Raw genomic sequence first — 57,183 nt, 5'->3', positions numbered from 1 at the left:
TCTGGCGAACGCCGTCCGGGTGACGCTTGGGCCCAAGGGCCGCAACGTCGTGATCGACAAGTCCTTTGGCGCACCGCGGATCACCAAGGACGGCGTGACCGTGGCCAAGGAGATCGAGCTCGAGGACAAGTTCGAAAACATGGGCGCGCAGATGCTGCGCGAGGTCGCATCAAGGACGAGCGAGATCGCCGGCGACGGCACGACGACCGCGACCGTTCTTGCCCAGGCGATCGTCCGCGAAGGCGCCAAGGCGGTTGCCTCCGGCATGAACCCGATGGACCTCAAGCGCGGCATCGATCTGGCGGTGGATGCGCTCGTCGCCGAATTGAAGACCAAGGCACGCCAGGTCTCGAAGAACGAGGAGATCGCCCAAGTCGGCACGATCTCGGCCAATGGCGACGTCGAGATCGGACGCTACCTCGCCGACGCTATGGAGAAGGTCGGTAATGAAGGCGTGATCACCGTCGAGGAGGCGAAAACCGCGGAGACCGAGCTCGAAGTGGTCGAGGGCATGCAGTTCGACCGTGGCTATATCTCGCCTTATTTCATTACCAACCAGGACAAGATGCGGGCGGAGTTCGAGGACCCCTACATCCTGATCCACGAGAAGAAGCTCTCCAACCTGCAGGCGATGCTGCCCATTCTCGAAGCCGTCGTCCAGTCCGGCAAGCCGCTCTTGATCATCGCCGAAGATGTCGAGGGCGAAGCGCTCGCCACCCTCGTCGTCAACAAGCTGCGCGGCGGGCTCAAGGTGGCGGCGGTCAAGGCTCCCGGCTTCGGCGACCGCCGCAAGGCGATGCTCGAGGACATCGCCATTCTGACCAGCGGCACCGTCATCTCGGAGGATCTCGGCATCAAGCTCGAGAATGTGACGCTCGATATGCTGGGCCGGGCGAAGAAGGTCTCGATCGAGAAAGAGAATACGACGATCATCAGCGGCGCGGGCACGAAGGCCGACATTGACGGCCGCGTCGCCCAGATCAAGGCGCAGATCGAGGAAACGACCTCGGACTACGACCGCGAGAAATTGCAGGAGCGGCTCGCAAAGCTCGCCGGCGGCGTTGCGGTCATTCGCGTCGGCGGCTCGACGGAGGTCGAGGTCAAGGAGCGCAAGGATCGGGTCGACGACGCGCTGCATGCAACGCGTGCGGCCGTCGAGGAAGGCATCCTCCCTGGAGGCGGCGTGGCGCTTCTACGCTCGATCAAGGTCCTCGACAATGTCCAGACGGCCAATGACGACCAGCGTGTCGGCGTCGAGATCGTCCGCCGCGCGATCGAGGCTCCCGTCCGCCAGATCGCGGAAAACGCCGGAGCGGAGGGCTCGATCATCGTCGGCAAGCTGCGTGAGAAGACGGATTTTGCCTGGGGCTGGAATGCCCAGACCGGCGAATATGGCGACCTCTTCTCCATGGGCGTCATCGACCCCGCCAAGGTGGTGCGCACGGCCCTCCAGGATGCCGCGTCCATCGCCGGCCTTCTGGTGACCACCGAAGCGATGATTGCCGAGAAGCCCAAGAAGGAAACGCCGCCCGCAATGCCGCCCGGCGGCGGAATGGACTTCTGAAACGAGGGCGCGAAGCCCCTTATCCCGCTACCGCGACCTTCTCCCCGCTTGCGGGGAGAAGGGATATGCCGCACCGCGCTGCCTATGACATCTCCAGCTCATTCGCCTGGTGCGCTCCAACCGTCTCTCTCCTCCGCTTCATCGCACAGCCCGCGACATAGACTTCCGCAACACAACGGTCGTCGCCCATCGTCTGCAGGATGAAAAGCTCCTCGGCAAGCGAGGAAGCCACCTGCATTCTGAGCTCCATCGCCGATTTGGCACGACTGTCGAGAACGACGATGTCCGCGTCCGCTCCGATGTGCAGCGAACCGATCCGATGTTCCAATTCGAGCGCTCGCGCATTGCCGAGCGTCATCATGTAAAATGAATTGAGCGGCGAGAGCCGCTGGCCCTGGAGGTGCAGCACCTTATAGGCCTCGCCCATGGTTTCCAGCATCGAAAAGCTCGTTCCGGCGCCGACATCGGTCGCGACGGAGTGGCGCGCACCGAGCTTGTCGAAGCGGTCGCGGTCGAAGAGGCCGCTGCCGAGAAAGAGATTCGATGTCGGGCAGAAGACGCCGACGGCACCCGTGTCGGCGAGCACTGAAAGCTCGCCGTCGCTCAGATGGATGCAATGGCCGAGCAGCGTCTTGCGGCCGAGAAGGCTATAGCGCGCGTAAATGTCGGTATAGTCCCGCGCCTGCGGATAGAGCGAGGTGGCGAAGGCGATCTCGTCCCTGTTCTCGGACAGATGCGTCTGAACGTAGCAGTCCGGGTGCTCCGCAACGAGCGCGCGGCTCATCTCCATCTGTTCCGGGGTCGAGGTGATCGCAAAGCGCGGGCTGATCGCGTAATGCGCCCTGCCCCGGCCATGCCAACTGGCGATCAGCCGTTTGGTCTCGTCATAGCCCCTTTGCGGCGTGTCGCGAAGCGCCTCCGGGGCATTGCGGTCCATCAGCACCTTGCCGCCGATCATAAGCATGTTGCGCTCTTCGGCCGCGGTGAAGAACGCATCGACGCTTTCCGGATGCACCGAGCAGTAGGCGACGGCGGACGTCGTGCCGTTGGAGATGAGTTCGTCCATGAACCGGCCGGCGATGAAGGCGGCATGCTCCGACAATTCGAACTTCTGCTCCTCGACGAAGATATAGGTGTTCAACCATTCCAGAAGCTGCGCCCCGTAGGAGGCGATCGCCTGCGTCTGGGGAAAATGCAGGTGCGTATCGATGAGCCCCGGCATAACGAGATGCGGACGGTGATCGGCTATCCTTACTCCTTGGCCGGCCTGGCGGGCGACGTCCCCGTAGGAGCCGACACCGGCGATCTTTCCGTTCCGGACGAGGACGGCGCCGTCTTCATAGAATCGGTAGGAGTCGCCATCGTCGATGCCTTGCGGCTCGCTAACGAAAGTCAGCACCCGCCCGCGGATCAGCAAATCGCTCATTGAATCCTTCCTTCCTTCACGATCGACTCGTACCAGGAGGCGAGCAATTGCCGCTCCCCTTCCGTGATGCCGGTGACGTTTGCTGGCGGCATCGCCTGCGACCGTCCAGCCTGCAGATAGATCTCGCGCGCATGCGCAACGATGTCGGCGTCGGTCTCGAGAGCCACGCCTTTCGGCGGCACGATAATGCCCTCCCAGCCGGGTTCCCGCGCATGGCACATCGAACAGCGGCCGAGCACGGTGTCGCGCACCTTGGTGAAGTCGGGAGAATCCGCAATCGCCTGCTCGGTTGTCGAGGCCCGTGCCTCTCCGCCTTCGGAAAGAGCCTTGGGGACGGTCGAGAGCCACATGATGGCGATGAACAGGAGCGCGGTGACGAGCCAAGTCCAGGTAGGACTGCCCTTGCGGGCATGGCGCGTGTTGAACCAGTGGCGGATGGTGACGCCCATCAGGAAGACGAGCGAGGCGATAACCCAATTGTACTCGGTGCCGAAGGCGAGCGGATAGTGGTTCGACAGCATCAGGAACAGGACGGGAAGCGTCAGGTAATTGTTGTGGGTCGAGCGCTGCTTCGCCTGCCGCCCGAGCGCAGGGTCCGGCGTGCGGCCGGCAATCAGGTCGGCCACCACCTTCTTTTGGTTCGGGATGATGATGAAGAACACGTTGGCCGACATGATCGTCGCCGTAAAAGCGCCGAGATGCAGGTAGGCGGCGCGGCCGGTGAAGAGCTGCGTATAGCCCCAGGCAACCGCGACGAGGACGAAATAGAGCAGCACCATCAGCCGCGTGTTGTCCTTGCCGAGTGGCGAACGACAGATCGCGTCATAGGCAAGCCAGCCGAAGGCAAGTGAAGCGAGAGAGATCGCGATCGCCGCCGGCTTCGAGACGTCGAGCACGCTCGGATCGATCAGGTAGAGGTCCGCGCCGGCATAATAGACGAGCGCCAGCATGCCGAAGCCTGAAAGCCAGGTGACGTAGGATTCCCATTTGAACCAGGTCAGGTGCTCCGGCATGTTTTCCGGCGCCACCAGGTATTTCTGGATGTGATAGAAACCGCCGCCATGAACCTGCCACTCCTCGCCGTACGCACCGGCCGGCAGGCCCGGGCGCTGCCTCAAACCGAGGTCGAGCGCCACGAAATAGAAGGATGAGCCGATCCAGGCGATGCCGGTGATGACGTGCAGCCATCTCACGGCGAAGGTCAGCCAGTCCCAGGCGATGGCATATTCGTACATGCGGGTCTCCCGTTTCTCCAAAGCGCGTCGCGTTCAAACGAATTCATGTGACGCGCTTTGGATCATTGTTTTTATGCATGTCGTTGTCCCAAAACCGCTGCCCACTTTCGGGCGACATGCATTTGGGCGCATTATGTGTCACTGCTGGGGGCGGCGAGAACGGCGCGAGATCATCAACTCTTTCAAAAAAAACTATAAAATCGGAGAGCGGCGGGCGCGTTAGGTTCCGCCCGGGAGAACAGAGGCGGGAGCATGTCCTATCTCGATAATGTGCGCGTGTTCGTGCGCGTGGTGGAACTTGGAACGTTGTCGGCCGCAGGCCGCGACCAGCGCGTGACCCCAGCGGTAGCGAGCAACAGAATCAAGGAATTGGAGCGGCAGTTGGGCGTGCGGCTCTTCAACCGCACAACCCGCAAATTGACGCCGACGGAGCATGGGCGCGTCTTCTATGACGGCGCCGTCAAGATCCTCGAGGCGGTCAACGAGGCCGAAAGCGCCGTCGCCGATCTTTCCCGCAATCCCAAGGGAGCGCTCCGGATTACCGCGCCGCTCGGCATGGGCCGACGCCTGATTGCCTCCGGCATCCCGGAGTTCCATGACAGGTATCCGGATATCGAGGTGAGGCTGCGCCTCTCCGACCGCAATGTCGACATCCTGGCGGAGGGGGTCGATGTCGCCTTCCGGCTCGGCATACTCGAGGATTCGAACCTGCGCATGCGCGGCATCATGGATTGCGAGCGGGTGCTCTGCGCATCGCCACGCTACCTCGAAAGACGCGGCGTGCCCGCGACGCCGGACGAGCTGATCACGGATCGCCACGATTGCCTGCTGCTACGCTATCCGGGTTCCAAGGAATATTACTGGACGCTGCAGACCCCCATAGGCGTGCGCAAGTTCGAGGTCGCCGGCCCCTACGATTCCGACGATGGCGACGTGCTTACCGAATGGGCGCTCGATGGCCGTGGCATCATCAACAAGCCGCTCTTCGAGGTGAAAAACCATATCAGCGAAGGGTCGCTCGTGCCGATCCTCAACGAAACGCCGCCGCTCGGCGCCCAACTCGCGGCGGTCTATCCTCACAAGCGCTTCCAGGATCCGAAGGTGCGGCTGATCATCGACTTCATGGCCGAACGCTGCCAACGGCTGATCGCCAAGATTCTCGCCGAGCCAGCGCGTGGGCGGGTGGAGGCCGCGATTGAGGAAGGGCTCTTGAGGAGCTAGAACGCCTCTCTGCCCGGACCGCGGGCTCAGCGGCGAGCGGTCATCCGCTGATTGCGATGGCGCCTAAATTAACCTTAGTGGCTTTCCGCCCGCGGAGCGCGGATGGCATGCCGGTCCCGGCCGGATCCATCCGTGGGCTGCAGCATCTTGCGAAATTCGTCCCTCTTCTCGTGGATCGATGCAATCACCCGGCCCATCGGTATGCCGATATCGATGAGCACGGCTTGCGAGAGCTGGAGGCTGGCTTCAATGGTCTCCGGCACTGCATCCGTGACCTTCAGTTCGTACAGCTGAGTCGCGTGCACCGCATCTCGTGCACGGACAACGAGAGTAAGATTCGGCCGCTCCGATCGCGCAGCGCGGACGATGGATTCGACCGCGTCGGCATCATCCAGGGTCACGACGAGCGCACGGGCGCTCTGGATTCCGCAACGCCGAAGCAATTCGATCTGGGTGGCGTCACCATAGAAGATCGTATGACCGCAGGCGCGCTCTTTGGCGACCAGCGACGGATCGGCATCGATCGCCAGGAACTGCAGTCCATGCCGCGTGAGCATCTCGGCGACCAACTGGCCGACGCGCCCATATCCGACCACGATCACACGCTCCAGACCGTCGTCGTGCTGGGGCGTCAATGCGGCAAAAGCAGCTTCATCGTGACGGGAGGTGCCGCCGCGGCCCAACAGGCGAATCAGCAGCGGAATTCCAACCATCGTCAAAGTGGCTGCAACCATTGCAGTTGCACCGGCTTCGCCCGGGACGACATTGCCCGCCACGGCGGCGCCGATGAGGATCAATGCGAACTCCCCGCCGGGGCCTAGCACGACAGCCAATTCGCCGGCACTGCGGCCGGGCAGGCCCATCAGCCGCGTGATGAGGAAAAGCACAACAGCCTTGATGGCAAAGAAGCCGATCGCGATCCCCGCTGTAAGGACCGGGTTGGCAATGATCTCCGACAGGTCCAGCCGGGCCCCCACCGAGACGAAGAAGAGGCCAAGCAGAAGACCCTGAAAGGGCTGGATGGTCACCTCGATCTGCCGTCGATACTCGGTTTCGGCCAGCAGCAGGCCCGCGATGAACGCGCCGAGAGCCATGGACTGGCCGCTGACCGCTGTAACGAGGCCGGAGCCGATCACCACCAAAAGGCATGTAGCGACGAACAGCTCATTGCTTTTCGTTGCGGCAACCAGCTTGAACAGGGGACGAAGAATGAGGCGCCCCAGCCCGGCCAGTGCGAGCAAGGCGATCGCGGCGGGAGCCAGAGCGTACAGCAAACCGGCGCCGAGCCCTGTTCCTCCGCGCGCAGCCAACATCGTCACCATGAACAGCAAGGGCGCGACGGCCAGGTCCTGGAAGAGCAGCACGGCGAAGCTCGCGCGGCCAACCGTGGTATTCAGCAGCTTGCGCTCCACAAGCGACGGCAGAATGATCGCCGTCGAAGACATCGCCAGCGCACTGCCGAGGACCACCGCTGAGGCCGGAGTTTGACCCATCAAGATCGCGATCGACGCAAGCACCGCTGTCGAGGCGAGAAGCTGCAATCCCCCTAAGCCAAAGACGAGTCTGCGCATGAGCCTCAGGCGGTTCCATGACAGTTCCAGCGCGATCATGAAGAGCAGGAATGCCACGCCGAACTCAGCCAGATGGGTGATCTGCTCGACATCCGTTATGGATATGGGCGAGAGCCATGGCAGGTCCCGCGCGACTGCTCCGAGGCCAAACGGGCCAAGCATCATGCCGGCGGCCAGGAACCCGAAGACGGGGCTCAATTTCAGTCGCCCGAACAAAGGAACAATCACGCCGGCCGTCGCCAGAAACAGCAGAAGCTCCTTGTAGTTTTCCGGTCCTGACGTCATTGACAGCTCTCAAACTCATTCGAGGCGCAAAGGCCCGAATCCATCTCCAGAGAGCCGATGCGCGCCACTCGGCAGGCGCACTTCGCCCTCTGACCGATCCTACTCCCAATTTCAGATGATAGTGCCTTGGATGCGATGATACGCAACAGGCAAGCGTCGATTCCAATCGAGACGTACACCCCTCGTCATCTTCGTGCTTGCCCGCACCCGGACCTGGGAAGCGTCCTGCCCTAAGGACCAGCTTTGAAAATATCGGCGAGTGGCAGGGTGATCCGGACAGCCTTTCCAAACGCTGCACCGTCGTCTCTCATCAATCCACCGGCACGAGATCCCAACTGCTCATCGGTGGAGGACGGCCGCCACACCGGCTGCATCGAGGTGTGCTACGAGGTTACTGCTGGAACAGACTTGCCAGCGGCAAATGCGCTTTGACCAGGGGAGATTTCAGCACGACGAAGCTGAAGTACTTGTCAATGCCGATCTCCGACTCGAGGAGCCGCTCCATCAGCGTCTGATACTCTTCGATTCCGGCGGTGACGAATTTTACGAGATAATCGTAGCCTCCCGAGACCAGATGGCACTCGATGACCTGATCGACCTTCTCGATCGCAGCAAGAAATCTGGCGAAGTCGAATTGACGGTGGTTCTTCAGCGTGATTTCGGTGAACACGGTCAACGTCTGGCCGAGTTTTCCGGTATTGATCCGCGCAGAATAGCCCTCGATATAGCCCTCCGCCTGCAGCTTTCTCACTCGCATCAAACAGGGGCTTGGCGAGAGATTGACCATTTCCGAAAGCTCGACGTTCGTCATTCGGCAATTCTTCTGCAATGCGTTGAGTATCTTGACGTCGATCCGATCAAGTTTCATTGGCTAGCTCCCGCTGATGAGGTGGCGCGGATGTCGAGTTGGGCCGGTGCCGCGGACGACCAACGCGGGGTCGGCACGGTCGAAAGCAGCGTCAAAGATCCGGCGCAAAGGCTTCCTTGCTTTCTGGTCGTCCGAGATCATAGTCGTCCACGTGTCCCTAGACGTTAGAGGAGTGGATCGCGTCGCAGACTGCCTCGGTAACCTCCCGGGTAGTGGCGGAACCGCCCACGTCAGGGGTAAGGATCCCCGCGCCGGTCACCCGCGCGACAGCGCGCATGAGGCGGGCCGAAGCCTCCCGCTCGCCGAGATGGTCGAGCATCTGGGCAGCCGTCCAGAAGGCGGCAACCGGGTTAGCGATTCCTTTGCCCGTAATGTCGAAGGCGGAGCCATGGATCGGCTCGAACATCGAGGGAAAGCGGCGCTCCGGATCGATGTTCGCCGTCGGTGCAACCCCCAGGCTACCGGCAAGCGCGCCAGCAAGATCGGAGAGGATGTCGGCGTGCAGGTTGGTTGCCACGATGGTATCGAGGCTCTGCGGTTTGAGCGTCATCCGGACCGTCATGGCATCGACCAGCATCTTGTCCCATGTCACGTCCGGGAATTCCTCCGCTACCTCGGCGGCGATCTCGTCCCACATGACCATGCCATGGCGCTGGGCATTCGATTTCGTGACGACCGTGAGCAACTTGCGCGGTCTGGATTGGGCCAACCTGAAGGCGTATCGCATGATGCGGGAGACGCCGACGCGGGTGAAGATGGCGACCTCGGTGCCGACCTCTTCGGGCAGGCCGCGGTGGGCGCGGCCGCCATGGCCAGAATATTCGCCTTCGGAATTTTCACGCACAATCACCCAGTCGAGGTCGCCGGGGCCGCAATTGCGCAGCGGGGGAGTTATGCCGGGCAGGATCCTGGTTGGCCGGACATTGGCATACTGGTCGAAACCCTGGCAGATCGGCAATCTGAGCCCCCACAGGGTGATATGGTCCGGAACATCCGGTGCTCCGACCGCGCCGAAATAGATAGCGTCGAATTTCTTGAGCTGCTCCAGCCCATCCGAGGGCATCATCACACCATGCTTCTTGTAGTAGTCAGATCCCCAGTCGAAATTTTCGACGGTGAACTTTACGTCGCCGAGTCGCTTCTCCAGGTTCGCAAGAACCGTTCGGCCGGCGGCAATCACCTCAGGTCCGATGCCGTCGGCGGCTATGGTTGCGATGGAGTATTCACGCATCAAACTTCTCCGTAGCGTTATTCGCTTAAGCTGGCTGGCAGCGGCCGGCGCCTTCGGCACCATGCGATTGGCGTCGACCCCGCGACCCCGGCGAAAAGCAGGCTTTGGCGGAGCCGGGGAGGAAGCCCCCGAGATGGTGCTTGCTCCACGTCGAACCCGGGGCACCGGATCCACGGCGCCGCCTGGCAGATTCTGGGAGCGCTGGTCAGCGTTGATCGAGCAATTTGATCTGGAGATCTTCCCAGTGCTCCTGGAACGCCTCTCGCGCCGTATCGTAGTGGCGGCTTCTCAAGCTGTTGATGAGCCGCTCGTGTTCTTCCGCCATTTCTTCCGCAGTGGCGTAGAAATCCTGCCGCTGTGCGAGGAGAAGCTCGATCTCGCCCTCGAGGTCTGAATAGGTTCGCTTCAGCCGAGCGCTGCCGCTAGCGGCAATGATAGCGCGGTGGAAGTCACGGTCCGCAGCAACCAGCAGGGATCTGTCGGAGGATAGAGTCGACCTGTGCATCACCTCGACCGCCTCCAGCGCCAAAGGTGGGATGACCCCGGTCAGCACGATCAGACGAATGGCCTCGCCTTCGATGGCGCCGCGCACGCGTGTGATGTCGACGATATCGTCGGGCCCGAATTCGGGCACCACAAAGCCTCTGTTCGGTATCTGACGCAGCAGGCCCTGCGTGACGAGCACCTGGGCTGCTGTACGGAATGTGTGCCGCGAGGTCGAATGCTCCTCGCACATCTTCACGTCGCGGAGGAACTCGCCCGGTTGGAAATCTCCCGACAAGATGCGCCGTCGCAAGGCGTGTGTCAGGGTTTCCACTGCGCTAGCGGGCAAGGGCTCGACATTCATCTCAAGATCTTCGGCTTGATTCCTGGCGTGCAGCGTCGGCATGGCTTTGGCTTCGCTCGTTGATATTTGCATACCTACGCCATATGCGGCGGCGTAGGGCAAGGGAGATGATATTGTGCCGCCCATGGTGGCGGTCCTAGATCTGCACGGACCGAAGCGCCTCGTCGACGCCCTCGAGCAGACGTGCCGCATTGGCCGATGTGAAGATGAGCGGGGGTCTGATCTTCAAAATATGCGCGTCCGCTCCCGTCGCGGAAATGAGGATGCGCCGGTCGCGCAAGGCATTGACGGCTGCAAGCGCACGGTCCATGTCCGGTGTTTTCCGGTCTCGATCCTTGACGAGTTCGACGCCGAAATAGAGGCCGGCCCCGCGAACATCGCCGACGAATTCATATTTCTTCTGTAGGTCCCGGAGGCCGTCGAGGAATTCGCCGCCGACCTTGGCGGCGTTGTCCATCAGGCGCTCTTCGAGGATCGTGTCGAGCACGGCCCTTGCAGCGGCGATAGCAACGGAGTTGCCGCCAAACGTGTTGAAGTAGCGCATGCTGGATCCGAACTCGGCGACGAGTTCGGGCCGCAGGACCACGCCGGCAACGGGATAGCCGTTGCCCATGGGCTTGCCCATGGTCACGATATCCGGATCGACCTTGTGACGGGAGTGACCCCAAAACTGGCTGCCGGTCCGTCCGAATCCGGACTGCACCTCGTCGGCGATGAACAGGCCGCCTGCCTTGCGCACCACTTCCGCCACCGGAGCCAATACGTCCGTCGGATCGACGTAGAGACCATCGGACGAGAAGACGGAGTCGGCGATGAAGGCCGCCAGGCCGCCGCCATGCCGCTCCATGTCGGCGATCTGCCGCGTGACATCCTCCGCCATCCGCCGGCCGATTTCCTCTACTGGCAGGCGGTAGGAATCCGGCGCGGCGACGGTGCGAAGATAGGGATCCAGGGCCGACTTCTTGCCGAGCGACGGCGAGATTGCCGCCACCGCGCCGCTGTTGCCGTGATAGGCTTCGGCCGTGACGATGACGCCGGTCTTGCGTGTGTGGTAACGCGCGATACGCAAGGCGAGATCGTTGGCTTCCGAGCCGGTGCATGTGAACATCGCGCATCCGGTCCGGCCGAGTTCGCCACCAAACGTATTGATCAGCGCTTCGGCATAGTCCAGCAGGGGCTCCTGCATGTAACGCGTGTGGGTACAGAGCAACTCGAGCTGCTTCTGGATCGCCTCGACGACACGCGGATGAGAGTGACCCAGCGATACAACGTTGTTGTAGGCGTCGAGATATTCGTTGCCGTGCCTGTCATAGAGGAAGACGCCCTTGGCGCGGGAGATCTCAACCGGCGACTTGTAGAAGAGCCGATAAGCGGGCCCGAGCAGCCTTTGCCGCCTGGCGATATGCGCCAGATCTTCACTTGTGAGATGAGACGTGTCCTGAGGGTTGAAGCCATTTGGCATGTCGCCACGGAAGCCCTTGGGCAGGGTAGTCGCTTGCTTGGACATTACGGTTCCTATCGTGTCAGAAGATCGGAAATCTGTGCGGTCGAAATCGAGTGGAACCACTCGAGGTGGGCCCAGCCGGCTTCAGTGTTGCGCAGGATATAGCGGCTATTCTCCGGGAAGATTTCGGCGCGCCAGCACGTCAACAGCGCACGGACCGCAAGACGGCCCATCGACAGGAAGGGGATGAGCCGGAGTTCCTCGTCCGTCAGTTCGGCGTGGCGGAGATAGCCGCGCAGAACGTCGCGCGGTTCGTCGAACAGGTCACGCCGGCTCCCATGGTCGAACGTTTTTGGCATCTGATTCATCAACGCCGTGGAGACATCGACGGCGATGGCGGTACGGACCGCATCGCCGAAGTCTATGACGCCGGTCAGGAACTGCGGGCTGGCGTGATCGACGACCAGGTTCGACGTATTGAAGTCGTTGTGGAGCACCTGCCGCCGGCACCGGTCGAGGCTCGGCTTGACTTCGGCAAACCGCTCGAGCGCGCGGATGGTCCAGGCCCGCTTGCCGCCCGCGGGGATAAAGCTCAAAAGATCGGTGAGATCGAGCAGATGGGTGACGTCCCATGCAACCGCCCGGCCGTCAGCGGGATGCGAGAAATCGGCCATAGAATGACGCAGCTTTGCCAGGATTTCGCCGATCCGTTCGCGCCGTGGGGCTGTGGAAGTTGTCCGGTCGAGCGGAGTGCCGGGGAGGAAGGTAATGAGCCGCACCACTCGCCGCTCGCCGGCACTGGTAGTGACGATGGGCAGATCCGCGCCATCGAGGTCGCGAAGTGCACGGGGGATGGGCAGATCAGGGGCCCGCTGCTCGAGATGACGCATCAGCGCGACCTGGAAATCGAGCTCCTCCATCCGCTCGGAAGGATGAGCGATCTTCAGCACGAACTTCCCGCTGGCCGCACAGTCGAGGAGGAACGTGTCGTCTTTCTCGGTTTCAAAGCGCGTGGCCGAGCCACGCGCGCCATATAGTCGTTCGGCGACTTCTTCGGCTTCCGCAGCGCCCACGGGATGGCACGGCTCGGAAAGCTCAGGGACGCGGGCTGGCCCATACTGATGCCTGTGATCCATCTTCAAACTCACCCAGATCCTGCCATCGGGAGTGGCAGCTCGATGGTCTCAGTATTTCATATTCCAATTTTTGTACAACAATTTATTTTTCCGAATTGAGATTTATTGCGGCGGGGTCGATGTCTTTCTGCCAATGGCGATTGACGGCAGCGCAGGGATACGTCGAGGAAAACCCCGCGGAAATTGGAAAAATGCTGGGCATCTTCAGCTATGTATTCGCGCAATTTGTTGGTGCTTGGATGCAGCGCACGCAAGCTGCCGGCAAGTGCCAGAACGACCGACATCGAAAAATTGTTGGACAATCTGTTGCCATCGTCGAAAAGTTATGCCAGTGTGCTCGCACTGGCCGGAATGCAGTTACGATGACCTTGGATAGGCACACTGTGCCGAGAAAACTGGATAGGATATACGCCATGACTCAATTTCGACCGAAGTACGTCACCTTCGACTGCTACGGCACGCTCACCAATTTCGATATGTCCGGCGCTGCGCGACGCGTCTACGCCGAGCGTCTCTCCCCAGAAGCGATGGCCAGCTTCGTCGAGGCTTTTAGAGGCTATCGCCTTGACGAGGTGCTAGGGCCATGGAAACCTTTCCTCGAAGTGGTGCACAATTCCATCGAACGCAGCTGCAAACGCATCGGCGTCCCTTTCAAACCCGAAGACGCGCAACGCATCTATGACGAAGTGCCAACCTGGGGTCCGCACCCGGACGTCCCGGCTGGCCTGTCCAGGGTGGCCAAGGAAATTCCGCTGGTCATCCTGTCGAACTCCATGAACAGCCTGATCATGTCGAACGTGGAAAAGCTGGGCGCGCCCATCCATATGGTGATCACGGCAGAAGAAGTCGGGGCATACAAACCTCTGATGAAGGGTTTCGAATACATGCTCGACAAGCTCGGCTGCGGGCCCGAAGACATTACTCATGTGTCCTCATCCTTCCGCTACGACCTGATGACTGCCTATGACCTGGGCATCAAGAGCAAGGTCTGGGTCAACCGCGGCCATGAGCCGGCCAATCCCTATTACGAATACACCGAGATCAAGGATATCGGCGGGTTAGCCGCCGCCGTTGGGCTGGAGCCCGCCCTCAAGCGCGCCTGAATTCGCACTCGGGCGCTGTTGCTACGATGAGACCGGGGCGGTTCATTCGCCCCGTCTCCTTATCGTAAGGGGAGCAAGCATGGCACGTCGGGCACGGGGCGCGTTTGCTACGCGGCCGCTATAGATCTCCGCTTTCGAGCGTGCGGGAATGATTGGCGCGGGCTCTTCGCGCTGCCCTGCAGCCATTCCGCGAACCTGCAATCCCCCTAAGCCAAAGACGAGTCTGCGCATGAGCCTCAGGCGGCCATGACAGTTCCAGCGCGATCATGAAGAGCAGGAATGCCACGCCGAACTCAGCCAGATGGGTGATCTGCTCGAAATCCGTTATGGATATGGGCGAGATCCATGGCAGGTCCCGCGCGACTGCTCCGAGGCCAAGCGGGCCAAGCATCATGCCGGCGGCCAAAAATCCGAAGACCGGGCTGAATTGCCCGAACCGCCGTATGTGATCTATGTTGAGTGGTTGCTTTTGACGAGTTGATTCACTAAACGGGCCGCCTCTTCGGCAATTCCCGGAATGGTGCCTGACTTGCGTGTCGATGCGAAATCGAGGCCGGCAAAGTAGAGTCCTGGAACCGCCCCAAGCCCATCCGTGTGAACGGGCTGTCCATCCGCATCGAGGGTCCCGGAGATTTTGATCCAACGGAAGGCGCCTTTAAAGCCGGTACACCAAATCACAGACCGGATGCCACCCGTCGCGGCGTCGATTGAGCGGAGTTGTGGATGACATAGTTTTGCCGCAGCCGTCTCAGCAGGATCAGTGTCGGCTGCCGGCGCTTCGAGACCTGCACGTGCGATATACCGATCAAGATAGTGCTTGGCGTCCGCGGAGCTCTCGTCGGCAAATCGAATGTGCTCGTCAACTTCATCGCCGAACAACAGAGCGCCGTTGTCGATGCCGACGAAGCGACCGAGTAACACGACGCCCTGAGCGCTAAGCGATTGCAAGCTGATGGTATGAGTAGCACCAAGCAGGGTCCGCGGCGGCAGCTTTCCCGAAGGCAGGACGAGTTCTTCGCGCGGCACGTCCAGAAAGCCCGACAGAGTCAGCCAATGGAAGATATCGCCGCCGCGGTATCGGCGGACCAAGCGGCCGGCGCGGCTGGTCGCCAAGAAGACCGAGCGCCCGGCGAGCACCAGATCCTCGGCGATCTGTCCGCCCGATTGGCCGCTGCCGACCACCAGCACCGCACCGTCGTCGAGTTCGGCCGCATTGCGGTATGTAGAGGAATCCAGTTGGCGAACCGATGGTGGCAAGTCAGCCGACCAGGACGGCCGTGCCGGACAATTGAGATTGCCAGTCGCGATCACAACATTGCGCGCCCTGAGTGTACCGTGGAGCGTCGCCACGAGATAGAGCCCGTTGTCTCTCGTCAACTCCTGGACTGGCGTCTCGGTTCTCACCGGCACGCCGTGCCGCTGGGCGTAGCTCTCGAGATAGGCAACGAACTCATGTTGCGTACTCGCACCCCAAGGATCCGGCCCATCAAAGGAATCGCCGGGAAGTAAGGAGCGTATTCTTGGCGAATTCAGCCGAAACGAGTCCCACCGCTGCGTGCGCCATGTCTCGCCGATGCGATCCCGTTCAAGTACCAGATGATCGCGGACTTGCTTTGTTAGGAAGTAGCTCACGCCGAGGCCCGCTGAGCCGGCGCCTACTACAATGGCATCAAGGATCCCGCTCATGCTCCCCCCGATCGTGAATGACTATCGGTCGCTGGCCCTCGGAATATCACAGCGTGATCACTGTGCTCGCGTCTCCGTTTAGCAGTCGCTTCAGGTGAAAGCTGGCAAGCCGGTCCTCCGGGTCACGGCCAACCAAGGCGGCGAACGAAGCAACTGCATGGCAATCGCCGGCCTGCAGCTCTTCGAAAGCCCTCAAGTACGCCTGTGTTTCTCCGCTTGCACATTTTTCGGGATTAAGCGGCTCGAAAGCGCGGATCGGCTCACTCCGGCCCCTAAGCAGGAGATCACCCACTGGGCGGCCGCAGAAGTCCTGCGCCATGGCGGCGATCGCGCCGCTCACGCAAACTCGAGAGCCCAACGTCTTGTTGGCCGCTTGCAAGCGAGCGGCAATATTGATGGTATCCCCGTAAGCGCTGTAGTCAAAAAATCTTCCTCCGCCGAAATTGCCGACGACGGCGCTTCCGACATGCGCGCCAATCCGGGTGTGGCCGACCTCTATTCCTGTTTCTCTCCAGTGTTCGCGGAAGGAGCACGCGAAGGCGTCGAGTTCGAGCGAACAAGCGATGGCGCGCCTGGCATGGTCCGGTTGATCGGTCGGAGCTCCGAAAAGAACATGGAGTGCGTCGCCGATTATCTTTGCCACAGTTCCCTCATGGGCAAACACGATGTCGGTCATGCCCACAATGTAGTCATTGAGAAGCGGTCCAAGCACGTTTGGTTCAATCGCCTCCGCTAGCGTGGTGAAGCCGGTCAAGTCGGTAAAGAGTGAAGCCACCTGTCTTCGCGCGCCACCGAGCTCGAGGGCGCCGGCACTGCTTGCCAGACGATCGGCGAGGTTGGGGGAGAAGTAACGCGAAAGAGACGCACGGGCCTGCTCGGCCGCCGCTTGCCGGCGCTGCACCTCGCGCATAGCTTCCACGTGGTGGATCGTCTTTGCAATTGTCGCTTCCAAATCGGAAAAATCAATCGGCTTGGTGACGAAGTCGTAGGCGCCGCGGTTCATCGCCGTCCGGATGTTTGCCATGTCACTGTAGGCGGACACGATGATCGTGGAGAGGCTCTCGCCCCTTTCCCGAAGCTTCGACAATAGCGACAGGCCGTCCATTCGTGGCATGTTGATGTCGCTCAGCACCACATCAACGTCTTCGTGATCAGCCAATATCGTCAACGCCTCAACGCCGTCGCGGGCAAAAAGAAAACGCAAAGCGCCGTCGCGGATCTGTCGCCGGAACTTCTGGATGAGCAGGATCTCCAAATCCGGTTCATCGTCCACAACGAGTATGCTGATGCTCATGTGAAGCGCCCAATGCGCGTGTCGATTTCTTCTTTAAGAGCCGTGAAGTCGATCGGCTTTGTCAACAGTGCTTCGGCGCCGCCGTCCAGGGCTTCTTGTCTCGTCTGCGGATCGCCATAGGCAGTGATCATGATCACCGGAACGTCTGGCCGAATCCTGCGTGCCTTCGGCAACAGCTCGAGTCCGCTCATGCCCGGCATATTAATATCCGACAGGATGAGAATGAGTGTGACGTCCCTCGCATCGGCGATCCGCTCGAGGGCAGTTGGAGCTGAGTGCGCAAACTCCATCTGAAAGCGACCGCTGCGCAAATCACGACGGAACTGCTGGCGAAACAGTTGCTCAATGTCTGGTTCGTCGTCGACTACCAAGATGAGAAGGCTCATGAACCGCCCTCCGAAGTTGGGGTGGCGGCGGCAATCCGGGGCAATTGGATGCGAAACTCTGTGTATCGACCACTTTCTGTTTCCACTTCGATCGAACCGCCGTGCTGTTTGACAATAATATCGTGGCTGAGGGACAGTCCGAGTCCTGTCCCCTCGCCAGCAGGCTTGGTCGTGAAAAACGGATTGAACATCCTCTCCCTCACATCGGCCGGAATGCCGGGGCCATTGTCGCGGATAATGATCTCCACACTGTCGCCGAGGTTGCGGGTGATCGCCGCCAGCGTCGGCTCGTAACCGCCACCGGTCTCGCAAGCCGCGCGGCGGCTCGTTGCGTAAAATCCGTTCGAGATGAGATTGAGAAGGACGCGTGTGATTTCTTGGGGGTAAAGGTCAACTTCGCCAGCGGCCGGATCGAAGGATTTGCGCAGCGTTATATTGAAGCCCTGCTTTTCGGCGCGGGCGCCATGATAGGCGAGGTTGAGGCTCTCTTCCACGAGAGCGTTGATATCGGCCAGGCGATGCTCACCCGTTCCCTGCCGCGAATGCAGGAGCATGTTCTTGACGATCGAATCAGCACGCATGCCATGCTGAATAATCTTTTCGAGATTGCTCCTGAGCATCGCGGCGAGCTCGTCAATCTCCTTACGCACCGGGCCCTCGGTCACTGCGCCGTTGAGCGCATGCTGCAGGTCCGCGAGCAGTTCAACTGAGATCGCCGAAAAATTGTTGACGAAGTTCAGCGGATTTTTGATTTCGTGGGCGATCCCGGCGGTAAGCTGTCCGAGCGAGGCGAGTTTCTCCGTCTGGATCAATCTGGCCTGCGCAGTCCTCAGATCCTTGAGCGAGCGCGACAGCTCCTCGGTTCTCTCTTGCACCTCCTGAAAGAGCCGAACATTTTCGATTGCGATCACCGCCTGGTCGGCGAAGGTCGATGCTAACTCGATCTGCTTCTCGGTGAATGGCCGCATGGTCGAGCGGGTCAACGCGAGGACGCCGATCGGGCTTCCTTCACGCAAGAGCGGCACCCCGAGCACCGTGCGAAAACCGCCAAGTCTTTGCCCCTCGAGCATCTCGTATTCCGGGTCATCGAGAACATCGGCGACCTGAACCGGCCGGACTTCAAGCAGCGTCCGCCCAACTATGCTGCCTCGCCCAGGCTCCAGCGGAAGTGCGCGAAGATATTGACCGAATTCCTGCGACCAACCATAGCTGGCGACCGGAAAGTGCGCGTCACCCATCGGCCGGGTCATCGTCGCCATGTCCGCGTCGCAAAGACGGGCAGCAGAGGACACCAGAGCATCCAGAACCCCCTGCAGATCGAATGCGGAACGGCTGATGACCTTCAGTACCTCGGCCGTAGCAGTCTGCTGCTCCAGCGCCTCGGCTAGATCAGCGGTCCGTGCCTTCACCTCGTCGAACAACCGGACGTTTTCAATCGCTATGACCGCTTGGTCAGCAAAGGTCTGGAGAAGATCGATCTGTTTTTCGGTGAATGGCTTGACTTCAGTCCGGCGGATGACAAGGCCACCAATTGCTTCCTGTTGCCGCAGCAGCGGGGCTGCCAGAATGGTGCGATGCCCCATCCTTACCGCCATATTGTGGCCGTCCGGATATTCGTCGGGCTCAGTCGTCAGGTCGGGCACATGAAGCGGCTTGCAGTCCAGCACCGCCCGCCCGGTCACCCAGTGTCGTGATACCGGCCAAGCAGCGAAATCGATCGGTATCGGCCCATGATGCGCCCTCAGATAGAGTGTCTCTCCATCCTTCAGGAAAATAGCCGCATCGTAAGCCTCGCAAAGCCGCACGGCCGATTCGACAAGCGTGTCGAGAACGGCCTGGAGATCGAAGGCTGACCGGCTGATGACCTTGAGGACATCCGCTGTTGCAGTCTGCTGCTGTAGCGATTCCTTGAGCTCGAGATTCCGTTTCTCCAAATCGGTGAACAGCCGAACATTCTCGATCGCTATGGCGGCCTGTTCCGCGAAGGTCTTGAGGAGCTCGACTTGGCGATCTGGGAATACTCCCGGTAGCGTCCGCGCCACCACAATACTTCCAATCGGATTTCCTTCGCGCGAGATTGGCACCGCCACCAAGCTGCGGTAGCTCGCCCCTTGGGCACTCAGCGTCCGGTGAGCTCGATACTCGGAATCGACGACGCGATCGGGTATCTGCTCTACAGATCGGCTAAGGATTGAACGTCCGGCGGCACTGCCTCGATCGGGTGGGGCCGGAAACATTGCGCGCACGGCTTCGACGCCTTCCGCCTCCAGCCTATGATACGCCACAAAGTGCAGCAGTTCGCCATCATAGCGGAATACGTGACAGAACTGTGCGCCGCAAAGTCGGGCGGCGCTGAGCGCGATCGCGTCGAACACCGGCTGCACGTCCGTGGGCGAAGTCGAGATGACGCGCAGGATTTCGCTCGTTGAAGTCTGCTGCTCGAGCGCCTCGGTGAGCTCTCGGTTACGCGCCTTCGCCTCGTCGAACAGCCGGACGTTCTCGATGGCGATCACCGCCTGATCGGCGAATGTTCGCAGGAGCTCGACCTGCCGCTCGGGAAAGGATCCGGCTACGCTTCGAGTGACGGCGATCGATCCGATCGGGCGTCCGTTGCGCAAGAGCGGCACGCCAATGGCACTGCGGTAAGCCACGATCTTGGCGAGAGGGAGCATCTTATAATCAGGGTCGGCAAAAACGTCGGAGATCTGCTCGACGACGCCGCTGATAAAGGCTCGGCCCGTGACATTGCCTCTATTTGGTTGCTGCGGAAACTTGGCACGAACCGCTTCGATTCCTTCACGCGAAATGCCGTGATAAGCAACCGGGTGCAAAAGCTCTCCGTCAAACTGAAATACGAAGCAGAATTCTGCCGCGCATAGCCTTGCTGCGCTCTCCGCTATCGCGTCGAACACCGGCTGCACGTCCTCGGGCGAAGTTGAGATCACACGCAGAATCTCGCCCGTCGCGGCCTGCCTTTCGTTGGCCTCGGCGAGCTCGCGCTTCAGCAGATTTACTTGACGTCTCAAGCTGAGGCCCGAGACCGCCATGTCCGCCCCCCAAGCTTTCCAGCGACGAGTTTTAGCGAGGAACTCCCAACGTTCCTCGATCGGCATGCTAGCAATCAGGCAATCAACTTTCGCAGAACGAAGAGCATACCCTATCTGACCAGCGGTGACGAGCATTAGGTCGTGCTTATGGTTAGGCCTAGGTGTCTGGTCGCGGCATTTGATGGCTCGTTTGTTTTCCCAGGAATGGAAGGATGCACCATGGGGGCAGCTTCCTCACGTTCTCGCAGTTCAGTTCAGCCCCGTATTTGTGCTCTCGAGCTCCGACTTCTCTTGCGCGCAAGACTTTTTTGGACAGGTGCCGGTAAAACTCGTTTCGCAGACCGCAGTGGCGGATTTGCAAAACTCCGTTGCTACGTCGCCCAGCACGGCTTCACGCCGGTAATCCCGCCTTCAGCAGGCCTTGCCGGAACAGTTCCAATTGCTCCGGCCGCTCCAGCAGCAAGCCTCGCCTGATGAAATCCTCTGTCGAAAAATCGGGGCATATTTGGAGTAGTTGCGCCTTCGCGGTCTCGGTCGCATTCGTGTTGCCGGCCTGCGCGTAGCAGGCGACCAGGCGAGCGCAGGTAAACGGGCCGGGATTGGGGAGTTCCTTGAGCGCCGCCGCAGCGTCCTCGTAGCGGCCAAGGATATATAGCGCATTGCCAAGCGCCGCGCTGTACCATGGCGGAAACGGGTTCAAGCGGTAACCCTCGTCGATCCATTCCATGGCCTCTTGCAGCTTGCCGCGACGAGCAAGCAGGCCGCCCATCTGAACCAACGTGTTTGTATCATTCGGATTGAGCTGATGAGCACGGCGATAATGTCTTTCCGCCAGTTCGAACTCCCTGCGGTTGACATGAATGAGCGCGAGCAAGCGCTGGCAGCCGCTTTCCCCTTCATCGAGCGCGACCGCCTGCCGCGCAAGGGCGAGCGCCTCGTCGAGGATAGGTGAGGGCGCGTTGGCGTAGCCATTGAGCGCAATCGTGGCGAGGGCCAAGTGGGCGCGTGCCAGCGCGAACTGCGGATCGCGCTCGACTGCGGCCAAGAACATCTCCCGGGCCTGCCGATTGTCGTCGGCGCCGTAGCCGCGCATATGCACAAGCCCGCGCAGGTAGAATTCGTAAGCTGCAAGGCTGGTGGTCGGCTTGCGCATGACCTGGCGAAGATCGGCGCTCTCGATATGGCCGATGAGGGTCGAGACGATCATCCGCACATCGTCCTGAACCGCGAAGATGTCGGTCACATCGCGGTCGTAATGCTCCGACCACAGGTGCGTTCCGCTGGCCCCCTCGATCAATTGCGCAGTAATGCGTATCCGTTCACCCGAACGGCGAATGCTGCCCTCGACGAGATACGTGACGCCCAGCTTTCTGCCGATCTCCCTCAGCGGCGTATTCTTGCCACGAAAACGGAAGGACGAGTTGGCGGCGATGACGGAAAGCGAGCGAAATCGTGCGAGGCCGCCGATGATGTCTTCGGTGATGCCATCGCTGAAAAAGCTCTGGTCCGGCGAGCTGCAGAGATTTTCGAACGGCAACACGGCGATCGAGGTTCGCGCAGGTACAAAGGATGCCGACGGGGCGGCCACTGGCGCTTTCTTCCAACGCCAGACGTGAGCGGGTTTGGCGATGTTCTTGAGCAAAATCTCGCCGCCGTCGAAAAAAGCCGTCCGGCACTTTCCGCCAAGCTGGCGATGTACGACATCGGCGATGCATATTCCTCCCGGCTCGGCCGATGCCTCAAGCCGGGCAGCGACGTTGACACCGTCCCCCAGCAGGTCGTCTCCTTCGATCACGACATCGGCGAGATTGATGCCGATACGAAGGACAATGCGCTCGTCAGACGGGAGCTCCTTCTGATCGTGCGCCAGTTCTTTTTGCAGCGATATCGCGCATTCCACAGCGTCGATTGCCGAGTTGAACGCGACCAGCGCTCCATCCTCCATGAGCTTCGCGATACGGCCGCCGTGTGCGTCGATAATTGGACAGAATATGCAAGCGTGCAGTCGCTTTATTGCTTCAAGGGTACGGCCCTCGTCGGCTTCCATCAGGCGCGACGAGCCGACGATATCCGTAGCCATAATGACTGCAAGTCGCCGTTCGATACGCCCCTTCGTCATCGGTCTCTCCGCGCCTCGAGCATTTTAGCTTTTAATCATGGACCGAGGAAGGCGCTTGCTGGAGGCCCGCGCCAGGTCCTGACAAAGTTAGACCTGATGGAACGAGCCTTTCCGGATACGATTGTCGAATTTCCCTGGCATGCCTGCCGAGGTGATGCTCATGGAGAACGGCGGTGGACGGCAGCGCTCAATTTGCACGACAAGTATTCCGACGTATTACGAACACACACTGAACGCAGGTAACCCATACTTACAATGGGCGAAGAACAGTGGGTGAACCGGTATGGCTACTTTCTTCCAATCGACATCAAGTGCAGTTCCACGGCACGCTGCCCGCGTCTGCCATGGGTAGGCGCATCAGCCAACAAAGACATCCCGAACATGTCGAAAGCGCGATCCACGGCGTTGCGCGGCAGTCCGCAGAATCGGTCTGCTTGAGACGGATTCGGAGTGAGCAGGGTGTGCCAAAAGGGACGTTGCCGCCGTCGCAAGACTTCTGAAGGTTCGCACCCAAAGCTGATTTGCACCGTGACCATAGCGAGTGGTGCCGTGGCGTGATAGGTGTTGGACTTGGATCAAGCCCAGCATTCACCTGAACGCCTATCAAAGGACAGATGCCATGGGAGACCAGATTCGCCCGCTGCAACCAGGGGAATACGCGCCCGCCTTCACGCTTCCGTCGGCAAATCAAGAAGGAACGGTTTCTCTCGCCAGCCTCCACGGTCACCCGTTTCTGATCGCCTTCGTCCGCGGGTTACACTGCCCGTTCTGCCGACGCCAGGTGGGACAGCTCGGTGGCTTGCAGCCTGCCCTGCGCGCCGCGGGGGTGGAAACTGTTGTCGTGATCAACACGCCGGTGGAGCGCGCCCGCATATATTTCCGGCACCGGCCGACGCCGGCCGTGCTCCTATGTGACCAGGATTGCTCCACACACCGGGCCTTTGGCGTGCCGCGCGCCGAGTTCCAACCCGAGGGCAGTCGCGAGCAGCCTGTATGGCCCTATCGGGTAAGCATGGAGCAATTCGAGGCCGCTCGCATTAACCCCACGGGCGAATTGCCGGAAGCGCTACATCCAATGGCCGCCAATACCGTACTCAACGCCCAGGACGGCTTCGAGCTTAATGAAGTTGATCATGCCATCGTGGTAAGCCACGCCACACAGCTTGTCGGGCACTTCCTCATCGACGCCGACGGCATCGTTCGCTGGGTGCATATTGAAGCGCGCGACGGGCCGAACAGCCTCTCCATTTTTCCAAACGCGGCGGAGATGCTCGCCGCTGCCGGCAGCCTCCGACGCTGAAGGCCGCACTGACATTCGTCAGGCAAACGACCAAAAGCCGCTGTCAGTTAGAGTACAATCGGATCAAATGCACTTCCGCTGGGCCGAAAGTGAGAGTTTCGGCAGTTATCAGACGAACTTCCGCACCGGGTCGATCTTACACGTCCCCATCCAGGTGTCGCGGCCCTATTTGGCTTCGTCGGCGGTCGCTGAAATGTTCTCCGCCACTTGCGGCTTGAAGTTTCGAACGGCTGGTCAACCTGGATGCCCGCTATCGTTAGCAAATGGGCTCGGCTAACTCCGCGAAGGCCATACTCCGGCCGTACACATTGCGCTCTCGATCGTCTTGGACGATCGTTCGCTGCCCCCGAACCTTCATTCCGCCTTCTCGTGCAGGCTTAGCGGTCGGTGACTGATCCTAGTCCGGTGGCGGCGGGCAGCCGATGAGAGAGATAGTCGGCGTGAGCACTGGAGTCCTGCTCAGGGCGTCTGAAGGCAATCACGAAAGTCAGTGCCGTCGCGCCGAGCGAAAAAAGGGCGGCAAGGCCGAACATATGTAGCCACGAGAAAGCAGCCGCTATGCCGGCGAGCACGGAGCCGAGCGCGCCGATGCCGTCCATAAGCACGAAGGCTAGACCGACTGTCGTGCCTTCGCGGCGGCCCGTGACGTCGATCGCCGCCGCGAGGACGGCCGCTCGGATCGAATCCAGCGCGGCGACGGCGACTGCCATTGCTGCCAGCATGATCCAGAGTGACGGCTGAAAGACAAGCGCAGCGCTGGCGAGCCCTGCCGTTAGGTTGCCAACGATCAGGACCGGCCTGCGCCCCACGGTGTCGGAGACCTTACCCGCCCATGGCTGCGCTAGTGCGCCTACAACCAGCAATGCGGAGAAAGTGAAGCCCGCGGCCGCCGCTGTAAAGCTGTGTGCCGCCACGAGGTAGAATGGAATCATGCCGAGCAGCGCCATCGACGCCATGTTGTACAGGCATATCATCAGTACGACACGCAGGCCGTTGCCCTGACGCCATGTATTCAGGAAGTCCAGGATATCCTGCTGGCGTATGCCCTTCCGCTCGACGCGCGGGATTGCGCGAGCGACGGGCAAGAAGCAGACTCCCAAGACCAGCGTCGGCAGCGCCGAAATCGCAAGCGCAGCCCGCCAGTCGAAATACAGAAACAGGATACCGGCAGAGAGAGGTGCCAGCACTTCGGCCACCGAACCGCCAATCGCATGAACTCCGAGAGCCTGCGCACGCCCATCTTTGCTCTCGTGAGCCAACACGCCGGCAGCAATCGGATGCCACGCTGCATTGCCCATTCCGGCCACGGCAAGCAGAATTGCCAGATCCCAATAACCCCGAGCCATGGCGGCCAACGCATACCCGACGGCGACCCACCAAAAGGTGACGAGGAGCAAGCGCCCCCGGTTTGAGGCGTAGTCAGTAAGGATCCCTGCCGGCAGATAGCCAAGCGCGCCGCCGATGTTGACGATCGTGAATAGCAGGCCAACCTCGGTCGGAGAGAGACCCATGGCCAGACCGACAGTCGGAACAACCAGCCACAGCGAGGCAATGGGCCAATCGTTAGCGAGATGGCCGACGGTGAACCAGGTCAGAAAGGCGGTCCGTTTCATGGCGACAAGCTCTCCTGCAGATGCACCGGGCTGGTGACGGCGTATCTGGAAATTATTAGCGGATTTCGCTATGTCTGCCTGTCGACGGAAAGCTAACATGCATCGAGAAAGCGTCAAAACCGATGACCGATTCGGAACGCGTTTCACCGCAACTATCCGCAGTGGCACGACCTCGATACCTGGGTGAAATAAACAGCCAGGAGCCCGGTGAAAACCATGGTTGGCACAACCATGACTTCGGGCAACTTATCTCGGCGTCATACGGATCGATGTATGTCGGCACTCCGAACCGCGTGCTTTTGCTTAGCCCCGCGATGGCGATCTGGATTCCACCGGACGCCGAGCATTGGATACGGTACGTTTCGGCCAACGAGATGCTCTATGTCGATGTGAATCGACAAGAGGCGAGCAAGCTCGGCGCGCAAAGCCGGATCGTGAAAATGACGCCACTTCTGAACGCCTTGATGCTCGCCACAATGCCGGAGCTTGTACCCAGCCGGACGGAATGCCACACCGAGGCGCTTCACGATCTGCTTCGTCATGAGATTCTCGCTGCCAGCGACTTACCGCTCTCGATCATTATGCCGCTGGACAAGCGAATTCGTGGCATTGCCCAGGAGGCCTTGAACAATCCCGGCCTGGCCAGTTCGGTCGAAACGTGGCTTGCCAATGCTGCTGCCAGCCGCAAGACCGCCGAACGATTGTTCATCGCCGAAACCGGCATGCCGCCCGCGCGGTGGTTGAGGCATGCGCGCCTCCTTCACGCCATATCGCAGATTGCTGCCGGCGCGAAGATCAGTTCAGTGGCCCTAGACCTGGGTTACGAGTCATCAAGCGCCTTCACCTACATGTTCCGCAGGACGCTTGGCATGAGCCCGAGCAGCTTGTTAGGGAACACTAGAAAGCACCGTGCGCTGACCAGTTAGCAACGAGCGGGCAATGAGACGTGTCAGACCCGATGGCTGCTTTGCGTCGATTCTTCGCACTGCCTCATACTGCCTTCTCGTGCAGGCTTAGGGGTTGCCGACTGATCCCTGTATGCCGGCGGGCAGCCGATGAGAGAGATAGTCGCGCATCTGGCGAAGTGCATCTTCGCGCGTCAGGCCCGCCGACTGCAGGCCCAGTCGCAGCCAAAGCCCGTCGATTAGCGCTGTGACGCCAAGAGCGACGGCCTCGCATTGGTCCTCCGGCAGGAGGTGTATCAGCGCCGACATGAGATTCGATCGCATCCGCGCATGAATGACTTTTTGGATTCGCGCCAGCTGCGGGTCGCGCGGCACCTCGGCGCAGAGCGATAGCCAGGCATGGCAGATGGACGGCTGAAAGAAGCGTTCCTCGAAGTTACCTTCGATGATTGCTTCCAATCGTTCAAGGGGGGTGGCGGCCCGGTTCAAGCGCGCCACCACGGCATCCTTCAGGGCGGCGTTCGCCTCGCGCATCGCATGCTCGAACAGTTCCTGCTTGTTCGCGAAGTAGTGAAGCACGATGCCCTTCGATGCGCCTGCTTGGGCGGCAACCTTCTCCAGTGTTGCCCCCGCCATGCCTTCGCGCTGCAGAACCTCGAACGCCGCCCGTCTGAGTTCACGTTTTCGGATCTCGCTGATCCTGGTCAGTCTCATTTCTTGCCCTCACTTTCGTCCACATTTGACAAACTTTCCGGAAAGATCAATAATTGACCGATGGGACAATAACCTGACCGCTGGGATAAAAGGGGAATACGATGAATCGATCTTTGAAAGCCGGGGCTGCGGCGCTTATCCTCCTTGCCATGGCCGCCCCTGTGTCTGCGGCGGAGCAGGAAAGCTGCAAAGCCGTGCGCATGGCTGAGCCGGGGTGGAATGATCTCGCCTTTACGACCGGGGTCGCGGTGACCTTGCTGAAGGCGCTGGGTTACGAGGCCAAAAGCCAGCTTCTCGGCATCGACGTCATCTACACGAGCCTCAAGAGCAAGGACCTCGATGTCTTTCTCGGCTACTGGGACCCCGCGATGGTCGCCTACTACAAGCCGTACAAGGAGGATGGCTCGGTCGAGACGGTTCGCACAAATCTCGAGGGTGCCAAATACACCTTCGCCGTTCCCACTTACGTCTGGGACGCCGGCGTCAGGGATTTTTCCGACCTGCAGAAGTTCGCCGATAAGTTCGAACGGAAGCTCTACGGCATCGAGCCGGGTTCCAACCAGTTGATGCTCGACGCAATCAATGATCCAGCCCTCGGCCTCGAAGAATGGGAAGTGGTGGAGTCGAGCGAGCAGGGCATGCTCTCGGAAGTGGTCCGCCGGACACGCGACAAATCGTTCATCGTTTTCCAGGGTTGGGCACCGCACCCGATGAACACCGTCTTCGACATGAAGTATCTGACGGGCGGCGACAAGTTCTATGGCCCGAACTTCGGCGCGGCAACGGTCTCCACCCAGGTGCGCAAGGGCTACGGGCAGGAGTGCCCCAACGTCGCGAAGCTATTGAACAACCTCGTCTTCGATGTCGGCTACGAGAACCGCGGCATGGCCTACATCATGAACGATGGAATGGAGGCGGAAGAGGCCGCTCTGAAGTCGATAAAGGACGAGCCACAGCGGCTGGAAACCTGGCTGGTCGGAGTGTCGACTTTCGACGGCCAAGCGGGCCTTGCCGCGGTAAAGGCGGCGCTCGGCCTGTGATTTGCAGCGCCGAGGACGATTGGCATCGCCGCAAGCAGCGCGTCGAATTGCCAGGGGGGAGGCCGATCGCTTTCGTCGACAGCGGTGGAAGCGGCCCGGCGCTTCTGCTGCTGCACGGCTTTTCTGACACCAGTCGCAGCTATTGCGCGCTTGAGCCCATTCTTTCCGGCTATCGCCTGATCATTCCCGATCTTCCCGGACACGGTCACTCCGCTATGGGCGACGGGGTGCGGGTCAGCGATTTTGCCGCAAGCGTTGAGCAGTTTCTGGCGTTTCTCGGTATTTCGCAGATTGCTGTCATCGGACATTCCATGGGCGCAATGACGGCGATCGAGATTGCCGCTCGTCGACGCGATGACGTGAGCGCGCTGGTGCTCCTGTCTGCAAGCCTGACGCCCAATTTTGGCAGCAGCAGCCCACTCACGCGCGAAATCCGCGCACTCCGCGATCCGATAGACCCTGACGGGCAATTTCTCCGTGAGTGGTATTCCTGCAGTCGGCCGGTCGAGCCCGGTTTTCTTTCGAAGATGAAAAGGGACGCAGCCGCCATGCCGGCGGCCGTTTGGCACGGCATCCTGGAGGGCTTCGCCGAGACCGATCTCCGGCAGACCGCGATGCGGGTGACCGCGCCGGTGCTCTGTATCGGTGGATCGGCTGATCCGCTCTTTGGCGGCTCGCATCGCGAAGCTCTTGCACAGGCATTCCCCTCAGTGCAATCCATCACGCTCGAGGGATATGGACATAATCCGCATTGGGAAGATCCACAGAGAGTTTCAGCGCTTATCGTCTCGTTCTTGCGGAGGCAAGAATAGCCTTCCCGCGGACCATCAGTGCTCCGGCACAAAGCGCAACGGTCGACGCGTAGGTTTCGTCTGACGGCTGCAGAGCGAATTCTTTGCCCTTCGGCATGTGAAGCCCCATGTCTGCACCGGGTCGGACCGCGCCATTTCGGCTCCGCCAACATGCAGCAGAATTTCACCACTAGAGGGGTGAAGAACTCTAGGCCTTCAGCGGCTTCTCGTGCTTGCCGGGCGTGGCGACCTTTGCGCCTTCGTGCCTCAGTATCGCCGCCAGGATCTCGGCAGCTGTGAGCGCCGCGATCACCGCCGGGCGCTTGTCTTTCACGGTAGCGCCGCCGATGGGGCAGACGAGCCGGTCGAATAACTCCGGATGCTCCGCCTCGCGAGAAAGCCAGTGCTTGAAGGTGGCCCGTTTCGTCTTCGAGCCGATCATGCCGACGTAAGAGGCGTCGACGCGGGCGAGCGCCTCCGCAGCGATCAGGAAATCGAGCGCGTGATCATGGGTGAGAACGACGAAGCCGCTGCCCGCCGGCGCGTCGCGGACGACGGCCTCGGGCATCGCGGTGAGGCAGGTTTCGATTCCCGGCACGTCGACTGCCGCAAGCTCGGGTTCGCGCGTATCGACCAGCACCGTCCGGACTGGCGTAAGCGACAGAGCCATGGCCAGCGCATCGCCGACATGGCCGGCGCCGAAGATGTAGACATGCGGCCGGCCGGCTATTTCGCCGTCATAGCGCGCGATCAGTGCCGTGCGCCTGTCGTCGTCCACCGGCCTGAAGGAGAGTGCCACGCGCCCGCCGCAGCATTGGCCGATCTCAGGCCCCAGCGGGATTTCCAGTCGAGTTTCCGCAGTCGCTTCCTGAATGAGCTGCCGCGCATGATCGATCGCCAGATATTCCAGCTGCCCCCCGCCGATCGTGGCGAAGATGCGATCCCTTGAGACGAGCATCCAGGCATCCGTGTCGCGCGGCGTCGAGCCGGCCGCTCCCGCCACTTCGACGAGGATGCAGGCAGCCTCTCGGGCCAGGAAATCCCGGATGTCCTCTCTGGGCGCCATGTCCCTTACTTATCTCCGTCGGCGCGCGATGCAGCAGCGCGCATGCGCTCGATCGCCATCAGCACCCGTTCCGGCGTCGCCGGCGCGTCGATGCGCGGCGGAATACGATAACCCGCGACGCTCGCCGCTGCCATGGAAATAGCTTCGAGCACTGAAATGCCCAGCATGAAGGGCGGTTCGCCGACCGCCTTCGATCGGCGGATCGTCTCCTCGCGGTTGACCGACCAATCCGCCAGACGCACGTTGAAAACACGCGGCCGGTCGGAGGCGAGCGGAATCTTGTAGGTGGAGGGCGCATGGGTGCGCAGCCGCCCCTTGGCATCCCACCAGAGTTCTTCGGTCGTGAGCCAGCCCATGCCCTGGATGAAGGCGCCCTCCACCTGACCGAGATCGAGAGCCGGATTGAGAGACCGGCCGACGTCATGGATGATATCGGTGCGTTCGACCCGGTATTCGCCGGTCAGCGTATCGACGCTGACCTCGGAGCACGAGGCGCCATAGGCGTAGTAGTAGAACGGTCTCCCCCGCCCCTCAGCGCGATCCCAATGGATTTTCGGCGTCTTGTAGAAGCCCGCCGCCGAGAGCTGGATCCGCACCGCGTAGGCGGATTTGATAAGCTCGGCGAAGGGGAGACGCTCGGCACCGATCCGCACCGTGTTCGGCTCGAAGGCGACGTCCGCTTCGCTGACGCCGTAGCGTTCGGCCGCGAACTGTATGAGGCGCCCCTTGATCTGCTGGGCCGCGTTCGCCGCAGCCATGCCGTTGAGGTCAGAACCGGAGGAAGCGGCTGTTGCCGAGGTGTTCGGCACCTTGCCGGTCGAGGTCGCCGTTACCTTGATCCGATCAATATCGACCTGGAACTCGTCGGCGACGACCTGCGCGACCTTGGTGTAAAGCCCCTGCCCCATCTCCGTGCCGCCATGGTTCAACTGAATCGAGCCATCGGTATAGACATGGACGAGCGCGCCGGCCTGGTTGTATTCCGTCTTGGTGAATGAAATGCCGAACTTCACCGGAGTCAAAGCAATGCCGCGCTTGATTACTTGGCTCCCACGGTTGAAAGCGAGCACCGCCTGCCGCCGCGCCGCATAGTCCGACGAGGCTTCGAGCTCCTCGATGATCCGGCCGATGATGTTGTCTTCCACCGTCTGGTGGTAGGGCGTCAGGTTGCGCCCTTCGCCGCCGTAGAAATTGAGCTTGCGGATGTCGAGCGGATCCTTGCCGAGCGCATAGGCGATGTCCTCGATCATCCGCTCGCCGCCGACCATGCCTTGGGGTCCGCCAAAACCGCGAAACGCGGTGTTCGAGACCGTATTGGTCTTCAGCGGACGCGAGCGCAGCCGCGCGTTCGGATAGAAATAGCAATTATCGGCATGGAAGAGCGCACGATCGGTCACTGGTCCGGAGAGATCGGCCGAGAAGCCGCAGCGCGCGGCGAAAACGGCGTCCACCGCTTCGATCCGGCCGTCGTCGTCGAAGCCGATCTTATAGCCCACGTGGAAATCATGGCGCTTGCCGGTCGCGATCATGTCGTCGTCGCGGTCGGGGCGCAGCTTGACCGCACGGCGGTATTTCCTTGCGGCGAGCGCTGCCACGGCGGCGAAGAGGTTCGCCTGCGTCTCCTTGCCGCCGAAGGCACCGCCCATGCGGCGGACGTTCACCGTCACGGCGTTCGACGCCACGCCGAGCACCTGGGCTACCATGTGCTGCGTCTCGCTCGGATGCTGGGTCGAGGCAAAGACAGTCACCTCATCGTCCTCGCCGGGCAAGGCGAAGGAGATATGGCCCTCGAGATAGAAATGATCCTGCCCGCCGATCCGCATCTCGCCCTCGACGACATGCTTTGCCTTCGTAAAGCCAGCCTCGATGTCGCCGCGCTCCAGCTTCAAAGGATCGACCACCAGCGGATAGTTCGCGGCCTCAGCTTCAAGGACATCGGTGACATGCGGCAGGTCGCGATATTCGACCTTCGCCTTTGCCGCGGCGCGGCGGGCGGCGTCGCGCGTGGTCGCGATCACGGCAAAGATCGGCTGGCCGTGGAATTCCACCTTGCCGGTCGCAAAGACCGGGTCGTCATGCTTGTGCGCCGGGCTGACATCGTTCTCGCCGGGAATGTCATCGGCGGTCAAAATGCCGACGACGCCGGGGCTGGCGCTTACCGCGCCGAAATCGATCGACAGGATTTCCGCATGCGCGCGCTCCGAAAGTCCGAGGTAGCCGTGCAACGTACCGGCGGGCTCGGGAATATCGTCGATATATTCGGCCGTCCCTGTGACGTGCTTGTGGCCGGATTCGTGCCGCTCCCTCTCATGAACGCCGCCGCGGATATGATCGATGGGCTGCATCACATTCATGTGCCTCAAGCCTCCTGAACGGCTACCGCGACGCCGCGGTCGATGCGGACATTGCTCGCCCCCTGGGTTTCCAGATAGAAGCGCCGCAACAGGTTCTTGGCGACGAGCATCCGGTAGTCGGCCGAAGCGCGCCAATCGGTGAGCGGCCTGAAATCCCGCTCGAAGGCCGAAATGGCTGTCTCGATTGCGGTGTCGCTCCAGGCGGCACCCTTGAGCGCCGCCTCCACAGTCGCAGCGCGCTTCGGCGTACCGGCCATGCCACCGAAGGCGATCACCGAATCGGCGACCCGGCCGTCGCCGCCGATGGTCACACGAAAAGCGCCGCAGACGGAGGAGATATCCTCGTCGAAACGCTTGGAGATCTTGTAGACGGCGAAGCGGTCTTGCTTGCCGGGGAACGGAACCCGGATGCTCTCGACGAATTCACCGGGCTGCCGGTCCTGTTTGCCGTAGTCGATGAAGAAAGCCTCGAGCGGCAGCGTCCGCCGGCTTCGGCCCTTGCGCAAAGTCACGGTTGCGCCGAGTGCGATCAGTGCCGGCGGCGTATCGCCGATCGGGGAGCCGTTGGCGATATTGCCGCCGACGGTGCCCATATTGCGCACCTGCGCGCCGCCGATCCTGTCCCAGAGTTCGCTGAGTTGCGGGAAGTGGCGGACGGTCTCCGTATAGGCCTCCGTATAGCTGACACCCGCTCCAAGCGTGATGCCGCCCGGGTCGAGGAAAATCCGGCGCAATTCGTCCAGATGGGAGAGATGAACGACCGGCGCGATGTCGCGCATGAACTTCGTTACCCAGAGGCCCACATCCGTGGAGCCGGCAACGATCGTCGCCTTCGGATTGGCCTCGAGCACCTCGGCAAAGTCATCGAGCGAAGCCGGCAGCACGACGCGCTCGCCCTCGTCGCCGATCTCGACGCGCCGGCCATCCCGGAGAGCCGCAAGCTCACGCGCGATCTTCCCGCGCTCCGAAACCAGCGGGTCGTTGCCGACCTCGCCAATCGACGAAATAGCCTCGGCGGCGCGAATGATCGCCGCATAGCCGGTGCAGCGACAGAGATTGCCCTGCAGCGCCTTCTCGATCTCGTGCACGCTCGGCTTCGGGTTTTCCATCCAGAGGCCGTAGAGCGACATCACGAAGCCGGGCGTACAAAAGCCGCATTGGGAAGCGTGCGTATCGACCATCGCCTGCTGCACCGGATGCAGCGGGCCGTTCGGCTGAGCGAGCGCCTCGACGGTGACTACATGACAGCCGTCGAGCGAGGCGACGAAGCGGATGCAGGCATTGACGGACTCGTATTTCAGCCTGCCATCGAGCAGCCGGCCGACGAGCACCGTGCAGGCGCCGCAATCGCCCTCGGCACAACCCTCCTTGGCGCCGCGCAGGTTGCGGTCGATGCGCAGGAAATCAAGCAGGGTCTGGACCGACGAGACGTCAGCAAGCTCGACCAGCCGGTCGTTCAGAAGGAAACGGATCGTGTCGCGGATGTCGGTCATGGGCTTTCAGCTCCCGCGGTAAGTGGAATAGCCGAAAGGCGAAAGCAGGAGCGGCACGTGATAGTGCGCGGTTCGATCGGCGATCCCGAAGCGGATCGGGATAAGGTCAAGGAAGGGACCGGTATCGCGGTCGAGGCCCATATATTCGCCCGCGTGAAAGCGCAGCTCGTAGATCCCGCCTTCCATCGCATCGCCGCTGAGCAGCGGCTGATCGCAGCGGCCGTCGTCATTCGTGCGGATCGAGGCGACATGTTCCCGCCACTCCCCGTCGAGGCGATAGAGGTCGATGCGCATGTTCGCGGCCGGCTTGCCGCTTGCCGTATCCAGCACATGGGTCGTCAGGCGCCCGGCATCTCCGCACTGAGTCTGCATGCGTCTCGCTCCTCCAATTCGATCCCGATACCGAAGTATCCGGAGAAGAGGCAGCTTGTGTAGCGCGCTCGAGCTTCGAGACTTTCAAATTTTTCGAGGGGAATTGGCGCCGATGTTTATCGCTACGAATCTTCCGGAAAAAAACAGGAGGATTTGCTTTTGATGAGATATCCCCGCGATCTCCACGGCGACGGACCCAATCGGAAGATTGTCTGGCCGGGCGAGGCACGCATCGCCCTGCAATTCGTCGTCAACTACGAGGAAGGTGGCGAAAACTCAGTACTGCACGGCGACGCCGCATCCGAAGCCTTTCTGTCGGAAATTGTCGGCGCGGAGCCCTGGCCCGGCAAGCGCCACTGGAACATGGAATCGATCTACGAATACGGCGCGCGCGCCGGCTTCTGGCGTCTGCATCGGCTCCTTACCGGGGCCCGCGTGCCGGTGACCGTCTACGGCGTCGCGACGGCCTTGAAACGCTCGCCCGCGCAGGTCGCGGCCATGCAGGACGCCGGCTGGGAGATCGCCTCACATGGACTGAAATGGATCGAGCACAGGGATTTCACTGTTGAAGAGGAGCGCGCTGAAATCTCCGAGGCAATCCGGATGCACACGCTTGTCACCGGCGAGCGGCCGCGCGGCTGGTATACGGGCCGCTGCTCGGAAAACACGCTCGACCTGATCAAGGAAATCGGCGGCTTCGACTATGTCTCCGACAGCTACGCCGACGACCTGCCCTACTGGCACGAGCATGCCGGCCGGCACCAGCTCGTCGTTCCTTATACGCTCGATGCCAACGACATGCGCTTTGCGACAGCCCAGGGTTTCAACTGCGGCGACCAGTTCTTCAGTTACCTGAAGGACAGTTTCGACATGCTCTATGCCGAAGGTACGGCCGGTTCCCCGAAGATGATGAGCATCGGCCTTCATTGCCGCCTCGCCGGGCGGCCGGGGCGTGCGGCTGCACTTGCGCGCTTCATCGACTACGTCAAGACCCATGAAAAGGTCTGGCTCGCGCGCCGCATCGACATCGCCCGCTACTGGGCCGAGGCCTATCCATTCCGCCCGCGCGAGGACCGCCCCTCGCGGCTCTCCGAAAAAGACTTCGTCGCCCGGTTCGGCGGTGTGTTCGAACATTCGGACTGGATCGCGAGGCGCGCTTTCGCCGGCGAATTGTCGCCCGCCCATGACACGCCGACCGGCCTGCATGCGGCGCTGACGGTGGTCTTCCGCGCGGCGAGCGAGCCGGAACGTCTGGCGGTTCTCACCGCCCATCCCGATCTCGCCGGCAAGCTAGCCGAAGCGAAGCGTCTGACCGAGAGTTCGACCGAAGAACAGGCCTCAGCCGGGCTTACCGCGCTGACGGATGGCGAGCGCGAGCGCTTCAACACTCTTAACTGCGCCTATGTCGAGAAATTCGGCTTTCCCTTCATCATGGCGGTTAAGGGCCGCAGCAAGGACGAAATCCTCGCCGCCTTCGAAAGCCGGATCGAAAATGATCGCCACGCGGAGTTCGAAACCGCCTGCCGGCAGGTGGAGCGGATCGCGTTGCTGCGGCTCAGGGATATGCTGCCGGGCTGAGGCTAAGGCGAGCAGTCACTCGGGTTTTTGAAGCTGATGACAAGACCGGACCCGCCACGCGGGTCCGGTCTTTTCGCTCATGAGAGCGTTGGAGCTCCTCGTGATTTCACTCGCCGAAGAAGGCGAAGCGGACGATGAAGAGCGCTGCAACGATCTGTGTCGCCGGGTGAATGACGGTCCAGCGGCCGGTGCAGAGCTTCAGGATCACATAGCTCACGAAGCCGAAGGCGAGGCCGTTGGCGATCGAGTAGGTGAAGGGCATTGCGAGCGCCGTCAGCGCCGCCGGCGCTGCCTCGGTCAGGTCGTCCCACTCGATTTCGGTGAGTTCACGCATCATCAGCCCGGCAACGTAAAGCAGCGCCGGCGCGGTCGCGTAGGACGGGACGGCGGCGGCGAGCGGCGAGACGAAGAGGGCTGCGAGGAAGAGTACCGAAATGGTGAGCGCCGTCAGCCCTGTGCGGCCGCCCGCCTGCACGCCGGAAGCGCTTTCGACATAGGCGGTGGTGCTGCTCGTGCCGATCATCGAACCCGCGATGATCGCCGTGCTATCGGCAAGCAATGCGCGCCCCAGCCGGTTCGGCTTGCCCTCCTCCACAAGCTTCGCCCGCTTGGCGACGCCGATCAGTGTGCCGGTCGCGTCGAAAACTTCGACGAGCACGAAGACGAGGATGACGTGGACGAGACCGCCATGCAGCGCGCCCATGAGGTCGAGCTGGAAGAAGGTCGGCGCGATGCTCGGCGGTGCGGAAACGACGCCCTTGAATTCGGAAACCCCGAGGACCATCGACAGGACCGTTACCACCAGAATACCAATCAGGATGGAGCCTCGGACCTTGAGCGCATCGAGCACGGCGATGACGAAGAAGCCGAGGATCGCGAGCAGCGGCCCGGTCTGGCTGAGATCCCCGAGGCCGACCAGCGTCGCCGGATTGTCGACGACGATGCCGGCATTCTTAAGCGCGATGATGCCGAGGAAGAGACCGATGCCGGCCGCAATGGCGCTGCGCAGCGAATGCGGAATGCCGGCGATCAGCCAGCTCCGGATGCCCGTCACGGTCAAGAGCAGGAAGATGATGCCAGAGATGAACACCGCGCCGAGCGCCTGCTGCCAGGTGAAGCCGAGCGCCGCCACCACGGTGAAGGCAAAAAAGGCGTTGAGCCCCATGCCGGGAGCCATGCCGATCGGCCAGTTGGCGACGAGTGCCATTACCGCGGAACCGAGTGCGGCGGCAAGACAGGTTGCGACGAAGACCGCATCGCGGTCCATGCCGGTGGTCGACAGGATATCCGGGTTGACGAAGATGATGTACGACATCGTCAGAAATGTCGTGAGACCCGCCACCACCTCCGTGCGGATCGTCGTGCCATGCTCTTTCAGTTTGAAAAGTCGCTCGAACATTGTTCCTCCCTTGGATCACGACGATGATGGACGTGATCGATCCTCACGAGCCGGACGCGGAATACTTAAGTCCGGTCACCTCGCCTCGACCCGCTTTGGCAGGCGCACCGCCGCGAGACGCGGGCCGGCAGCCGCTCCTCCGGCTCCGACCATTGCTGTTTCTGACCGGTAATCATCGCTAGCGGTCACGGCGGCGCTCTGGCCGCGGCGCGTGAGCACTCTCGCCTCTCATGCGCAGCCCGATGATTGTGCTTCGTCGCGCGGGCGACCGCTAGCCGCCTATTTCCCAGCGGGGAACGAAACACTTTCAAATTTTCCGACCCATTTCGAAAACGTGAACCGCGATCCGCAGTGCCGAATGGGCGGGGTGTTGAATGAAATTTCGCGAGAACTATCTGGGGCTTACGCCATGCTTTCCGCTCTTTGCGGAAAGCGACTGCGTCAATTTTTGGCGAACGTCGTCGGGTTGATCGAGCAGCGCCGTCACGACCGCTCTGAGGTCGCGCCTCAATCCATAGAGCTGATCCAGCAGTTCCAGGATGATCGGCACGGCGTCGTCGTTGACGTTCATGTCGCGCCTGAGTTCACAAACCAGGCGAATGCGAGCGAGGTCGACTTCATCGAAGAGGGGACCGGTTTCGCTCTGCGAAGGCACGATCCAGCCGCGCTGCACCCATTGGCGCAACTGCCTGAGCGTGAGCACTCGGAAGACTTCGACGACTTCCCTTTCGCGCAGCTTCATGAGGCCCTCCGTAGCGTTTCGCGCGGATCATAAGCATGCGCCCGTCGCCAGCCTTCCATGAAGCGTTCGAGGTCAGGATCGATCTTCTCCGGCAGAACGACATTCAGCACGATCCGCTGATCGCCGGCCGGGCCGTGTTGAGGCTTGACGCCCTTGCCCCTGAGGCGAAGCACCTTGCCGGTGTTCGAACCTTTCGGCACGCTCATCGCTACCCGCCCTGAAATCGTCGGCACTTCGATCTTGGCGCCGAGCACCGCTTCGTAGAGCGTGATCGGCAGGTCGATTTCGATGTCATTGCCTTCGCGACGGAAGACCGGATGAGACCGCACGCTGACCTGGATCAAGGCGTCACCGCGCGCTCCGCCGCCAGACCCGGGCGCACCCTTCCCTTTGAGCCGCAGCGTACTGCCGTCGCGCGTACCGGCAGGGATCGTCAGGTCGAGCGTATTTCCGTCGGGAAAGGTAATGCGGCGCCGAGCACCATTGACGGCGTCGAGGAACTCGACCTCCAACTGATAGTGAAGGTCCTGGCCACGCGCCTGAAAACCTCCCCCGCCTCTTCCCCGGCCGAAGAGATCGGAGAAGATGTCCGACAGGTCCTCGAATTCGCCAGCTCCGGCCGAGGACGTATAGCGGCGTGCCTCGTCCGCATCGGCATAGTGCCGGTAGAAGTGCTGCTGCGGTCGTTCCGCCCCGGAGGCATCGATCTCGCCGCGATCGAAGCGGGCCCGCTGTTCCGGGTTATTCAGCAGCTGATAGGCTGCCGAAAGTGCCTTGAACTGCGTTTCAACCTCCTTGTCGCCCGGATGCAAATCGGGATGCAATTGCTTCGCGCGCTTGCGGTAGGCCTTGCGGATCTCATCCTGTGTGGCCGTGCGTGAAACGCCGAGAACCTGATATGGGTCGTCACTCACCGATGCCCTCCATCGATTTCGTCCGTGGGTCACGTCTGCGGTTCCGCCAGCTTCCCCCCTGCCAGGTCAGAGCAGCAAGCTGCCGCGCGTAAAGCGGGACGATGACCAAGTGTCAGAAGCGGACCTCACTCTATGGACATGGTGTCACGCTGTGGCGATTTCAAAAAGCGCTGATCAGTGCCGGCACAGTCGCAGCATTCGCTTGCAGATAAATTCGCCAAATCCTATTTACTTAATCAGAAAATATCGGATTCGATCTTCCCCCCGCGGCGTTTCGCGCGCGCAGATAGAAACCACTCGAGCTCCAGAATGCTGACGAAAAAGGGTAAGTACGGGTTGAAGGCGCTGGTTGATCTGGCACGCCTTAATCCCGGCGAAACCGCTTTCGTGACGGAAATCGCAGCCCGCAACAATATTCCGAAGAAGTTTCTCGACGCGATCCTTCTCGAGCTCCGCAATGTCGGCATCCTGCGCTCGAAGAAGGGGCCGAACGGCGGCTATTCGCTGTCGAAGCCGGCCTCCGAGATCATGATCGGCCAGGCGATCCGTACGCTCGACGGACCACTTGCGCCCATCCGTTGCGCGAGCCGAACCGCCTTTGAGGCATGCGACGACTGCAGCGATCCGGCCGGCTGCCAGGTTCGACTGTCGATGACCGAGGTCCGCGACGCAATCGCAACGATCCTCGACAATATGACGCTGGCGCAGTTCGTCGCCATGCAGGGTGCGCGTGCCGAGAACGACGCCGAAGCCTCGATCGCTGGCGAGTAAGCCGGCTGCGCTTGCGCTCCCGACATCCGCCGGCCAAGAGCGGCATTGATCCGCTGGCCGCCGCTGATCGCGCGGAATTAACTTTTCGTCTCGGCGGTTGCGGCCGGCTCGGTCGTCAGCTTGAAGTCAGCCATCTCCTTCGCGGTGAGGTAATAGAGCCGGTCCGGCGGCGTCTCGAGAGCATTGATCCAGAGCCCGGCCCCAATCCCCATCGCATCGAGGTGGCGGGCGACCCGGGCGGTGATCGATTGCGCGGCCGACATGGCCTGTTCTGCCGTCGGCCGGTTTCCGCTGCCGGCGAAAACCTGATGCACGCCGACGATGGCATCCTCTTCCGCGATGCGCCCCACGCCGCCGGCGAGGACGATCGGGCATGAGGAGGCGCAGAGCGCTCTCGACGCCACTTTCGTATCGAGCTTTCTTTCGCGGATCAGTTTCGACATGGCGAGCGCGTCCTCCACCGATCCGCCGGGGGAATTGAGCGCCACCGTCTTCACATATTCGCCGCGCGCTTCGATCTCCTCGGAAAAACGCACCCCCGTCCCCTGGTCTATGGTTCCTTCGGCGAGCAACATGCCGCCCGATCTGAGCTCGAATCGCATCGGCTGCCGCAGCACTTCATCGGAACTCGCGGGTTCTACCGGCGGAGCCTTGGGCACACCCTCGGTCAGTGCCGGAGGCAGCACGGGCTGATCCTGATGTATCGGGCCGAGGCCCGGCAGCGCGGCGTTCAGCGCCACGATATCGCGCATATCGATCCACAGGAAAACCGCCGTCGCCGAAAGCAGCGAGAAGAACGCGCCGCGCATCAGCACACCGTCATCGAGCCGCGCCAGCGCCTTGACTGCCTCATCGATCCTCATGCGACCGATCCTTTGTACGTGCCCTCGGGTCCAGACTGGTGATGTTGTTCGGCTCTTCGGTTTTACCCTCCGCGTAGGTGGCAATCTCGCCCGGGTTCATTCCATTCGCCGTTACCGCCCGCTGCACTTCCAGCGCTTTCAGCAGTTCGGACGCCGTGATGCGTTCGGCAAAGGGCATCTTCTCCTCTTGTTTGCGGATTGCGCTATGTACAGCTGCGAGGATGAAGACCAATACTCCCGGCAGCAGATCGATCGAAATGGCGCCGGCCCAAGCAGGTATGAAATCGGTCGCGTAGCGCAACACGGCTTCGGCAGAGGACAGCGGGACGAAACGTCGCTCCGAGACAGGAGGACGGGAAAGGATTTCGTCGGCCGCTTCCGAAAGGACCTTAGACTGCGCGGCCACGGAGGACCGAACGGTCTCCATCACCTTGTCCTGACGGTTGACGAGATCGGCATCGCCACCATCTGCGACCGGCGCGATGAAGCCGAGGGACAGGTCGTCCGCGGCACGGCGGATCGAGGGGGCGATCGAGGTTTGCCCCAAGGAAGTGATCACGCCCGTGAGCGCCACCACCTCCGAGGAGAACTGGTCGGCGCGCGGTGCGACCGCACCCGGCGCCGACACCAGGGTTCGCATGGCCTCAAGCCGCGTCTGTCCTTCGTTGAACAGCTTCGTGACCTGTTCGCGGGAGGCGCTGATGCCGTTCTCGAGCTCTTTCATCTGCGCCGACATCTGGGACAGGAGCTGGACCACGCTTCCAGAGCCTTGCGTGCCTGTCAGCGCTCCCGACTGCCGCTCCGAAGCGGCAAGCTGGGCGAAGCGCTCGGATGCGCGCTGGATGTCCGGCAGCAGGCTTTGCGCCGCAAGCGCGTTCTGGTGCGCCTGGTCCAGGTCGGCGGTGTAATCCTCTACCGTTTCCGCAAGGTGCTGTTCGAGCGCGGCCGAACCTGCCAGCGCCGCCGCATTGAGCCAGCTCGACATGGCGATGATCATGGCCGCGCCCAAAGCCATCACGCCTAGCATGGCGGCCCGGCCCGTATGGGTGGTCACGTGCGGATAGAAGCGGGCCATATAGGACCAGAACGCGTAGATGGCGACGGAAACCGAGGCCGAATAGATGATCGCCGCGAAAAAGACCGCGGTCGGCGAGCCGTCGAGGAGGCTGCGTACGCCGAGATAGGTGTAAACGCCTGAGGCGAGCGCCAGCACTGCAAGCGCAAAACGCGTCATGGTCTCGACGGCCGCGACGCCCTCGTGCAAACGTTGGGATGCTCCGAGCGTCATGAGCAAGATCTCCGCAAAGGAATGTATTCCTTAACAAAGAATGAAGAAGCGGGCGGAATAAAGGCCGCCCGCGACGCCAAAAGGACGTAGGACGTAGGAGGGTGGTGTGCACATCAAGCGGTGAGGCCGGGAACATCGGGTGCCCCTCGCAGAAAACCGCAAGTCACGACCTGCCGCACCGCTGGCTCTCGCCGCCGCTAGTCTCGCCGTCGCTCGGAATCTCCGCCATGCGCTTGCGGATAAACGCCCTCTCCGGCTCCTGGCGACACAGATCGAGGGCCGCCTGATAGGCGAGTCGCGCTTCGGCGAAACGCCTCAACCGGCGCAAGAAATCGGCCCGAGCCGCGTGGGCAAGATGATAATTCCTGAGTTCGCCCCTCGACAGAAGCGCTTCAACGATCTCGAGGCCCGCCGCCGGTCCCTTGGACATGGCAACGGCAACGGAGCGGTTGAGTTCGACGATCGGAGAAGGCCAGGCACGCAGAACCAGATCATAACATTCGACGATGCGACGCCAGTTGGTTTCTTCCGCGGTTCGCGCCCGCGCATGTTCCGCGGCGATTGCCGCCTGCAAGGTGTAGTAGCCGACCGTTTTGCTGCGGAATGCCGTCTCGATGAGGGTGAAGCCCTCCTTTATCATCGATTGGTTCCAGAGAGAGCGGTCCTGATCGGCAAGCAGAACGATCTCGCCGGACAGCCCCCGTCTGGCTGTCCGACGCGACTCCTGCAACAGCATGAGTGCAAGCAATCCTGAAATCTCGGCATCGGGAAGAAGCGCCAGGAGCGTTCGGCAGAGGCGAATGGCCTCAGCGGTCAAATCAGCTCTGATGAATTCTACACCGGAGGAGGCCGAGTAGCCCTCGTTGAACACCAGGTAGATGACGTGCAGGACGCGCTGAAGCCGGTCAGGCAGTTCGGACTCGTCCGGCACTTCGTAGGGGATTGCGGCCGAACGGATGCGGCTCTTCGCGCGAACGATCCGTTGCGCGACCGTGGGTGCGGGGACCAAGAAAGCATGCGCAATTTCCTCCGTAGTCAGGCCGCACACTTCCCTCAGCGCCAGGGCGATCTGTGCGTCCGCCGGAATCAGCGGATGACAGCAGGTGAAGATCAGGCGGAGCATATCGTCTTCGATAACATCCACGGTGCTCGCCTCCGCTTCGGCAGCCGGATAGAGACTGTCCTCAACATCCTTCGCCCGCACGTCGAAGCGCGAGCGTCTCCTCATATGATCGATGGCCCGGAACCGCCCCGTCGAGACCAGCCAGGCAGACGGGTTCGACGGGGCTCCGTCCCTTGGCCAGGTCCGCGCCGCCTCCACGAAGGCATCATGCAGCGCCTCCTCCGCCCGATCGAAATCGCCAAGCAGGCGGATTAGCGTTGCAAGCACTTTTCGCGATTGCGAACGGTAGATCTCGTCGATCAGCTTTTGCAAGCTGTCACCTCGTCTGCAAAAAGTTCAGTCTTCCTCGCTGATCGAGTAAGCCGGCCGCACTTCGAGTGCGGCAAACCTTGCGAGCGGCGAACGGCTGGCGATGCGGAGGGCTTCGTCCATATTCTCCGCCTTGAAGAGTATGATGCCGCCAAGGACTTCCTTGATCTCGGCGAAAGGCCCGTCGGTGATCGAGAATTTACCGTCGCTCACGCGCACCGTCCTTGCGGTCGCCGGCGCACGCAGCGCTTGCGCGAGGATCAGTTGGCCGCTCGCAGCGAGGCCATCGTCGTAGACCCTGCAGTCCTCTGTAAGCTTTTGCTGCTCTTCTGCGGAAAGATCGTCAATCGCCGAATTCTCGAACCAGATCTGGCAAAGGTAATTCATCGCTCCCTCCTCACGACCCGTTGCCGAAATCATAGATCGGCCGCACCTCTATGCTGCCGAGCCTGGCGAGCGGGATGCCCGCGGCGATGCGGATCGCCTCGTTCAGATCCTTCGCCTCGACGAGGATGAAGCCGGCGATCTGCTCCTTGCTCTCGGCGAACGGGCCATCGGTCACCGAGACCTCGGCCTGGCGCACACGAACGACGACCGAATTTGCCGGTGGCTGCAGCGCTTCGGCCGCGATCATATGACCGCGCCTTTCGAGGTCCTGATCATATTCCAAGGAATTCCTGTCGAGTTGTTCCTGCTCGTCCTTGGACAAGGATTCGAAAGTCCCCTCTTTGCACCAAACCAGACATAGATATTTCATGACGTCTCCTCCTGTGGTCGACAGCCCTTGACGAGCAGACTAGGCAGGTTTCGACAGAGCCCGAAGATTTTTTTCCAAGCCGCATGTCGAAATTCGGTGGCCGCAATCGTCCAACCGTCAATCCATCGGGAGGACGGCCATGACTATCCTTGACGTCGCAATTGCAATTCAGCTCCACATGGGGGCCAAGCGGGCGAGTGAGATCGGAGCCAAGGAGAGTTGGCGGCTCATTCTGCGGCTATGCGCATTCGCGCCGGCCCTGGCTGCAATCGTCGGCCTGCTTGAATTCGCCGGAATGGAAGGCCGTACCATCGTCGCGACGCTCCGAGCGCCGTGACTGCAGTTGCGGAAAGCCGCGATCGTTCGGGCGACAATGTTTTTTCCGGCGCATGTCGATTTTCGGTCCGCTCCTCCGTCTTACAGAAGTATCGCCTGCGCTGGCACGGCGGCAGATCGGCCAAGAGGTATTTCCATGTCGCACGCTCAAACCGAGGTTCAAAATCCGTATAGATGGGTAATCGTCGCCGCCGGCGGCCTATTGGGCTGCGTCGCGATCGGCGCCATGTTTTCGCTACCCGTATTCCTGTTGCCCATATCGCGAGACACCGGATGGTCCGTGACGGGAGTGTCGAGCGCGATGACCATCGGGTTCGTCGCACTGGCGTTGGCCAGCATGGTCTGGGGGACTTTGTCGGACCGGATCGGCCCCCGCCGTGTCGTCCTTGGTGGGTCCGTGCTGTTAGCTGTCGCGCTTGCCCTCGCAAGCCGGGCGACCACGGTCATCGAATTTCAGCTCGTCTTCGGCCTCGCGGTCGGCGCCGCGACCGCTGCGATTTTCGCACCGATGATGGCCTGCGTGACTGGCTGGTTCGAGACGCATCGCAGCCTTGCCGTATCCCTCGTTTCCGCCGGCATGGGCATGGCGCCGATGACCATGTCCCCTTTCGCCGCGTGGCTCGTCACCATTTACGACTGGAGAACCTCCCTGCTCCTGATCGCCGCCGTCGCCGCGGTATTGATGATCCCGGTTTCCTTGTTGGTCCGACGCCCGCCTGCGCTTGAGGGCAACGGTGGAGGTCCATTGTCCGGAGAGCCACAGGATGCCATGTCGATGGGACAGGCGCTCAGATCACCCCAGTTCGTAATCCTGCTTCTGACTAACTTTTTCTGCTGCGCCACCCATTCCGGTCCGATCTTCCACACGGTGAGTTACGCGATCACCTGCGGCATACCGATGATCGCCGCGGTTTCGATCTACAGTGTGGAAGGCTTGGCCGGCATGGGTGGGCGCGTCGCCTTCGGTCTCCTCGGTGATCGTCTTGGCGCCAAACGTACGCTGGTCGGCGGCTTGCTCCTGCAGGCTTTCGCCGTGCTCGCCTATGTCTTTGTGAGCCAGCTTGGCGGGTTCTATGCCGTCGCTGCACTGACCGGCTTCGTCTATGCCGGCGTCATGCCGCTCTACGCCGTTCTCGCGCGGGAGAATTTTCCGTTGCGGATGATGGGCACAGTCATTGGCGGAACCGCGATGGCCGGCAGCCTGGGAATGGCCATAGGTCCTTTGGTCGGAGGACTGATCTACGATACGCTCGACAGCTACCGCTGGCTCTACATCGGCGCCTGGGGCATCGGCATCGGGGCGTTCCTGATCGCTACCACATTCAGGCCCTTCCCCACGCAGGAAGCAGTGCCGGTCGCGGCACCGCCTCTCAGACCGGTGTAGGACGAAGACACTCGACAATTAAAAGTGCTGCAGCGCGCGAATGAAATTGCCCGGGCCTCACTCTCAAAGCTAAGCTTTGCGGCCCGGCTTCTTGCCTTCGAGGCTCTGCTTCAGAGCCGCCATAAGGTCGATGACGTTTCCAGTGTTGGCCGGCTCGCCCTCTTTCGGCCTGGCGGCCTTCACGGGTTTCGTCGCCTTTCGCTTCTTCTCGATAAGCTCGAGCAGCTTCTCCTGCACCGGGTCGCGCACCATGTCGGGTTTCCACGGTTTTCGCTGTCGCTCTATGAGCTTCGCGATGAGCGGCAACAGTTCGGAGTCCGTCTTTTCCTCGATGTCTTCGAAGTAGTCCTCTTCCTTGCGAACCTCGTCGCCGTACCGAAGCGTCCACAGGACGATGCCCTTGCGGCACGGCTCGAGCATCACGGCCCGCTCTCTGCGTCCGATCACCAGCCGCGATATACCGACGACTTTTTCCGCCGCCATGGCGTCCCGGATGACGCTGAACGCCTCATATCCGACCTCGTCCGACGGCGTGAGATAATGGGGCTTCTCGAGCCAGACCCATTCTATGCTGTCGCGCGGGACAAATCTTTCGATGTCGATCGTCCTGGCGCTCTCGAGCGCGACGTTCTGCAACTCCTCGTCCTCGATCACGAGGAAGTCGTTTTCGCCGCGCTCGTAGCCCTTCGCCTCGGCTTCTTCTTCCACGTCCTCACCGGTGACGGCATCGACATATTTGGCGACCAACCGGTGATTGGTTTTTCGGTTCAATGTATGGAAGCGGACTTTCTCTGACTCGCTGGTCGCCGGCATCATCGAAACCGGGCAGGTCACGAGCGAAAGCTTCAGGTAGCCTTTCCAATATCGACGTGGGGGTGCCACAGTTCACCTCGTTTTAGCTTGCCCGGCGTTGTGGCGAGGACGCTCGCTTCGCCCCCGCCTTGGTCTTTGCCTTTCCCGCGGTCGAGCGCGCCGTCTTCGTCCTGCTTGCGCCGGTCTTGCCAGCGCGCCGCTTCGGCTCGGGCGCTGCCGGCACGCCGGCGCTCTGGCGCAGTGCCTCGAGCAGCTCGTTCGGTGTGGAGACCTTGGGCGGTGCGCGTTTTGGCAGGGTCTTGCCTTCGAGCTTGGCCTTGATCAACTCGGCCAGCGCAGCCTCGTAACGGTCGTCGAACTCGTCGGCCGAGAACGTGCCCCTCTTCATGCCGATGATATGCTTGGCAAGGTCGAGCATTTCGCCTTCGATCTTGATTTCGGGAATATCCTTGAAGGCCTCCTCCGCGCTTCGGACCTCGTAATCGAAGTTCAGCGTCGTGGCGATCAGGCCATTGCCATGCGGGCGCAACAGGACGGTACGCATCCGCCGGAAAAGCACCGTTTGCGCAATCCCCGCGACGTTTGCCTTGCGCATGCCGTCCCTCAACAAGGTATAAGCATCCATACCGAGCCGGTCCGGCGTCAGATAATAGGGCCTGTCGAAATAGACCTTGTCGATGTCGTCACAGGTGATGAAGGCCTGGACACGCAACGTCTTATCGCTCTCCGGCACCGCCGACGCCACCTCTTCCGGCGCCAGAACCACGTACCGGTCCTTGTCGATCTCGAAGCCCTTGACCTGATCCTCCTTCTCCACCGTCTTGCCGGTCACGCTGTCGACGAACTGGCGCCGCACCCGGTTTCCCGTCTCCCGATTGACGGTGTGGAAGGAAATGCGTTCCGACGTGGAAGTGGCCGTATAGAGCGCTACCGGCACGGTGACTTCCCCGAGCCGGACATAGCCTTTCCACTGGGCTCGCGCCGCCACTGCCATGGATCGCTCCTGACGCATCTCAAGACTGCGTGAGTCAACCTAATCACCTCCTCTTTGTTCCGCGCCAAAAGCAACTCTTTTCAAGGCTCTTGCCAGCTGCGTTTATCCATAACGTGCAGTTGCGATCAGCAAGAGAGACTGACGCCGGTTGGTTGTTAGGCTGCGCGAGAGCGGAAAAAGCGGCGGAGGTTCAGAAGAAATGACAGGACGGTCCATAGGGCACCGAAGCACCAGGCGATGGCCATCAAGATTGCAGCGACAATCTGGGACAAGAGGTCACCAATCCAGATCGCTCCCTTTCCAAACAGGCGTATGACGCCGGCTGTCCGGTTTCCCATCCCTTTCGCAAGAGACTCGTAACGGCGGAGTTCGGCGGGACTGTCAGCCCGTTCGATCGTCTTGAACACCGACCGTAGACCGGCACTGTTGTGGATATTGCTTATGCTAGAGGATGCGGCACGAAGTTCGTTGATTGCCTCGAGCCTCAGCACACCGTGGAACTGCCTGCGGATCGCGGAGGCGTCTATCGGCCAGGCTTCCTTCAATGCACCGTCGAGCTTCGAGAAATCAAGTCTCCTGGCGTCGTCGATCGTCAGCTGCGAGAGCGTTTTTGTCAGACGCGGCAGGCCTGAGAAGGAAATCTCTGGTGGCGGTGTCGACGCCAGGCCCCGCTTCAGTGCACCGACGTCAATGGCTTCTCCCGCCGTGCGAACGAGGCGGGTTGCCAGCTTGCTGCTCAGCTTGCGCGCCTTGTTCGCGTTCTTCAGGACAGATGCCCCGGCATCGAACGCGCCAGTGCCGGGGGCGAGCATCGCAATTCCGAACAACGACGCTCCGAGGGTGAAACGGTCGTACTCGTTACCCGCGAGAAGCTTGCTGCCCTCCCTATACGTGTCGCGGACGTCACCGAATACAAGATAATCGGCGGCGACAGCGCCGAGGATGCTCGGTATCGAGTTGACTTCGCCGTAGATGAAACCTTGTGCGAACCCAGTCGAATTCCGCCATACCGCATCAGCCATGGGTTCAACTGTCGAGGCAATGACGTCGGGCGGGATTTGATGGCCGAGCTCGCGTCCCAGCCTTACCAAGTCCTCGGCGTCAGAAAACTCGTCCGCGGCAACGGCTTCCCGGATTTCGTTGACAAGTGCTTCCGTTGAGAGGCGCTGCAGCCGGTATCGTGTGATCGCTTCGGGCTTCTGGTCGAATACCAAGAGGAGCACGCCAGCAAATGGTGATGCGCAGAACCCGATCAGCGCTCCAGCAAGCGCCGCGGTCGAAACTGCCAGACGGACAGCAGAAGAAAAGCGGCCAAGCCACCGCACCCTCAGCACCATTCCAGTGAGATAGCTGAACTCCGATTGCTTGTCATGACGTTTTTGCTCTCGTCCGCGTGTCCATGCTACTGCTGCCGTTGCGACAGGCGACGAAGCTCGCGTGTTTGCTTCCGGCGCTCCAGGGAACGGGCATTCCGACGGGAAACTCTCAGTTCGGCAAGCGTCGGCTGCCACCATCCTCTCCGACGGTCGGCCATCGCCGGCTCATGCCGGGCAGGCCAAGTCTCAACGAGCTCAGCCAGCGTCGGCGCGCGCCAAATTCCCCACACAAAGTCCATTCTGGCGTCGCGCATCTGAGGATAGAAATCCGTTATGGGATGCGGCTCGACTACTTCCCCCGGTATATCGGTGAAGACGACGATTCCGTACTGATTTGTAGCCACGGCCAGTCCGAGCGGCGGCAGATCATCGGCGGGCAAGGGATAACGGCGGCGCCGCCGCTCGGCCGCGCGCCGGTGCAACGTCTTCTGCTCCGGCGAGTTCTTCTTTTGCTCGCGATGGCGTCTCCTTTCTTCCGGCTCGCTTCGCCGTGCCGCCGCTTCGATCGTCGGCCAACGCCGCCGCAATTCCTCATAGGACCGGAACGGCACGCGCCAAACCCGTGCCTCCTCGTCCCAGTGCGCCCAGGGAATTGCATGCAGCTGCTCGAGCACGGTTTTCGAATAGGGCGTTCGGACACGCAGGTCGTCAGCGACCTCGAGGTATGGGCTCGCGATCGGGTCGAACGCGTAGGCATCGCGGCCTTTGAGGTCACCATGCACGTCCTGACGCTCGGCTTCGCGCGCCAACCATCTGTCTACCCGTCGTGCAGCCGTCTTCCCCGGAACGAACCAGCTGCGCCTCTCATCATTCCACCTGGCGCGCGGGAAGGCATTCATGAACCGCTCGACCGTCATGCGATCATAGGGAAATGCCACGAACGAACCGGGCCGCTCCTCCTCTCCGCGTGCTCCGCGCTTCAATTCCTCCATGAGGCGGCCCATCAACAAAATAGCTTTGCTGACAAACGCTCATGCAACACACATGGTTCGTTCCGGCAGATTCAGCCGTGGCGTTCAGCCGGCGCTCACCCAGCCCAGGAAGAGGCTCGGCGAAAGCAAACTCCAAATGATTACGAACGGTTCAGAATGGCTTCCGATGCCTTTTCCGCGATCATGATCACCGGTGAGTTCGTGTTGCCGGAGACAATCGTCGGCATGATCGAGGCGTCGACGATGCGCAATCTGTCGATCCCGTGCACGCGCAACTTCGGGTCGACGACGGCCCTAGGGTCATTGCCCATCTTGCAGGTTCCGACCGGGTGAAAAATGGTCGTAGCGATGTCGCCGGCGCGGCGGATCAGATCCTCGTCGCTCTCGTACTGCGGACCGGGAAGCACTTCCTGTGGCAGGAAGCGCGAAATCGCCTTGGTCCGCATCAGGCTGCGGGCGTGGCGAATGGATTTCGCAGCAAGCAACCGGTCGCCGTGCGTCGAAAGGTAGTTTGGGCGGATTTCCGGCGGCAGCGCGGCAGCGCCTGTCGTCACATGCACGGTGCCGCGGCTTTCGGGCCGGAGATTGCAGACGGAGACGGTGACGGCGGGATAGCGGTGCAACGGCTCCCCCAGCCGGTCGGTGCTCAGCGGCTGGACATGGTATTCGAGGTCGGCGGTCGCGACCGCCGGATCGCTCTTGGCGAATATCCCGAGTTGGCTCGGCGCCATGGAGAGCGGACCGGATCGGCTGATGGCATATTGCAGACCCATGCCGGTGCGGCTGAAGAGATTGTGATAGAGCTGGTTCAGTGTTCGCGCACCTTCGATCTTGAAGACGGTGCGGATCTGCAGGTGGTCCTGAAGGTTCTCGCCAACGCCTTGAAGGTCGTGATGGACGGCTATGCCGAGCGCGGATAGCAGATCCGGTCGGCCGATGCCCGACAGCTCCAGGATTTTTGGCGAATTGATAGCCCCAGCCGACAACACCACCTCACGTGATGCCCGAGCCACGCAGAGGCGGCCACCAAGGCGGAACCGCACCCCGGTGACCACCTTGCCGTCAAATTCCAGCCGTTCGGTCTCGGCCCCGGTCAGGACGCGCAAGTTCTTGCGCTTCATTGCCGGCCGCAGGAAGGCTTTTGTCGTGTTCCAGCGCACGCCGCCGCGCTGGTTGACTTCGAAGTAACCCGAACCCTCGTTGTCGCCATCGTTGAAGTCGTCGGTCTTCGGTATCCCGAGCTCTTCCGCCGCATCGCGGAATGCGTCGAGAATCGGCCAGGAGAGTCGCTGGCGCTCGACCCGCCACTCGCCGCCTGCCCCGTGCACGGCGGACTTGCCGCGGTAATTGTCCTCCGACTTCAGGAAATAGGGCAGCACGTCGTCCCAGCCCCAGCCGGTATTGCCCGCCTGGCGCCAGCCATCGTAGTCGGCCGCCTGGCCGCGCATATAGATCATGCCGTTGATCGACGAGCAGCCGCCGAGCACCTTTCCGCGCGGGTAGTTCAACGCGCGGCCGTTGAGACCGGCCTCCGCAGCTGTCTTCATCATCCAGTCGGTGCGCGGATTGCCCATGCAGTAGAGATAGCCGATCGGCACATGGATCCAGTGATAGCGGTCGCTGCCGCCTGCTTCGAGCAGCAACACTCGGTTTCCGGGATTGGTCGAGAGCCTGTTTGCGAGGACACAGCCGGCCGAGCCGGCGCCGACGATGATGAAATCATAGATGCCTTCATCCACCGGTACTTCGGTGTCATGCATGGTCACGCTGCAACTCCCGTCTCCCGGTCTTTGGGTGCCGAAAGCCGCCGCCAAAGCGGCGTCATGGCCTCTGCCAGGTCCTTGTAGAGTGCATAACGCCGATCATAGTGAGCGGCGAGTCCCCCGTTCGGCCTGTATTCGCGGTCGACACGCACCATGGCCGCCGCACCCTCGGTGAAGTCGGCGAAGAGACCGACGCCCGTCCCTGCCGCGATCGCAGCACCCAGCGCGCCCGTTTCCCGCGAGAGGGCGACGGAAACAGGAACGCCGAGCACATCGGCAAAGATCTGAGGCCAGAGCTGGCTGCGTGATCCGCCACCTGAAAGCACCGCTTCCGCAAACGCGGCACCCGCCTCCCGCAGCGCCTCGATATGCTGGCGGTGGCCGAATGCGACGCCCTCCAGAAGGGCGCGGATCAGATGCCCCTTGCGATGCCAGCCGGCGATTCCGTAAAAGCCGGCCCGGGCATGGCCATCCTGCTGGGCGCCGTAGAGATAGGGATGGTACAGCGGATCGTCCGCCGCGGGCTCGAGCGCCGCAGCGAGCGCGCAGCAGGCATCGAACGGCGATACACCCGGCGCATGCTCTCCCTCGAAGAACTCCCGCACAAGCCATTCAAGATTTGCCGCCGAGGTGGCGCTGTTTTCCATTGCCATGTAGCGGGTGCGGTCGAAGGTCGAAGACATGAAGACGGGGCCGTGGAGATCGGGACCGTCGATGATGACCTGGTTGATGCTCCAGGTGCCGGCGATGATCGAAGCGCTGCCGGTGCGCGAAACGCCGGAACCAAGGGCGGAAGCGACGACGTCGAAGAGCCCCCCGACCACCGGCGTGCCCGCGGCAAGCCCCGTTTCCTTCGCCACCGCCTCCGTCACTGTGCCGGCAATGTCGTCGCTTTCGACAAGCGGCGGCAACAGGTCCATGCAATCGGCGAGCCCGTAGGCCTCCATCAGGGCCTTGTCGTAGCGGCGCGCCGCGACATCGAGCAGGCCGGCGCCCGACATGTCCGAGACCTCGCTGACGCGGTTTCCCGTCAGGCGGTTGACGACGAAATCCTTGGAGAAGAACAGGGTGCCGATGCGGTTGAAGACGTCCGGGCGATTGCGTTTGAGCCAGGCGAGCAATGTCGGAGTTTGCGAAGGCCATGGGCGTTGGCGGGCGATCGGATAGGTCCTGTCGCCCACGCCTTCCGTCGCCCATTGCTCGACGAGGCTCGTCGCACGTGTGTCGAGCGACTGGATGCCGAGGAGCGGGTCACTGTCGCGATCGAGCGCATAAAGCCCGTTACCATGGCCGGCACAGCCGATCGCGGCGATTTGGGTCCCCGCGATGCCCGCTCTGTCCAGGCAGGTGCGGATGACGCGCTTGGCATTGGCCCAGAGTTCGCCGAGGTCGCGCTCGACATGGCCGGGGCATGGCATGCGGCTGTGGCCCTCCTCCCCCGCATGCGCGAGCTCCCGCCCCGTCCGGTCGAAGATCACCGCCTTGACGACCGTGTTGCCGGTGTCGATCCCCAAAAGATAGTCTGCCATTCGGAACCCCTCCCAAGGTTCGTTTGCGCCATCATCCCTGCCGATAGAGCGCGAACGCGTCCTCGCCGCTCGCATCCCCGTGCACGATCGCCATCAACCCGCGTACCACGGCGCTCGGGTTGGCATGCTGGTAGATGTTGCGCCCATAGACCATGCCCATTGCGCCCTGCCGCATCAAGGCGGCTGACTTGTCGAAGACGGCCCGAAGATCCTCCTTGCCGCCGCCGCGAACCAGGACCGGGCAGCGCGCTGCCTCGACGACACGGTGGAAATCCTCCGCATTGGTCGTCGGGTCCGCCTTGACGATATCGGCACCCATCTCGCGGGCAAGCCGCGTCAGCGTGACGATTTTTTCCGCATCGCCGTCGACCATGTAGCCGCCGCGTTCCGTCACCGGCTGCATGACGAGCGGTTCGATCATCAGCGGCATGCCGTATTTTTCGCAGTCTGCCCGCACGCGCGAAATGTTCTGCACGCATTGGCGGAAGAGATCGGGTTCGTCCGGCAGCATGAAGAGGTTGACCACCACGCAGGCAGCATCCATCTGCAATGCGCCGATCAGCGGCTCGGCCTCGTTCTGCAATACCGCCCACATGTCGCGATGGCGAATGCGGTTATAGGGATTGCCCATGTCGATGCGCATGACGAGCGCCGGCTTGTCCTTGCCGGGGATGTCCTGCAACAGCTCAGCCTGACCGTAGTTCATCTGGATCGCGTCAGGTCCGGCATCGACCAGCGCCTCCACGACGGCTGGCATGTTCTCCAGCCCCTCGAGGAAGGAAGGCTCGTTGCACACCCCATGATCGATCGCCACGTCCAGGCAACGGCCGTTACCGAACAGCCGGTTCATTCGAACCTTGCGGTTGTTTCGCATAATTCACTCCTTCGTTCGTTCCTTGCGGAAAGGGTTGCCTCCGCGACGCCGTGGCGCTCGCGCATGAGGGTGAGAAATCGGCTTCGCTCTTCGGCCTTGCGCGGCGCCGCCCAGCCCTTCTCGGCGGCAAGCAGGTCGAGCGCTGCCTCGGCCATATCGAGAGAAAGCTCACCGGTGATGGCAAGCGTCGTGCGCCGGAGGAGCAGGTCGTCCAGGTGCTCGACCGCCTCCGTGCGGATGAGATGCAGAAGTTCACGGGCGCTATAGCCGTCATGCGGCAAGAGGTGGTCCGGCCCTGCTGCGGTGAAGCGAACGACGTGCTCCGCATCCGTGCCGTAGCGCTCGAAAAGCGTTGTGGCGCGATCGAGAGAAAGGCCGATCGGTACCGCCAGCTCCCGGATCCAGCCGCTACGGTCGCTCGGAAAAGCCCGTCCACCGCCCAAAGCGCGATCTGCCGTCCCGACGCGGCGGCTGCGGCCAAGCCGTTCCAACGCCATGTCGGCGGCGAGTTCGCCGAATGAGCGGAAGGTCGTCCATTTGCCGCCGATCATGCAGAGCACCGGCGGTCCGCCGTCGCGGCCTTCGAGCACTGTGCAGAAGTGGTCGCGCGGGATACGGCCTGTGAAGCTGTCATTGCTCGCCGGCAAGGGGCGCACGCCGGCGAACTGGAAGACGACCTCCTCCGGCCGGATGCGCACGCTCGGCAGCACGAACGCAAGCGATTGCAGGATATAGTCCCGCTCATCGGCCTCGCACCGCACTGCGTCGGGATCGTCGACGCGGATGTCCGTCGAGCCGACCAGCACCTTTCCGAGATAGGGAAAGAGGATACAGATGCGGCCATCCGCGTTCTCGTAATATATCATGTGCCCGTCGAGCATGTCGCGGAGCGCTGGATTGTCGATGATCAGATGCGAGCCCTTAGTGCCACCCATCAGCGGTGCGGGCCGGGCGTCTGCGGGAAACAGCGCGCCGTTTGCGATATCGATCCAGCCGCCGGTGGCGTTGATGACCAGCCGCGGTTGCATCGGGAAGCTTTCCCCAGAGAGGCGGTCGCGCAACAGGAACTCCGCGGCGCCTGCCTGCTCGATCATTGCGTAGTTCAGCGCCGCGGCATTCGGCCCGGCGGACAAACCGTCGCGCAACAGCTCGATGCCGATACGTTCGGGATGGCTGACCCAGGCATCGTGATAGGTGGCGGAGCTCCGGATCGCTTGGTTGAGCGCCGGCCATTTCGCCAGCGTCGCCCTGCGGCCACGGAACTGGTGACGCGGCATCAGTGCGCGCTTTCCTGCCAGAAAATCGTAGATGCCAAGACCGGCCTTGATGGCGACGGCACCGCGACGGCTCGGGCGGCGGGTAAGGCCGAGAAAGCGCACGATGCCGTTTGCGAGACCGGAGAAGATTTCGAAGATCGGCACCATGGTCGGCAGCGGGGCGACATAGTGGGGCGCGTTGCGCAGCAGCCGGTCGCGCTCGACGAGCGACTCTCTGACCAGGCTGAACTCGCCGTTCTCCAGATAGCGCAGACCACCATGAACCATTCGCGAAAGAGCAGCGCTCGCGCCGGAGCAAAAGTCATCCTTCTCGACAAGAAGCACGTTCACGCCCTGCAGCGCCAGCTCGCGGAAGACGCTGAGCCCGTTGATGCCGCCGCCGAGGACGCACACGTCCACTTTCGGGCTAAGGCGCAGCCCGTTCAATGTCTCGTTCCGGTTCATGATGACAGTCCGTTATCCGTCCATGTTGGCCAACTCCACCGAAACGGCCGTTTCGATGGCTGCCAGGTCTTCATCGGATAGCCGCAGCGTACCGGCCCGCGCATTGTCGAGCGCCTGCGATGGATTTCGCGCGCCGCATAGGGCAAAGGTTACGCCCGGCTGCCTCAGAGTCCAGGCGATTACCGTCTGCGCCACGCTGGCGCCGTGCCGCTCCGCGACCGGCCGGATCGCTTCGGCGAAGTTCCGGGCCTTTTGCCGATTGGCCACGGAAAAGCGTGGATTATCCTTGCGCTGATCGTCGCCTGAAAAGACCCGATCCGGTCCGATCGTTCCAGAGAGCAGACCGAGCGCCAGCGAGGAATAACTGAGCGTCGACACGCCATTGGCAACAGTGAGCGGCAGCAGGTCCGCCTCGATCTCGCGATCGATCATGCTGTACCGCTCCTGAATCGCGTCGAGCGATCCGGTTTTGATGTATTTTTCCAGCTCCGAGCGGTTGACGTTGCTGGCGCCGATCGCACGGATCTTGCCTGCCCGCTTCAGGTCCTCCAGCGCCGCGACCGTCTCCTCGATGGGCGTCGTCGCATCCTGCCAGTGGGTGATGTAGAGATCGATATGGTCCGTGCCGAGCCGGCGCAGGCTTTGCTCGACTTCATGGATGATCGACGCCCGGCCGAGATAGCGATGGACCGGCTTGCCGTCCTGATCGAAGAAGTGGTTGCCTTCCTGCGTGTGCCAGACGAGGCCGCATTTCGTGGCGATCACCGCCTTGTCGCGGCGGCCGGCGATCGCCTTGCCGACTATCTCTTCCGACCGGCCGAGGCCATAGGCCGGCGCCGTGTCGATAAGGCTGACGCCGGCGTCGAGCGACGCCTGAATGGCGGCAACTGATTCCGCCTCATCCGTTCCACCCCACATCCAGCCGCCGATCGCCCAGGTGCCGAGGCCGACGGCCGATGCCGTGACGTCGGAGCGCCCGATCTCGCGGGTTAACTGTTCGCCGCTCATGCAGAAAATCCCTCCTCGGACGCAATTTCAAGAATGCGCGCGCCGGTCGCCTCGTCGGTGACGAGCGTGTCGAGATGCTTGCCGCGCATGACGCTGAGGATCGGACCCGCCTTGTTCGGTCCGCTTGCGACGCCGATCTTCGTCGGGATCGAGGCGAACTCCTCGAGCGTCAGCGACACCAGCGAACGGTTGAGGCTGTAGTCGCAAACCCGGCCACCGTGGTCGAGCAGGTGGGCGAGCAGTTCACAGGTCGCGCCGGAGCGTTCGATAGCGGCCCGGTCGGTGCTGGAAGACGGGTGCAGATCGTAGTAGCTCGAGTCGTCCGTGAGGATCGAGCCGATGCCGACCACCGCCACCTTCGCCTCCCGTGCCCGTTTGAAGACGTCAGCCACTGCGCGCATGTTGATCAACATTTCCCGCTGCTCGGCATCGTCTGCGAAGAGGGGCGCATGGATCTGGTAGGAACGCCCGCCCAGCCGATCGGCCATCAGGGTCGAGACGTGATTGACGTCGGTATAGTGCTTGCCCTGGACGCAGCCCGTCGCCGGAATGACTTCGACGTCAAAACGGCGCGGCGGCTGCAGGCCGGCGACGACGG

The 57,183-nt window shown here is 61.7% G+C and carries 49 protein-coding genes (2 of these 49 cut by a window edge); 11 read left to right on the top strand and 38 right to left on the bottom strand.

Annotated elements, in window-relative coordinates:
• Window positions 1-1,564, top strand: partial view of a chaperonin GroEL gene (groL, locus tag J2Z31_RS04820; RefSeq protein ID WP_209600721.1) — the 3' portion only. Its footprint begins 65 nt before the window's first position; 1,564 of the gene's 1,629 nt are visible here — the last part of the coding sequence; the start codon falls outside the window, past its left edge; the stop codon is at window positions 1,562-1,564.
• Window positions 1,565-1,646: 82 nt separating this feature from the next.
• Here the strand turns inward: groL and guaD are convergent, their stop codons facing one another.
• Together guaD and J2Z31_RS04810 are read right to left on the bottom strand one after the other, a co-directional pair.
• Complete coding sequence (guaD, locus tag J2Z31_RS04815; RefSeq protein WP_209600720.1) at window positions 1,647-2,990, bottom strand: guanine deaminase; 1,344 nt, start codon at window positions 2,988-2,990, stop codon at window positions 1,647-1,649.
• Window positions 2,987-4,225 (bottom strand): urate hydroxylase PuuD, encoded by a 1,239-nt coding sequence (locus tag J2Z31_RS04810; RefSeq protein WP_209600719.1) that lies wholly within the window; start codon window positions 4,223-4,225, stop codon window positions 2,987-2,989. Before J2Z31_RS04810 ends, guaD begins: the two co-directional genes overlap by 4 nt.
• 252 nt (window positions 4,226-4,477) lie before the next feature.
• Between J2Z31_RS04810 and J2Z31_RS04805 the strand changes: the two genes are divergently transcribed.
• The gene (locus J2Z31_RS04805) at window positions 4,478-5,446 is read left to right on the top strand and encodes a LysR family transcriptional regulator (protein ID WP_209600718.1); all 969 of its coding nucleotides are present in this window, start codon (window positions 4,478-4,480) and stop codon (window positions 5,444-5,446) included.
• Between the two features lie 74 nt (window positions 5,447-5,520).
• Here J2Z31_RS04805 and J2Z31_RS04800 read toward each other — a convergent pair whose 3' ends face one another.
• From J2Z31_RS04800 to J2Z31_RS04775, 6 genes are all read right to left on the bottom strand, one after another.
• The gene (locus J2Z31_RS04800; protein ID WP_209600717.1) at window positions 5,521-7,302 is read right to left on the bottom strand and encodes a cation:proton antiporter domain-containing protein; all 1,782 of its coding nucleotides are present in this window, start codon (window positions 7,300-7,302) and stop codon (window positions 5,521-5,523) included.
• Between the two features lie 391 nt (window positions 7,303-7,693).
• Entirely contained in the window at window positions 7,694-8,170 is a 477-nt protein-coding gene (locus J2Z31_RS04795) for an Lrp/AsnC family transcriptional regulator (protein WP_209600716.1), read from the bottom strand.
• A gap of 157 nt (window positions 8,171-8,327) precedes the next feature.
• Complete coding sequence (locus J2Z31_RS04790) at window positions 8,328-9,401, bottom strand: tartrate dehydrogenase (protein WP_209600715.1); 1,074 nt, start codon at window positions 9,399-9,401, stop codon at window positions 8,328-8,330.
• 205 nt (window positions 9,402-9,606) lie between these two features.
• Complete coding sequence (locus J2Z31_RS04785) at window positions 9,607-10,290, bottom strand: GntR family transcriptional regulator (RefSeq protein WP_064240999.1); 684 nt, start codon at window positions 10,288-10,290, stop codon at window positions 9,607-9,609.
• A gap of 94 nt (window positions 10,291-10,384) precedes the next feature.
• Window positions 10,385-11,755 carry an aspartate aminotransferase family protein gene (locus J2Z31_RS04780; RefSeq protein WP_209600714.1) on the bottom strand — a complete coding sequence of 457 codons (1,371 nt, stop codon included), beginning with the start codon at window positions 11,753-11,755 and terminating at the stop codon, window positions 10,385-10,387.
• Window positions 11,756-11,763: 8 nt separating this feature from the next.
• Entirely contained in the window at window positions 11,764-12,765 is a 1,002-nt protein-coding gene (locus J2Z31_RS04775; RefSeq protein ID WP_209601069.1) for a phosphotransferase, read from the bottom strand.
• A gap of 476 nt (window positions 12,766-13,241) precedes the next feature.
• On the opposite strand from J2Z31_RS04775, the gene J2Z31_RS04770 reads away from it, so the two are divergent.
• Complete coding sequence (locus J2Z31_RS04770) at window positions 13,242-13,931, top strand: haloacid dehalogenase type II (protein WP_209601068.1); 690 nt, start codon at window positions 13,242-13,244, stop codon at window positions 13,929-13,931.
• 118 nt (window positions 13,932-14,049) lie between these two features.
• On the opposite strand, the gene J2Z31_RS04765 is transcribed toward J2Z31_RS04770, so the two are convergent.
• The 6 genes from J2Z31_RS04765 to J2Z31_RS04740 all read right to left on the bottom strand — a co-directional run bounded on the left by J2Z31_RS04765 (window position 14,050) and on the right by J2Z31_RS04740 (window position 22,463).
• Complete coding sequence (locus J2Z31_RS04765) at window positions 14,050-14,322, bottom strand: hypothetical protein (protein WP_408022017.1); 273 nt, start codon at window positions 14,320-14,322, stop codon at window positions 14,050-14,052.
• 59 nt (window positions 14,323-14,381) lie between these two features.
• Complete coding sequence (locus tag J2Z31_RS04760; protein ID WP_209600713.1) at window positions 14,382-15,617, bottom strand: flavin-containing monooxygenase; 1,236 nt, start codon at window positions 15,615-15,617, stop codon at window positions 14,382-14,384.
• A gap of 46 nt (window positions 15,618-15,663) precedes the next feature.
• Window positions 15,664-16,911, bottom strand: coding sequence for an adenylate/guanylate cyclase domain-containing protein (locus J2Z31_RS04755; RefSeq protein ID WP_209600712.1), 1,248 nt, complete (start codon window positions 16,909-16,911; stop codon window positions 15,664-15,666).
• Window positions 16,908-17,297 carry a response regulator gene (locus J2Z31_RS04750; protein ID WP_209600711.1) on the bottom strand — a complete coding sequence of 130 codons (390 nt, stop codon included), beginning with the start codon at window positions 17,295-17,297 and terminating at the stop codon, window positions 16,908-16,910. The genes J2Z31_RS04755 and J2Z31_RS04750 overlap by 4 nt, the downstream gene beginning before the upstream one ends.
• Window positions 17,294-20,344 carry a GAF domain-containing protein gene (locus tag J2Z31_RS04745; RefSeq protein WP_209600710.1) on the bottom strand — a complete coding sequence of 1,017 codons (3,051 nt, stop codon included), beginning with the start codon at window positions 20,342-20,344 and terminating at the stop codon, window positions 17,294-17,296. Before J2Z31_RS04745 ends, J2Z31_RS04750 begins: the two co-directional genes overlap by 4 nt.
• Window positions 20,345-20,735: 391 nt before the next feature.
• Window positions 20,736-22,463, bottom strand: coding sequence for an adenylate/guanylate cyclase domain-containing protein (locus J2Z31_RS04740; RefSeq protein WP_209600709.1), 1,728 nt, complete (start codon window positions 22,461-22,463; stop codon window positions 20,736-20,738).
• A gap of 619 nt (window positions 22,464-23,082) precedes the next feature.
• Between J2Z31_RS04740 and J2Z31_RS04735 the strand changes: the two genes are divergently transcribed.
• Entirely contained in the window at window positions 23,083-23,763 is a 681-nt protein-coding gene (locus J2Z31_RS04735; RefSeq protein WP_209600708.1) for a peroxiredoxin-like family protein, read from the top strand.
• 377 nt (window positions 23,764-24,140) lie between these two features.
• Here J2Z31_RS04735 and J2Z31_RS04730 read toward each other — a convergent pair whose 3' ends face one another.
• The gene (locus J2Z31_RS04730) at window positions 24,141-25,376 is read right to left on the bottom strand and encodes an MFS transporter (RefSeq protein WP_209600707.1); all 1,236 of its coding nucleotides are present in this window, start codon (window positions 25,374-25,376) and stop codon (window positions 24,141-24,143) included.
• A gap of 122 nt (window positions 25,377-25,498) precedes the next feature.
• Here J2Z31_RS04730 and J2Z31_RS04725 point away from each other — a divergent pair, with 122 nt between their 5' ends.
• Window positions 25,499-26,302 (top strand): AraC family transcriptional regulator, encoded by an 804-nt coding sequence (locus tag J2Z31_RS04725; protein ID WP_209600706.1) that lies wholly within the window; start codon window positions 25,499-25,501, stop codon window positions 26,300-26,302.
• Window positions 26,303-26,389: 87 nt separating this feature from the next.
• On the opposite strand, the gene betI is transcribed toward J2Z31_RS04725, so the two are convergent.
• The gene (betI, locus tag J2Z31_RS04720) at window positions 26,390-26,995 is read right to left on the bottom strand and encodes a choline-binding transcriptional repressor BetI (protein ID WP_209600705.1); all 606 of its coding nucleotides are present in this window, start codon (window positions 26,993-26,995) and stop codon (window positions 26,390-26,392) included.
• Window positions 26,996-27,096: 101 nt separating this feature from the next.
• Here betI and choX point away from each other — a divergent pair, with 101 nt between their 5' ends.
• Window positions 27,097-28,035 (top strand): choline ABC transporter substrate-binding protein, encoded by a 939-nt coding sequence (gene choX, locus J2Z31_RS04715; protein ID WP_209600704.1) that lies wholly within the window; start codon window positions 27,097-27,099, stop codon window positions 28,033-28,035.
• A complete protein-coding gene (locus J2Z31_RS04710; RefSeq protein WP_328243180.1) occupies window positions 28,032-28,847 on the top strand; it encodes an alpha/beta fold hydrolase in 816 nt (271 codons plus the stop codon). The genes choX and J2Z31_RS04710 overlap by 4 nt, the downstream gene beginning before the upstream one ends.
• A gap of 187 nt (window positions 28,848-29,034) precedes the next feature.
• Here J2Z31_RS04710 and xdhC read toward each other — a convergent pair whose 3' ends face one another.
• Genes xdhC through uraH form a run of 4 tightly spaced genes read right to left on the bottom strand, consistent with a single transcriptional unit; the run spans window position 29,035 to window position 34,111 of the window.
• A complete protein-coding gene (gene xdhC, locus J2Z31_RS04705; protein WP_209600703.1) occupies window positions 29,035-29,892 on the bottom strand; it encodes a xanthine dehydrogenase accessory protein XdhC in 858 nt (285 codons plus the stop codon).
• Between the two features lie 5 nt (window positions 29,893-29,897).
• A complete protein-coding gene (xdhB, locus tag J2Z31_RS04700; protein WP_209600702.1) occupies window positions 29,898-32,246 on the bottom strand; it encodes a xanthine dehydrogenase molybdopterin binding subunit in 2,349 nt (782 codons plus the stop codon).
• Window positions 32,247-32,251: 5 nt separating this feature from the next.
• Window positions 32,252-33,739 (bottom strand): xanthine dehydrogenase small subunit, encoded by a 1,488-nt coding sequence (xdhA, locus tag J2Z31_RS04695; RefSeq protein ID WP_209600701.1) that lies wholly within the window; start codon window positions 33,737-33,739, stop codon window positions 32,252-32,254.
• 6 nt (window positions 33,740-33,745) lie between these two features.
• Window positions 33,746-34,111 (bottom strand): hydroxyisourate hydrolase, encoded by a 366-nt coding sequence (gene uraH / locus J2Z31_RS04690; RefSeq protein ID WP_209600700.1) that lies wholly within the window; start codon window positions 34,109-34,111, stop codon window positions 33,746-33,748.
• A gap of 162 nt (window positions 34,112-34,273) precedes the next feature.
• On the opposite strand from uraH, the gene puuE reads away from it, so the two are divergent.
• Entirely contained in the window at window positions 34,274-35,689 is a 1,416-nt protein-coding gene (gene puuE / locus J2Z31_RS04685; protein WP_209600699.1) for an allantoinase PuuE, read from the top strand.
• A 106-nt stretch (window positions 35,690-35,795) separates the two neighbouring features.
• Here the strand turns inward: puuE and J2Z31_RS04680 are convergent, their stop codons facing one another.
• The 3 genes from J2Z31_RS04680 to J2Z31_RS04670 form a co-directional block, all read right to left on the bottom strand.
• Window positions 35,796-37,088, bottom strand: coding sequence for an NCS2 family permease (locus tag J2Z31_RS04680; protein ID WP_209600698.1), 1,293 nt, complete (start codon window positions 37,086-37,088; stop codon window positions 35,796-35,798).
• A gap of 391 nt (window positions 37,089-37,479) precedes the next feature.
• Window positions 37,480-37,830: a chaperone modulator CbpM gene (locus J2Z31_RS04675; RefSeq protein ID WP_209600697.1), complete on the bottom strand. Its 351-nt coding sequence runs from the start codon at window positions 37,828-37,830 to the stop codon at window positions 37,480-37,482.
• Window positions 37,827-38,744, bottom strand: coding sequence for a DnaJ C-terminal domain-containing protein (locus J2Z31_RS04670; RefSeq protein WP_209600696.1), 918 nt, complete (start codon window positions 38,742-38,744; stop codon window positions 37,827-37,829). The genes J2Z31_RS04675 and J2Z31_RS04670 overlap by 4 nt, the downstream gene beginning before the upstream one ends.
• A gap of 309 nt (window positions 38,745-39,053) precedes the next feature.
• Here J2Z31_RS04670 and J2Z31_RS04665 point away from each other — a divergent pair, with 309 nt between their 5' ends.
• Entirely contained in the window at window positions 39,054-39,515 is a 462-nt protein-coding gene (locus J2Z31_RS04665; protein ID WP_209600695.1) for an RrF2 family transcriptional regulator, read from the top strand.
• A gap of 77 nt (window positions 39,516-39,592) precedes the next feature.
• On the opposite strand, the gene J2Z31_RS04660 is transcribed toward J2Z31_RS04665, so the two are convergent.
• The 5 genes from J2Z31_RS04660 to J2Z31_RS04640 all read right to left on the bottom strand — a co-directional run bounded on the left by J2Z31_RS04660 (window position 39,593) and on the right by J2Z31_RS04640 (window position 43,855).
• Complete coding sequence (locus J2Z31_RS04660) at window positions 39,593-40,378, bottom strand: COG3904 family protein (protein WP_209600694.1); 786 nt, start codon at window positions 40,376-40,378, stop codon at window positions 39,593-39,595.
• Window positions 40,365-41,666, bottom strand: a complete 1,302-nt coding sequence (locus J2Z31_RS04655) for a hypothetical protein (protein ID WP_209600693.1) — start codon at window positions 41,664-41,666, stop codon at window positions 40,365-40,367. The genes J2Z31_RS04660 and J2Z31_RS04655 overlap by 14 nt, the downstream gene beginning before the upstream one ends.
• Before the next feature lie 163 nt (window positions 41,667-41,829).
• Window positions 41,830-43,101, bottom strand: coding sequence for an RNA polymerase sigma factor (locus J2Z31_RS04650; RefSeq protein ID WP_209600692.1), 1,272 nt, complete (start codon window positions 43,099-43,101; stop codon window positions 41,830-41,832).
• A 24-nt stretch (window positions 43,102-43,125) separates the two neighbouring features.
• Window positions 43,126-43,485, bottom strand: a complete 360-nt coding sequence (locus J2Z31_RS04645) for a YciI family protein (RefSeq protein WP_209600691.1) — start codon at window positions 43,483-43,485, stop codon at window positions 43,126-43,128.
• 10 nt (window positions 43,486-43,495) lie between these two features.
• Window positions 43,496-43,855, bottom strand: coding sequence for a YciI family protein (locus J2Z31_RS04640; protein ID WP_209600690.1), 360 nt, complete (start codon window positions 43,853-43,855; stop codon window positions 43,496-43,498).
• A gap of 139 nt (window positions 43,856-43,994) precedes the next feature.
• Between J2Z31_RS04640 and J2Z31_RS04635 the strand changes: the two genes are divergently transcribed.
• On the top strand, window positions 43,995-44,192 hold the full coding sequence (locus J2Z31_RS04635; protein WP_209600689.1) for a hypothetical protein: 198 nt from the start codon (window positions 43,995-43,997) through the stop codon (window positions 44,190-44,192).
• Window positions 44,193-44,327: 135 nt separating this feature from the next.
• On the top strand, window positions 44,328-45,575 hold the full coding sequence (locus J2Z31_RS04630) for an MFS transporter (RefSeq protein ID WP_209600688.1): 1,248 nt from the start codon (window positions 44,328-44,330) through the stop codon (window positions 45,573-45,575).
• Window positions 45,576-45,644: 69 nt separating this feature from the next.
• Here the strand turns inward: J2Z31_RS04630 and ku (J2Z31_RS04625) are convergent, their stop codons facing one another.
• From ku (J2Z31_RS04625) to J2Z31_RS04580, 10 genes are all read right to left on the bottom strand, one after another.
• Complete coding sequence (gene ku, locus J2Z31_RS04625) at window positions 45,645-46,457, bottom strand: non-homologous end joining protein Ku (RefSeq protein ID WP_209600687.1); 813 nt, start codon at window positions 46,455-46,457, stop codon at window positions 45,645-45,647.
• A gap of 13 nt (window positions 46,458-46,470) precedes the next feature.
• Window positions 46,471-47,382, bottom strand: a complete 912-nt coding sequence (gene ku, locus J2Z31_RS04620; RefSeq protein WP_209600686.1) for a non-homologous end joining protein Ku — start codon at window positions 47,380-47,382, stop codon at window positions 46,471-46,473.
• Window positions 47,383-47,537: 155 nt separating this feature from the next.
• Entirely contained in the window at window positions 47,538-48,605 is a 1,068-nt protein-coding gene (locus J2Z31_RS04615) for a transcriptional regulator (protein WP_328243213.1), read from the bottom strand.
• Window positions 48,606-48,784: 179 nt separating this feature from the next.
• Window positions 48,785-49,690 carry a hypothetical protein gene (locus tag J2Z31_RS04610; RefSeq protein ID WP_209600684.1) on the bottom strand — a complete coding sequence of 302 codons (906 nt, stop codon included), beginning with the start codon at window positions 49,688-49,690 and terminating at the stop codon, window positions 48,785-48,787.
• A gap of 140 nt (window positions 49,691-49,830) precedes the next feature.
• Window positions 49,831-51,450, bottom strand: coding sequence for a GMC family oxidoreductase (locus J2Z31_RS04605; protein ID WP_209601066.1), 1,620 nt, complete (start codon window positions 51,448-51,450; stop codon window positions 49,831-49,833).
• Window positions 51,451-51,452: 2 nt separating this feature from the next.
• The gene (locus J2Z31_RS04600) at window positions 51,453-52,982 is read right to left on the bottom strand and encodes an FGGY-family carbohydrate kinase (RefSeq protein WP_209600683.1); all 1,530 of its coding nucleotides are present in this window, start codon (window positions 52,980-52,982) and stop codon (window positions 51,453-51,455) included.
• Between the two features lie 31 nt (window positions 52,983-53,013).
• Window positions 53,014-53,856 carry a class I fructose-bisphosphate aldolase gene (locus tag J2Z31_RS04595; RefSeq protein WP_234939247.1) on the bottom strand — a complete coding sequence of 281 codons (843 nt, stop codon included), beginning with the start codon at window positions 53,854-53,856 and terminating at the stop codon, window positions 53,014-53,016.
• Window positions 53,829-55,577 (bottom strand): glycerol-3-phosphate dehydrogenase/oxidase, encoded by a 1,749-nt coding sequence (locus tag J2Z31_RS04590; RefSeq protein WP_209600682.1) that lies wholly within the window; start codon window positions 55,575-55,577, stop codon window positions 53,829-53,831. Before J2Z31_RS04590 ends, J2Z31_RS04595 begins: the two co-directional genes overlap by 28 nt.
• A gap of 12 nt (window positions 55,578-55,589) precedes the next feature.
• Window positions 55,590-56,585 carry an aldo/keto reductase gene (locus tag J2Z31_RS04585; RefSeq protein WP_209600681.1) on the bottom strand — a complete coding sequence of 332 codons (996 nt, stop codon included), beginning with the start codon at window positions 56,583-56,585 and terminating at the stop codon, window positions 55,590-55,592.
• A protein-coding gene (locus tag J2Z31_RS04580; protein WP_209600680.1) for a sugar-binding transcriptional regulator crosses the window boundary here: on the bottom strand, window positions 56,582-57,183 show its 3' portion. Its footprint extends 409 nt past the window's final position; 602 of the gene's 1,011 nt are visible here — the last part of the coding sequence; its start codon lies beyond the right edge, outside the window; the stop codon is at window positions 56,582-56,584. The genes J2Z31_RS04585 and J2Z31_RS04580 overlap by 4 nt, the downstream gene beginning before the upstream one ends.

It is taken from the genome of Sinorhizobium kostiense (assembly GCF_017874595.1).
In the GTDB taxonomy this organism is placed as follows: domain Bacteria; phylum Pseudomonadota; class Alphaproteobacteria; order Rhizobiales; family Rhizobiaceae; genus Sinorhizobium; species Sinorhizobium kostiense.
This window is presented reverse-complemented; position numbering and strand designations above follow the sequence as displayed.

What these genes read in the sequence shown, in the direction of transcription:
- J2Z31_RS04740 (WP_209600709.1), bottom strand. Translation starts at nt 22,463, where the DNA reads ATGACGAAGGGGCGTATCGAACGGCGACTTGCAGTCATTATGGCTACG.
- J2Z31_RS04795 (WP_209600716.1), bottom strand. Translation starts at nt 8,170, where the DNA reads ATGAAACTTGATCGGATCGACGTCAAGATACTCAACGCATTGCAGAAG.
- J2Z31_RS04595 (WP_234939247.1), bottom strand. Translation starts at nt 53,856, where the DNA reads ATGCGAAACAACCGCAAGGTTCGAATGAACCGGCTGTTCGGTAACGGC.
- J2Z31_RS04745 (WP_209600710.1), bottom strand. Translation starts at nt 20,344, where the DNA reads ATGGCGGTCTCGGGCCTCAGCTTGAGACGTCAAGTAAATCTGCTGAAG.
- J2Z31_RS04765 (WP_408022017.1), bottom strand. Translation starts at nt 14,322, where the DNA reads ATGCTTGGCCCGCTTGGCCTCGGAGCAGTCGCGCGGGACCTGCCATGG.
- J2Z31_RS04630 (WP_209600688.1), top strand. Translation starts at nt 44,328, where the DNA reads ATGTCGCACGCTCAAACCGAGGTTCAAAATCCGTATAGATGGGTAATC.
- J2Z31_RS04585 (WP_209600681.1), bottom strand. Translation starts at nt 56,585, where the DNA reads ATGAGCGGCGAACAGTTAACCCGCGAGATCGGGCGCTCCGACGTCACG.
- ku (WP_209600686.1), bottom strand. Translation starts at nt 47,382, where the DNA reads ATGGCAGTGGCGGCGCGAGCCCAGTGGAAAGGCTATGTCCGGCTCGGG.
- xdhB (WP_209600702.1), bottom strand. Translation starts at nt 32,246, where the DNA reads ATGAATGTGATGCAGCCCATCGATCATATCCGCGGCGGCGTTCATGAG.
- J2Z31_RS04675 (WP_209600697.1), bottom strand. Translation starts at nt 37,830, where the DNA reads ATGAAGCTGCGCGAAAGGGAAGTCGTCGAAGTCTTCCGAGTGCTCACG.
- xdhC (WP_209600703.1), bottom strand. Translation starts at nt 29,892, where the DNA reads ATGGCGCCCAGAGAGGACATCCGGGATTTCCTGGCCCGAGAGGCTGCC.
- uraH (WP_209600700.1), bottom strand. Translation starts at nt 34,111, where the DNA reads ATGCAGACTCAGTGCGGAGATGCCGGGCGCCTGACGACCCATGTGCTG.
- J2Z31_RS04725 (WP_209600706.1), top strand. Translation starts at nt 25,499, where the DNA reads ATGACCGATTCGGAACGCGTTTCACCGCAACTATCCGCAGTGGCACGA.
- J2Z31_RS04660 (WP_209600694.1), bottom strand. Translation starts at nt 40,378, where the DNA reads ATGAGGATCGATGAGGCAGTCAAGGCGCTGGCGCGGCTCGATGACGGT.
- J2Z31_RS04635 (WP_209600689.1), top strand. Translation starts at nt 43,995, where the DNA reads ATGACTATCCTTGACGTCGCAATTGCAATTCAGCTCCACATGGGGGCC.
- J2Z31_RS04665 (WP_209600695.1), top strand. Translation starts at nt 39,054, where the DNA reads ATGCTGACGAAAAAGGGTAAGTACGGGTTGAAGGCGCTGGTTGATCTG.
- J2Z31_RS04655 (WP_209600693.1), bottom strand. Translation starts at nt 41,666, where the DNA reads ATGACGCTCGGAGCATCCCAACGTTTGCACGAGGGCGTCGCGGCCGTC.
- J2Z31_RS04645 (WP_209600691.1), bottom strand. Translation starts at nt 43,485, where the DNA reads ATGAATTACCTTTGCCAGATCTGGTTCGAGAATTCGGCGATTGACGAT.
- J2Z31_RS04785 (WP_064240999.1), bottom strand. Translation starts at nt 10,290, where the DNA reads ATGCCGACGCTGCACGCCAGGAATCAAGCCGAAGATCTTGAGATGAAT.
- J2Z31_RS04680 (WP_209600698.1), bottom strand. Translation starts at nt 37,088, where the DNA reads ATGTTCGAGCGACTTTTCAAACTGAAAGAGCATGGCACGACGATCCGC.
- J2Z31_RS04730 (WP_209600707.1), bottom strand. Translation starts at nt 25,376, where the DNA reads ATGAAACGGACCGCCTTTCTGACCTGGTTCACCGTCGGCCATCTCGCT.
- choX (WP_209600704.1), top strand. Translation starts at nt 27,097, where the DNA reads ATGAATCGATCTTTGAAAGCCGGGGCTGCGGCGCTTATCCTCCTTGCC.
- J2Z31_RS04640 (WP_209600690.1), bottom strand. Translation starts at nt 43,855, where the DNA reads ATGAAATATCTATGTCTGGTTTGGTGCAAAGAGGGGACTTTCGAATCC.
- J2Z31_RS04805 (WP_209600718.1), top strand. Translation starts at nt 4,478, where the DNA reads ATGTCCTATCTCGATAATGTGCGCGTGTTCGTGCGCGTGGTGGAACTT.
- J2Z31_RS04755 (WP_209600712.1), bottom strand. Translation starts at nt 16,911, where the DNA reads ATGAGCATCAGCATACTCGTTGTGGACGATGAACCGGATTTGGAGATC.
- J2Z31_RS04605 (WP_209601066.1), bottom strand. Translation starts at nt 51,450, where the DNA reads ATGCATGACACCGAAGTACCGGTGGATGAAGGCATCTATGATTTCATC.
- J2Z31_RS04800 (WP_209600717.1), bottom strand. Translation starts at nt 7,302, where the DNA reads ATGACGTCAGGACCGGAAAACTACAAGGAGCTTCTGCTGTTTCTGGCG.
- guaD (WP_209600720.1), bottom strand. Translation starts at nt 2,990, where the DNA reads ATGAGCGATTTGCTGATCCGCGGGCGGGTGCTGACTTTCGTTAGCGAG.
- xdhA (WP_209600701.1), bottom strand. Translation starts at nt 33,739, where the DNA reads ATGACCGACATCCGCGACACGATCCGTTTCCTTCTGAACGACCGGCTG.
- J2Z31_RS04790 (WP_209600715.1), bottom strand. Translation starts at nt 9,401, where the DNA reads ATGCGTGAATACTCCATCGCAACCATAGCCGCCGACGGCATCGGACCT.
- J2Z31_RS04600 (WP_209600683.1), bottom strand. Translation starts at nt 52,982, where the DNA reads ATGGCAGACTATCTTTTGGGGATCGACACCGGCAACACGGTCGTCAAG.
- J2Z31_RS04735 (WP_209600708.1), top strand. Translation starts at nt 23,083, where the DNA reads ATGGGAGACCAGATTCGCCCGCTGCAACCAGGGGAATACGCGCCCGCC.
- betI (WP_209600705.1), bottom strand. Translation starts at nt 26,995, where the DNA reads ATGAGACTGACCAGGATCAGCGAGATCCGAAAACGTGAACTCAGACGG.
- J2Z31_RS04780 (WP_209600714.1), bottom strand. Translation starts at nt 11,755, where the DNA reads ATGTCCAAGCAAGCGACTACCCTGCCCAAGGGCTTCCGTGGCGACATG.
- J2Z31_RS04770 (WP_209601068.1), top strand. Translation starts at nt 13,242, where the DNA reads ATGACTCAATTTCGACCGAAGTACGTCACCTTCGACTGCTACGGCACG.
- J2Z31_RS04610 (WP_209600684.1), bottom strand. Translation starts at nt 49,690, where the DNA reads ATGGAGGAATTGAAGCGCGGAGCACGCGGAGAGGAGGAGCGGCCCGGT.
- J2Z31_RS04760 (WP_209600713.1), bottom strand. Translation starts at nt 15,617, where the DNA reads ATGAGCGGGATCCTTGATGCCATTGTAGTAGGCGCCGGCTCAGCGGGC.
- J2Z31_RS04750 (WP_209600711.1), bottom strand. Translation starts at nt 17,297, where the DNA reads ATGAGCCTTCTCATCTTGGTAGTCGACGACGAACCAGACATTGAGCAA.
- J2Z31_RS04590 (WP_209600682.1), bottom strand. Translation starts at nt 55,577, where the DNA reads ATGAACCGGAACGAGACATTGAACGGGCTGCGCCTTAGCCCGAAAGTG.
- J2Z31_RS04810 (WP_209600719.1), bottom strand. Translation starts at nt 4,225, where the DNA reads ATGTACGAATATGCCATCGCCTGGGACTGGCTGACCTTCGCCGTGAGA.
- puuE (WP_209600699.1), top strand. Translation starts at nt 34,274, where the DNA reads ATGAGATATCCCCGCGATCTCCACGGCGACGGACCCAATCGGAAGATT.